At 58.8% G+C, this 55906-nt stretch carries 57 protein-coding genes and 4 tRNA genes (2 of these 61 running past the window's edge); 10 read left to right on the plus strand and 51 right to left on the minus strand.

The features are described from left to right. From rplR to ACVDG9_RS14350, 35 genes are all read right to left on the minus strand, one after another. Nucleotides 1-60, minus strand: the beginning of a protein-coding gene (gene rplR / locus ACVDG9_RS14180) for a 50S ribosomal protein L18 (RefSeq protein WP_022998248.1). Its footprint begins 303 nt before the window's first position; 60 of the gene's 363 nt are visible here — the first part of the coding sequence; its start codon is at nucleotides 58-60; its stop codon lies beyond the left edge, outside the window. A 12-nt stretch (nucleotides 61-72) separates the two neighbouring features. Then, a complete protein-coding gene (gene rplF / locus ACVDG9_RS14185; protein ID WP_022998247.1) occupies nucleotides 73-606 on the minus strand; it encodes a 50S ribosomal protein L6 in 534 nt (177 codons plus the stop codon). A 41-nt stretch (nucleotides 607-647) separates the two neighbouring features. Beyond that, entirely contained in the window at nucleotides 648-1046 is a 399-nt protein-coding gene (rpsH, locus tag ACVDG9_RS14190; protein WP_006936438.1) for a 30S ribosomal protein S8, read from the minus strand. Between the two features lie 12 nt (nucleotides 1047-1058). Beyond that, entirely contained in the window at nucleotides 1059-1364 is a 306-nt protein-coding gene (gene rpsN, locus ACVDG9_RS14195; RefSeq protein ID WP_006936439.1) for a 30S ribosomal protein S14, read from the minus strand. Between the two features lie 22 nt (nucleotides 1365-1386). After that, nucleotides 1387-1944 carry a 50S ribosomal protein L5 gene (gene rplE, locus ACVDG9_RS14200; RefSeq protein ID WP_022998246.1) on the minus strand — a complete coding sequence of 186 codons (558 nt, stop codon included), beginning with the start codon at nucleotides 1942-1944 and terminating at the stop codon, nucleotides 1387-1389. Then, nucleotides 1937-2254, minus strand: coding sequence for a 50S ribosomal protein L24 (gene rplX, locus ACVDG9_RS14205; protein ID WP_006936441.1), 318 nt, complete (start codon nucleotides 2252-2254; stop codon nucleotides 1937-1939). Before rplX ends, rplE begins: the two co-directional genes overlap by 8 nt. Then, entirely contained in the window at nucleotides 2254-2622 is a 369-nt protein-coding gene (gene rplN, locus ACVDG9_RS14210) for a 50S ribosomal protein L14 (protein WP_006936443.1), read from the minus strand. The genes rplX and rplN overlap by 1 nt, the downstream gene beginning before the upstream one ends. 69 nt (nucleotides 2623-2691) lie before the next feature. Then, on the minus strand, nucleotides 2692-2922 hold the full coding sequence (gene rpsQ, locus ACVDG9_RS14215; RefSeq protein ID WP_022998245.1) for a 30S ribosomal protein S17: 231 nt from the start codon (nucleotides 2920-2922) through the stop codon (nucleotides 2692-2694). A gap of 10 nt (nucleotides 2923-2932) precedes the next feature. Then, nucleotides 2933-3133 carry a 50S ribosomal protein L29 gene (rpmC, locus tag ACVDG9_RS14220; RefSeq protein ID WP_006936445.1) on the minus strand — a complete coding sequence of 67 codons (201 nt, stop codon included), beginning with the start codon at nucleotides 3131-3133 and terminating at the stop codon, nucleotides 2933-2935. Nucleotides 3134-3154: 21 nt separating this feature from the next. Then, nucleotides 3155-3568 carry a 50S ribosomal protein L16 gene (gene rplP, locus ACVDG9_RS14225; protein WP_022998244.1) on the minus strand — a complete coding sequence of 138 codons (414 nt, stop codon included), beginning with the start codon at nucleotides 3566-3568 and terminating at the stop codon, nucleotides 3155-3157. 47 nt (nucleotides 3569-3615) lie between these two features. Next, the gene (gene rpsC / locus ACVDG9_RS14230) at nucleotides 3616-4344 is read right to left on the minus strand and encodes a 30S ribosomal protein S3 (protein WP_006936448.1); all 729 of its coding nucleotides are present in this window, start codon (nucleotides 4342-4344) and stop codon (nucleotides 3616-3618) included. Further along, nucleotides 4344-4724: a 50S ribosomal protein L22 gene (gene rplV, locus ACVDG9_RS14235; protein WP_006936449.1), complete on the minus strand. Its 381-nt coding sequence runs from the start codon at nucleotides 4722-4724 to the stop codon at nucleotides 4344-4346. The genes rpsC and rplV overlap by 1 nt, the downstream gene beginning before the upstream one ends. Nucleotides 4725-4726: 2 nt before the next feature. Continuing rightward, complete coding sequence (rpsS, locus tag ACVDG9_RS14240; protein WP_022998243.1) at nucleotides 4727-5005, minus strand: 30S ribosomal protein S19; 279 nt, start codon at nucleotides 5003-5005, stop codon at nucleotides 4727-4729. A 12-nt stretch (nucleotides 5006-5017) separates the two neighbouring features. Then, entirely contained in the window at nucleotides 5018-5848 is an 831-nt protein-coding gene (rplB, locus tag ACVDG9_RS14245) for a 50S ribosomal protein L2 (RefSeq protein ID WP_055654715.1), read from the minus strand. Nucleotides 5849-5866: 18 nt separating this feature from the next. Continuing rightward, nucleotides 5867-6160 (minus strand): 50S ribosomal protein L23, encoded by a 294-nt coding sequence (locus tag ACVDG9_RS14250; RefSeq protein WP_006936452.1) that lies wholly within the window; start codon nucleotides 6158-6160, stop codon nucleotides 5867-5869. After that, on the minus strand, nucleotides 6157-6777 hold the full coding sequence (gene rplD / locus ACVDG9_RS14255; protein WP_055654717.1) for a 50S ribosomal protein L4: 621 nt from the start codon (nucleotides 6775-6777) through the stop codon (nucleotides 6157-6159). Before rplD ends, ACVDG9_RS14250 begins: the two co-directional genes overlap by 4 nt. Further along, a complete protein-coding gene (rplC, locus tag ACVDG9_RS14260; protein ID WP_031268311.1) occupies nucleotides 6777-7487 on the minus strand; it encodes a 50S ribosomal protein L3 in 711 nt (236 codons plus the stop codon). The genes rplD and rplC overlap by 1 nt, the downstream gene beginning before the upstream one ends. 23 nt (nucleotides 7488-7510) lie before the next feature. Continuing rightward, on the minus strand, nucleotides 7511-7819 hold the full coding sequence (gene rpsJ / locus ACVDG9_RS14265) for a 30S ribosomal protein S10 (RefSeq protein ID WP_006936455.1): 309 nt from the start codon (nucleotides 7817-7819) through the stop codon (nucleotides 7511-7513). Between the two features lie 73 nt (nucleotides 7820-7892). Further along, nucleotides 7893-9083 carry an elongation factor Tu gene (gene tuf, locus ACVDG9_RS14270; RefSeq protein ID WP_006936456.1) on the minus strand — a complete coding sequence of 397 codons (1191 nt, stop codon included), beginning with the start codon at nucleotides 9081-9083 and terminating at the stop codon, nucleotides 7893-7895. Nucleotides 9084-9130: 47 nt separating this feature from the next. Beyond that, complete coding sequence (gene fusA / locus ACVDG9_RS14275; RefSeq protein ID WP_055654719.1) at nucleotides 9131-11206, minus strand: elongation factor G; 2076 nt, start codon at nucleotides 11204-11206, stop codon at nucleotides 9131-9133. Nucleotides 11207-11231: 25 nt separating this feature from the next. Then, the gene (rpsG, locus tag ACVDG9_RS14280) at nucleotides 11232-11702 is read right to left on the minus strand and encodes a 30S ribosomal protein S7 (protein ID WP_023001588.1); all 471 of its coding nucleotides are present in this window, start codon (nucleotides 11700-11702) and stop codon (nucleotides 11232-11234) included. Between the two features lie 12 nt (nucleotides 11703-11714). Next, entirely contained in the window at nucleotides 11715-12086 is a 372-nt protein-coding gene (gene rpsL, locus ACVDG9_RS14285; RefSeq protein ID WP_006936459.1) for a 30S ribosomal protein S12, read from the minus strand. Nucleotides 12087-12762: 676 nt separating this feature from the next. After that, nucleotides 12763-13056 (minus strand): hypothetical protein, encoded by a 294-nt coding sequence (locus ACVDG9_RS14290; RefSeq protein ID WP_023001587.1) that lies wholly within the window; start codon nucleotides 13054-13056, stop codon nucleotides 12763-12765. Nucleotides 13057-13134: 78 nt separating this feature from the next. Continuing rightward, entirely contained in the window at nucleotides 13135-17334 is a 4200-nt protein-coding gene (gene rpoC / locus ACVDG9_RS14295; protein WP_055654721.1) for a DNA-directed RNA polymerase subunit beta', read from the minus strand. Between the two features lie 92 nt (nucleotides 17335-17426). Then, complete coding sequence (rpoB, locus tag ACVDG9_RS14300) at nucleotides 17427-21566, minus strand: DNA-directed RNA polymerase subunit beta (protein WP_031269576.1); 4140 nt, start codon at nucleotides 21564-21566, stop codon at nucleotides 17427-17429. A 289-nt stretch (nucleotides 21567-21855) separates the two neighbouring features. Then, nucleotides 21856-22233: a 50S ribosomal protein L7/L12 gene (gene rplL, locus ACVDG9_RS14305; protein WP_023001584.1), complete on the minus strand. Its 378-nt coding sequence runs from the start codon at nucleotides 22231-22233 to the stop codon at nucleotides 21856-21858. 60 nt (nucleotides 22234-22293) lie between these two features. Beyond that, the gene (gene rplJ, locus ACVDG9_RS14310) at nucleotides 22294-22812 is read right to left on the minus strand and encodes a 50S ribosomal protein L10 (RefSeq protein ID WP_023001583.1); all 519 of its coding nucleotides are present in this window, start codon (nucleotides 22810-22812) and stop codon (nucleotides 22294-22296) included. Nucleotides 22813-23136: 324 nt separating this feature from the next. Beyond that, nucleotides 23137-23835: a 50S ribosomal protein L1 gene (gene rplA, locus ACVDG9_RS14315; RefSeq protein ID WP_055654723.1), complete on the minus strand. Its 699-nt coding sequence runs from the start codon at nucleotides 23833-23835 to the stop codon at nucleotides 23137-23139. A 4-nt stretch (nucleotides 23836-23839) separates the two neighbouring features. Next, a complete protein-coding gene (gene rplK, locus ACVDG9_RS14320) occupies nucleotides 23840-24268 on the minus strand; it encodes a 50S ribosomal protein L11 (protein ID WP_023001581.1) in 429 nt (142 codons plus the stop codon). A gap of 175 nt (nucleotides 24269-24443) precedes the next feature. Further along, complete coding sequence (gene nusG, locus ACVDG9_RS14325; RefSeq protein ID WP_006936469.1) at nucleotides 24444-24974, minus strand: transcription termination/antitermination protein NusG; 531 nt, start codon at nucleotides 24972-24974, stop codon at nucleotides 24444-24446. 66 nt (nucleotides 24975-25040) lie between these two features. Next, complete coding sequence (secE, locus tag ACVDG9_RS14330) at nucleotides 25041-25238, minus strand: preprotein translocase subunit SecE (protein ID WP_006936470.1); 198 nt, start codon at nucleotides 25236-25238, stop codon at nucleotides 25041-25043. Between the two features lie 103 nt (nucleotides 25239-25341). Next, nucleotides 25342-25417: transfer RNA gene (locus ACVDG9_RS14335), tRNA-Trp, on the minus strand. 108 nt (nucleotides 25418-25525) lie between these two features. Continuing rightward, complete coding sequence (gene tuf, locus ACVDG9_RS14340) at nucleotides 25526-26716, minus strand: elongation factor Tu (RefSeq protein ID WP_006936456.1); 1191 nt, start codon at nucleotides 26714-26716, stop codon at nucleotides 25526-25528. 170 nt (nucleotides 26717-26886) lie between these two features. Then, nucleotides 26887-26960: transfer RNA gene (locus ACVDG9_RS14345), tRNA-Gly, on the minus strand. A gap of 22 nt (nucleotides 26961-26982) precedes the next feature. After that, nucleotides 26983-27067, minus strand: a tRNA-Tyr gene (locus ACVDG9_RS14350). A 418-nt stretch (nucleotides 27068-27485) separates the two neighbouring features. Here ACVDG9_RS14350 and ACVDG9_RS14355 point away from each other — a divergent pair. From ACVDG9_RS14355 to ACVDG9_RS14365, 3 genes are all read left to right on the plus strand, one after another. After that, entirely contained in the window at nucleotides 27486-28016 is a 531-nt protein-coding gene (locus ACVDG9_RS14355) for a MarR family winged helix-turn-helix transcriptional regulator (RefSeq protein WP_447238248.1), read from the plus strand. After that, the gene (locus tag ACVDG9_RS14360; RefSeq protein WP_055654727.1) at nucleotides 28013-28516 is read left to right on the plus strand and encodes a PaaI family thioesterase; all 504 of its coding nucleotides are present in this window, start codon (nucleotides 28013-28015) and stop codon (nucleotides 28514-28516) included. Before ACVDG9_RS14355 ends, ACVDG9_RS14360 begins: the two co-directional genes overlap by 4 nt. 72 nt (nucleotides 28517-28588) lie before the next feature. After that, nucleotides 28589-29404: a TrmH family RNA methyltransferase gene (locus tag ACVDG9_RS14365; RefSeq protein ID WP_447238249.1), complete on the plus strand. Its 816-nt coding sequence runs from the start codon at nucleotides 28589-28591 to the stop codon at nucleotides 29402-29404. Nucleotides 29405-29429: 25 nt separating this feature from the next. Here ACVDG9_RS14365 and ACVDG9_RS14370 read toward each other — a convergent pair whose 3' ends face one another. After that, nucleotides 29430-30620, minus strand: a complete 1191-nt coding sequence (locus ACVDG9_RS14370) for an MFS transporter (RefSeq protein WP_447238250.1) — start codon at nucleotides 30618-30620, stop codon at nucleotides 29430-29432. Nucleotides 30621-31299: 679 nt separating this feature from the next. Between ACVDG9_RS14370 and ACVDG9_RS14375 the strand changes: the two genes are divergently transcribed. Continuing rightward, nucleotides 31300-31375: transfer RNA gene (locus ACVDG9_RS14375), tRNA-Thr, on the plus strand. A gap of 52 nt (nucleotides 31376-31427) precedes the next feature. Here the strand turns inward: ACVDG9_RS14375 and ACVDG9_RS14380 are convergent. From ACVDG9_RS14380 to ACVDG9_RS14415, 8 genes are all read right to left on the minus strand, one after another. Further along, nucleotides 31428-32420: a glycosyltransferase family 2 protein gene (locus tag ACVDG9_RS14380; RefSeq protein WP_447238251.1), complete on the minus strand. Its 993-nt coding sequence runs from the start codon at nucleotides 32418-32420 to the stop codon at nucleotides 31428-31430. After that, nucleotides 32417-33634: an FAD-dependent oxidoreductase gene (locus ACVDG9_RS14385; protein WP_447238252.1), complete on the minus strand. Its 1218-nt coding sequence runs from the start codon at nucleotides 33632-33634 to the stop codon at nucleotides 32417-32419. Before ACVDG9_RS14385 ends, ACVDG9_RS14380 begins: the two co-directional genes overlap by 4 nt. Nucleotides 33635-33754: 120 nt before the next feature. Next, nucleotides 33755-34024 (minus strand): hypothetical protein, encoded by a 270-nt coding sequence (locus tag ACVDG9_RS14390; protein WP_447238253.1) that lies wholly within the window; start codon nucleotides 34022-34024, stop codon nucleotides 33755-33757. A gap of 66 nt (nucleotides 34025-34090) precedes the next feature. Next, nucleotides 34091-34396, minus strand: a complete 306-nt coding sequence (gene cyoD, locus ACVDG9_RS14395) for a cytochrome o ubiquinol oxidase subunit IV (protein ID WP_023001144.1) — start codon at nucleotides 34394-34396, stop codon at nucleotides 34091-34093. Nucleotides 34397-34405: 9 nt separating this feature from the next. Further along, nucleotides 34406-34999 carry a cytochrome o ubiquinol oxidase subunit III gene (gene cyoC, locus ACVDG9_RS14400; RefSeq protein WP_023001143.1) on the minus strand — a complete coding sequence of 198 codons (594 nt, stop codon included), beginning with the start codon at nucleotides 34997-34999 and terminating at the stop codon, nucleotides 34406-34408. A gap of 11 nt (nucleotides 35000-35010) precedes the next feature. After that, the gene (gene cyoB, locus ACVDG9_RS14405; protein WP_447238254.1) at nucleotides 35011-37050 is read right to left on the minus strand and encodes a cytochrome o ubiquinol oxidase subunit I; all 2040 of its coding nucleotides are present in this window, start codon (nucleotides 37048-37050) and stop codon (nucleotides 35011-35013) included. Then, the gene (gene cyoA, locus ACVDG9_RS14410) at nucleotides 37050-37982 is read right to left on the minus strand and encodes a ubiquinol oxidase subunit II (RefSeq protein WP_447238255.1); all 933 of its coding nucleotides are present in this window, start codon (nucleotides 37980-37982) and stop codon (nucleotides 37050-37052) included. Before cyoA ends, cyoB begins: the two co-directional genes overlap by 1 nt. Before the next feature lie 159 nt (nucleotides 37983-38141). After that, nucleotides 38142-39383 carry a Zn-dependent hydrolase gene (locus ACVDG9_RS14415; protein ID WP_447238256.1) on the minus strand — a complete coding sequence of 414 codons (1242 nt, stop codon included), beginning with the start codon at nucleotides 39381-39383 and terminating at the stop codon, nucleotides 38142-38144. A gap of 147 nt (nucleotides 39384-39530) precedes the next feature. Here ACVDG9_RS14415 and ACVDG9_RS14420 point away from each other — a divergent pair, with 147 nt between their 5' ends. The 5 genes from ACVDG9_RS14420 (at nucleotide 39531) to ACVDG9_RS14440 (ending at nucleotide 46088) form a co-directional block, all read left to right on the plus strand. After that, nucleotides 39531-41090, plus strand: a complete 1560-nt coding sequence (locus ACVDG9_RS14420) for an ABC transporter substrate-binding protein (protein ID WP_035908743.1) — start codon at nucleotides 39531-39533, stop codon at nucleotides 41088-41090. Nucleotides 41091-41370: 280 nt separating this feature from the next. Further along, nucleotides 41371-42315, plus strand: coding sequence for an ABC transporter permease (locus tag ACVDG9_RS14425; RefSeq protein WP_023001138.1), 945 nt, complete (start codon nucleotides 41371-41373; stop codon nucleotides 42313-42315). Further along, nucleotides 42315-44252: a dipeptide/oligopeptide/nickel ABC transporter permease/ATP-binding protein gene (locus ACVDG9_RS14430; protein WP_447238257.1), complete on the plus strand. Its 1938-nt coding sequence runs from the start codon at nucleotides 42315-42317 to the stop codon at nucleotides 44250-44252. Before ACVDG9_RS14425 ends, ACVDG9_RS14430 begins: the two co-directional genes overlap by 1 nt. Then, complete coding sequence (locus ACVDG9_RS14435; RefSeq protein ID WP_447238258.1) at nucleotides 44249-45256, plus strand: ABC transporter ATP-binding protein; 1008 nt, start codon at nucleotides 44249-44251, stop codon at nucleotides 45254-45256. Before ACVDG9_RS14430 ends, ACVDG9_RS14435 begins: the two co-directional genes overlap by 4 nt. A gap of 37 nt (nucleotides 45257-45293) precedes the next feature. Further along, nucleotides 45294-46088: a FadR/GntR family transcriptional regulator gene (locus ACVDG9_RS14440; RefSeq protein ID WP_168688144.1), complete on the plus strand. Its 795-nt coding sequence runs from the start codon at nucleotides 45294-45296 to the stop codon at nucleotides 46086-46088. Here the strand turns inward: ACVDG9_RS14440 and ACVDG9_RS14445 are convergent. The 4 genes from ACVDG9_RS14445 to ACVDG9_RS14460 form a co-directional block, all read right to left on the minus strand. Then, on the minus strand, nucleotides 46085-47353 hold the full coding sequence (locus tag ACVDG9_RS14445) for an amidohydrolase family protein (protein WP_447238259.1): 1269 nt from the start codon (nucleotides 47351-47353) through the stop codon (nucleotides 46085-46087). The two genes, ACVDG9_RS14440 and ACVDG9_RS14445, sit on opposite strands and share 4 nt — an antisense overlap. Then, nucleotides 47350-49800 (minus strand): branched-chain amino acid ABC transporter ATP-binding protein/permease, encoded by a 2451-nt coding sequence (locus ACVDG9_RS14450; RefSeq protein ID WP_447238314.1) that lies wholly within the window; start codon nucleotides 49798-49800, stop codon nucleotides 47350-47352. Before ACVDG9_RS14450 ends, ACVDG9_RS14445 begins: the two co-directional genes overlap by 4 nt. Nucleotides 49801-49878: 78 nt before the next feature. Continuing rightward, on the minus strand, nucleotides 49879-50754 hold the full coding sequence (locus tag ACVDG9_RS14455) for a branched-chain amino acid ABC transporter permease (protein WP_447238260.1): 876 nt from the start codon (nucleotides 50752-50754) through the stop codon (nucleotides 49879-49881). Between the two features lie 85 nt (nucleotides 50755-50839). Further along, nucleotides 50840-52027 carry an ABC transporter substrate-binding protein gene (locus tag ACVDG9_RS14460; RefSeq protein WP_055656609.1) on the minus strand — a complete coding sequence of 396 codons (1188 nt, stop codon included), beginning with the start codon at nucleotides 52025-52027 and terminating at the stop codon, nucleotides 50840-50842. 234 nt (nucleotides 52028-52261) lie between these two features. Here ACVDG9_RS14460 and ACVDG9_RS14465 point away from each other — a divergent pair, with 234 nt between their 5' ends. Then, nucleotides 52262-52675 (plus strand): nuclear transport factor 2 family protein, encoded by a 414-nt coding sequence (locus ACVDG9_RS14465; RefSeq protein WP_447238261.1) that lies wholly within the window; start codon nucleotides 52262-52264, stop codon nucleotides 52673-52675. Here the strand turns inward: ACVDG9_RS14465 and ACVDG9_RS14470 are convergent. The 3 genes in view from ACVDG9_RS14470 to ACVDG9_RS14480 are tightly spaced (at most 40 nt apart) and all read right to left on the minus strand, a layout consistent with a single transcriptional unit that may run on beyond the window. After that, a complete protein-coding gene (locus ACVDG9_RS14470) occupies nucleotides 52672-53361 on the minus strand; it encodes a GntR family transcriptional regulator (protein ID WP_023001129.1) in 690 nt (229 codons plus the stop codon). The two genes, ACVDG9_RS14465 and ACVDG9_RS14470, sit on opposite strands and share 4 nt — an antisense overlap. A 40-nt stretch (nucleotides 53362-53401) precedes the next feature. Next, nucleotides 53402-54946, minus strand: a complete 1545-nt coding sequence (gene cysG / locus ACVDG9_RS14475) for a siroheme synthase CysG (protein WP_447238315.1) — start codon at nucleotides 54944-54946, stop codon at nucleotides 53402-53404. Then, nucleotides 54921-55906, minus strand: partial view of a nitrate reductase gene (locus ACVDG9_RS14480; RefSeq protein WP_447238262.1) — the end only. The gene runs 1696 nt beyond the window's last position; the window shows 986 of its 2682 coding nt (coding positions 1697-2682); the start codon falls outside the window, past its right edge; its stop codon occupies nucleotides 54921-54923. The genes cysG and ACVDG9_RS14480 overlap by 26 nt, the downstream gene beginning before the upstream one ends.

Below are 55906 nucleotides of genomic sequence, written 5' to 3' on the forward strand. Positions count from 1 at the left end.
CTGAATCGAACGGCGCACGCGATCGCGGCGGCGCTCGAAAGCTTGTTTGCTGTTCGCCATGATCTGGGTCCGTTACTTCTTCTTGCCTTCTTTGCGGACGATGAACTCGCCTGCATAACGAACGCCTTTGCCCTTGTAGGGCTCCGGCGGGCGGAATTCACGAATTTCAGCAGCAACCTGACCGACGCGCTGTTTGTCGGTACCGGTGATGTTGATTTCCGTGGGTTTCGGGCACACGATATCGATACCATCCGGGATCGGATAGACAACGTCATGAGAGAAACCGAGCGCCAGCTGAAGGTTCTTGCCCTGGACCTGAGCGCGATAACCGACACCGGTGATGGCGAGGTCTTTCTTGAAGCCCTCGGTTACGCCAGTGATCAGGTTCGCGACCATGGTGCGGCTCATGCCCCACATGGAGCGAGCCGGCTTGGAGCTGTTGCACGGATCGATTTTGATCCCATCATCCGTCATTTCGGCCAGAACAAGATCATTGAGCACGAAAGACTTTTCGCCTTTCGGGCCCTTGATCGTAACAGTCTGACCGTCGATCGATGCCGTTACCCCGCTTGGCACGGGGACTGGCTTTTTGCCAATACGAGACATATGACCAACCTTGTCGTTGTTTTAAAAGTGAGGATGCCGCATCAGAAGACGCGGCAAAGAACCTCACCACCTACGTTTTCGTCCCGCGCCTGATGGTCGCTCATGACACCACGCGGAGTCGAAATGATCGACACGCCCAGGCCATTAGAGACATGCGGGATGTTTTTCACCGACGAGTACACGCGGCGGCCCGGCTTGGACACACGTTCAATCGTGCGGATAACCGGTTCACCGTCGAAATACTTCAGTTCGATTTCCAACTCGGACTTACCGCCCTCGTATTCAACCGTGGTGTAGCCACGGATGTACCCCTCTTTTGCGAGCACATCAAGTACATGTGCGCGCAATTTGGAATTTGGTGAACTGACCTTGTTCTTGCGACGCATCTGCGCGTTGCGAATGCGGGTCAGCATATCCCCCAACGGATCAGAAATTGCCATCGGAGTTTCTCCTTACCAGCTCGACTTGACCAGGCCCGGGATCTTACCCAGGGAGCCCAGTTCACGAAGCGCAATACGCGACATCTTCAGCTTGCGGTAAAAACCGCGCGGACGGCCGGACACTTCGCAACGGTTGCGAACGCGGTTCGGCGCGGAATTCCGCGGCAATTTTGCCAGCTTCAGGCGTGCGTTGTACCGCTCTTCCAGGGACAGGCTTTCATCTTTAGCCAGTGCCTTCAGGGCAGCGCGCTTCTCAGCGTATTTCTTTACAAGCTTCTCGCGGCGCTTGTTCTTCTCGATTGCGCTTTTCTTCGCCATCGTCGATCCCTTCCCTTGCCCGTTACTTCGTGAACGGGAAGTTGAACGCGCGCAGAAGCTCGCGTGCTTCATCGTCATTCGGCGCCGTGGTGCAGATGATCACGTCCATGCCCCAGATCTGGTCGACCTTGTCGTACTCGATTTCCGGGAACACGATGTGTTCTTTGATGCCCATGGCGTAGTTGCCGCGACCGTCGAAGCTCTTCGGGTTCAGACCACGGAAGTCACGTACGCGCGGCAGCGCGATGGTGATCAGACGGTCCAGAAATTCGAACATCTGCTGGCGGCGCAGGGTAACCTTTGCACCAAGCGGCATGCCTTCGCGAACCTTGAAGGTTGCGATCGACTTTTTCGCTTTGGTGATCACCGGCTTCTGACCGGCAATCAGTGCCAGGTCGTCAGCTGCGATACGCGCCTTCTTGGAATCGCTGACCGCTTCGCCGACACCGACGTTGAGGACAATCTTTTCCAGCTGCGGAACCTGCATGACGTTCTTGTACTGGAACTTCTCCAGAAGCTGCTTGCGCACAACTTCGTCATAATGCGTCTTGAGACGCGGCACGTTAGTGGTCTCAGCCATCGATCAGGTCTCCCGAACGCTTGGCCACACGGACCTTGGTGCCATCGTCCTGCACTTTGAAGCCGACGCGGGTCGCCTTGCCGTCCTTCGGATCGGCCAGTGCAACGTTGGAAAGGTGAATCGGGGCTTCCTTGGCCACGATGCCTGCTTCCTGCGTCTGGGTCTGCTTCTGGTGGCGGCGAACCATGTTGATGCCGCGGACCAGGGCCTTGTTGTCAGCCGGCAGCATCTGGATGACTTCGCCGGACTTACCCTTGTCACGGCCGGTCAGCACAACCACCGTGTCGCCTTTTTTAATTTTCGCAGCCATCAGAGCACCTCCGGCGCGAGCGAAATGATTTTCATATGGTTCTTTGCACGGAGTTCACGCGGTACCGGTCCGAAGATACGGGTGCCGATCGGCTCCTTGTTGTTGTTGACCAGCACGGCCGCATTGCGGTCGAACCGGATCACGCTGCCATCGGGACGGCGGATATCCTTTGCCGTGCGCACGACGACAGCCTTCATCACGTCGCCCTTCTTAACGCGGCCCCGCGGAATTGCCTCTTTCACGGAGACGACGATGATGTCGCCTACCTGGGCATATTTACGCTTGGAGCCGCCGAGCACTTTGATGCACATGACACGACGAGCGCCGGAATTATCCGCGACGTCGAGGTTTGTTTGCATCTGAATCATGACTGGCTGCCTTGTTCTTCTGATGGCGCTCGGGTCACGGGCGCCTGATGCTCACTGAATGGAGCGCGGTCACTGAGCGACCACGGTCCAACGTTTGTTTTTAGAGATCGGCGCGCATTCTTCGATCTGAACAATGTCGCCAACCTTGTACTGGTTGGTTTCGTCGTGTGCGCGGTACTTCTTGGTCCGGCGCACAGTCTTCTTCAGCAGCGGGTGCGTGAAGCGACGCTCCACATTCACCGTCACCGTCTTGTCATTGGCGTCGCTGACAACGGTGCCCTGCAGGATACGCTTCGGCATGGCCGTCTCCTTACGCGTTCGCCGACACGCGCTTTTCGCGCATGATCGTCTGGATACGCGCGATATCACGGCGGATCTGCCGGACACGCGCAGTGTTTTCAAGCTGACCCGTAGCCCGCTGGAAGCGCAGGTTGAACTGCTCTTTCTTCAGGCCTTCAAGCTCACTGCGGAGCTCGTCGAGGGTCTTAGCCCGTACATCGGTAGCCTTCATGGCTCTAACTCCTCGCCTGCCCTACTCGCCGATACGCTGAACGAAGCGGCACTTGATCGGCAGTTTGGCTGCAGCAAGACGCATGGCTTCACGCGCAATGTCTTCCGGCACACCGTCGATTTCGAACATGATCCGGCCTGGCTTGACACGGCAAGCCCAGTAATCCGGAGAACCCTTACCTTTACCCATGCGGACTTCAGCAGGTTTCGAGGAAACCGGGACGTCCGGGAAGATGCGGATCCAAACACGACCCGCACGCTTCATGTGGCGGGTCATAGCACGGCGGGCCGCTTCGATCTGACGTGCCGTAACACGCTCCGGCTCAATCGCCTTCAGACCGAATGCGCCGAAGTTGAGGTCAGTGCCTCCCTTCGACAAGCCGTGGATGCGGCCCTTGTGCTGCTTGCGGAACTTTGTGCGCTTCGGTTGCAGCATCGTTCTTCTCTCGTCTTTCTTAAGTTACGAGCGGCAGGCAGCTTGAATTAAGCTGCGCGCTCGCGGCCCCGATCCCGGCGTCCGCCGCGATCACCCTGGTTGCCTTCGGAAGCAGCGGTCGCACGGCGCTCAGACGCCATCGGATCGTGTTCCAGAATTTCACCCTTGAAGATCCAGACCTTCACACCGCACACGCCGTAAGCCGTGTGAGCGCTTGCAACACCGTAGTCGATGTCTGCACGCAGCGTGTGAAGCGGGACGCGGCCTTCGCGGTACCATTCGATACGCGCAATTTCCGCACCGCCGAGACGGCCACCGCAGTTGATACGGATGCCCTGTGCACCGAGACGCATGGCGGACTGAACGGCCCGCTTCATGGCGCGACGGAAAGCAACGCGGCGTTCCAGCTGCTGGGCAATCGACTGGGCGACCAGGGTCGCGTCGATTTCCGGCTTGCGCACTTCAACGATGTTGAGATGCACTTCGGAATTGGTGATGTCGGCGATCTTCTTGCGAAGACGCTCGATATCGGCACCCTTTTTACCGATGACCACACCCGGACGACCGGAGTGAATGGACACACGGCACTTCTTGTGCGGGCGTTCGATAACAACCTTGGACACGGCAGCCTGCTTGAGTTCCTTCAGCAGGAGCTCACGGATGCGGAAATCTTCGTGCAGAAGATCGCCGTATTCGTTCTTGTTCGCGTACCAGCGGCTGTCCCAGGTGCGGTTGATCCCGAGGCGCATGCCGATCGGGTTTGTCTTATGTCCCATCAGGCAGTCTCCTCAACTTCGCGCACGACGATGGTCAGGTTCGAGAACGGCTTCTCGATCCGGCCAACACGACCGCGTGCACGGGCCTGGAACCGCTTGATCACAAATGCCTTGCCGACATGTGCTTCAGCAACCACCAGGTTGTCGATGTCCAGGTCATGGTTGTTTTCCGCGTTGGCAATGGCAGACATCAAGGTCTTCTTGACGTCCTGCGCAATGCGCTTGCGGGAGAATGTCAGGTCCGCGATCGCGGAACCGACTTTTTTGCCACGGATCGAAGCCGCAACGAGGTTCAGCTTGCGCGGGGAAACGCGCAGCATGCGGGTCATTGCCCGGGCCTCATTGTCAGCGAGCGTCCGCTCACGCTTCGGCTTGCCCATCGTTACTTCCTCTTCGCCTTCTTGTCGGCGCCGTGTCCATAATAGGTCCGGCTCGGCGAGAACTCACCGAACTTGTGACCGATCATTTCCTCAGACACCAGCACCGGAACGTGCTTTTGACCGTTGTAGACGCCGAAGGTCAAACCGACGAACTGCGGCAGGATGGTAGAGCGGCGGCTCCAGGTCTTGATGACCTCGTTCCGGCCGGACTCACGGACCTTGTCCGCTTTCTTCAGCAGATACCCGTCGACAAACGGACCTTTCCAGATCGAACGTGCCACGATCCTTGCCCTTTACTTCTTCGCGTGACGGCTGCGGACGATAAACTTATCAGTCTGCTTATTGCGCCGCGTACGCTTACCTTTGGTCGGTTTACCCCAAGGAGTAACCGGATGACGACCGCCGGAGGTCCTGCCTTCACCACCACCGTGCGGGTGGTCGATCGGGTTCATGGCAACACCGCGAGTATGCGGACGAATGCCAAGCCAGCGGGAACGGCCTGCTTTACCCAGGTTAACGTTGGCGTGGTCCGGGTTGGACACGGCGCCAATGGAAGCCATGCAGGTTCCGAGCACACGGCGCTGCTCGCCAGACATCAGGCGCAGCGTGGTGTAGCCCTGGTCGCGGCCGACGATCTGAACGAACGCACCTGCCGAACGAGCGATCTGGGCGCCTTTGCCCGGCTTCAGCTCGACATTGTGCACGATCGTACCAACCGGAATGCGAGCCAGCGGCGCGGCATTGCCCGGTTTCACGTCGACGGATTCACCGGCGATGACGGTATCGCCAGCAGCCAGGCGCTGCGGCGCCAGGATGTAGCTCAGTTCACCGTCTTCGTAACGGATGAGTGCAATGAATGCGGTCCGGTTCGGATCGTATTCAAGGCGCTCGACCGTAGCCGGAACGTCCCATTTACGGCGCTTGAAGTCGACAAGACGGTAAGACCGCTTGTGACCGCCACCGCGGTTCGGAGACGTCAGGCGGCCGGCGTTGTTGCGGCCACCGGACTTGGACAGGCCTTCGGTCAGGGTCTTGACCGGCTTGCCTTTCCACAGACCAGAGCGATCAACTTGAACCAGCTGACGGCGGCCTGGGGACGTCGGGTTGAATGTCTTAAGTGCCATTTTTCTTAAGTCCCCGTCTTAGAGCCCGGTGGTCACGTCGATTGCGTGACCTTCCTGCAGCGTAACGACGGCCTTCTTGTAGTCGGACTGACGGCCGATGCGACCGCGGAAGCGCTTGACCTTGCCCTTGCGGACCAGGGTGTTCACTGCCGTGACCTTTACACCGAACAGCGCTTCGACTGCGGCCTTGATTTCCGGCTTCGTTGCATCGTTAGCAACCTTGAAGACAACCTTGTTCTCTTCGGAAGCCATCGTCGACTTTTCGGTGATTACCGGGCCGACGATTTTGTCGTAGTGAGGAAGTTTGCTCATTTAAAGCGCTCCTCAAGTGCGGACACCGCAGCCTTCGTCAACACCAGGGTGTTGGCACGCAGGATGTCGTAAACGTTGATGCCCTGAACCGGCAGCACATCCAGATGCGGAATGTTGCGGGATGCCAGAGCGAAGTTTGCATCGACCTCGGCGCCGTCAATGATCAGGGCGCTGGTCAGGCCGAGCTTGGTCAGCTGTGCCTTGAGCGCCTTGGTCTTTGCTTCGGCTGCCTTTGCGTCTTCGACAATAACGATGCTGTCTGTCTTGGCTTTCGCCGACAGGGCATGCTTCAGGCCGAGGGCGCGAACCTTCTTCGGCAGGTCATGGCTGTGATCGCGAACGATCGGGCCGAATGCCTTACCACCACCGCGGAACTGCGGGGCCTTCTTGTTGCCGTGACGTGCACCGCCGGAACCTTTCTGACGGACGAATTTCTTCGTCGTGCCGGAAACTTCCGAACGGCCCAGTGCCTTGTGGGTACCTGCCTGGCGCTTGGCCAGCTGCCAACGCACCACACGGTGGATCAAATCGGTGCGCGGCTCGAGACCGAAGATCTCGTCAGACACCGTGATCGAACCGGCCGCCCCACCTTCGAGGGTCTTGACCTGGAGTTCCATCACTCACTCTCCTTCCCGGCGGCCGCAGTCGCTTCGGTTGCTTTGAAAGCACCCGGAACCGGAACGTTTTCCGGCAGCGCCTTTTTGATCGCGTCGCGGACCAGGATCCAGCCGCCCTTGGCGCCCGGAACAGAGCCCTCGACCATGATCAGGCCACGCTCAACATCAGTGCGCACAACCTTCAGGTTCTGCGTGGTCACGCGGGCATCACCCATGTGACCGGCCATTTTCTTGCCCTTGAACACGCGGCCCGGGTCCTGACACTGACCGGTAGAACCGTGCGAACGGTGCGAGATCGAGTTACCGTGCGATGCACGGCCACCACCGAAGTTGTGACGCTTCATGGCACCGGCAAAACCCTTACCGATAGAAGTGCCGGTCACGTCGACAAACTGGCCTTCGACGTAGTGGTCAGCGGTCAGTTCCGCGCCAACGTCGATCAGGTTTTCCGCGGAAACGCGGAATTCGGCCACGGTCCGCTTCGGCTCAACCTTTGCAACAGCAAAGTGGCCACGCAGTGCCTTCGGCGTATTCTTTACTTTACGGGTACCTGCACCGAGCTGCAGCGCAGTGTAACCATTTTTTTCGTCAGTGCGGTGGGCAACCACCTGGCAATTTTCCAGCCGCAGAACGGTGACCGGAACATGCTCGCCTGCATCGTTATAGATGCGGGTCATGCCCACTTTCTGAGCGATCACTCCAGAACGCATGGATGTGTCCCCTTCGACCCGGCTTAGAGCTTGATCTCGACGTCGACACCAGCGGCGAGGTCGAGCTTCATGAGCGCGTCCACCGTCTGGGGCGTCGGATCAACGATATCGAGAAGGCGCTTATGCGTACGCATCTCGAACTGATCGCGGCTTTTCTTATCGATATGCGGCCCGCGAAGCACCGTGTACTTCTCGATCCGCGTCGGCAGCGGCACGGGACCCCGTACCTGAGCACCGGTCCGCTTGGCCGTATTGACGATCTCCTTGGTGGAGGCGTCGAGAATACGGTGGTCAAACGCCTTCAGGCGGATCCGGATATTCTGACCGTTCATTGTTGTTGTTCCCAATAAGACTGCGGGCCTGCCCGCGTTTCACTTGAAAGTCACCGGCAGGCCCGGCTGTCGATTATTCGATGATGGATGCGACGACGCCAGCGCCGACGGTACGGCCACCTTCGCGGATAGCGAAGCGCAGGCCTTCTTCCATGGCGATCGGCACGATCAGCTCAACCTCGACGGAGACGTTGTCGCCCGGCATCACCATTTCCGTGCCTTCCGGCAGGGACACCACACCGGTCACGTCCGTCGTACGGAAGTAGAACTGCGGGCGGTAGTTGGTGAAGAACGGGGTGTGACGACCACCTTCTTCCTTGGTGAGGATGTAAGCCTCGGCCTTGAACTTCGTGTGCGGGGTAACAGTACCCGGCTTGCAAAGAACCTGGCCACGCTCAACGTCTTCACGTGCAATACCGCGGATCAGCGCGCCGATGTTGTCGCCTGCTTCGCCGCTGTCCAGCAGCTTGCGGAACATTTCAACGCCGGTGACCGTGGTCTTCTGCGTGTCCTTGATGCCGACGATTTCGACTTCTTCGCCAACCTTCACGATGCCGCGCTCAACACGACCGGTTACAACCGTACCACGGCCGGAGATCGAGAAGACGTCTTCGATCGGCATCAGGAACGGAAGGTCCTTCGGACGCTCCGGGGTCGGGATGTACGCGTCGACCTGAGCCATCAGCTCACGGATCGCATCGCGGCCAATGGCCGGATCGCGGTTTTCAACGGCTGCCAGTGCAGAACCCTTGACGATCGGAATGTCGTCGCCCGGGAATTCGTAGGAAGACAGCAGTTCGCGGATTTCCATTTCGACGAGCTCGAGAAGCTCTTCGTCGTCGACCTGGTCAACCTTGTTCATGAACACGACCAGAGCCGGAACACCAACCTGGCGAGCCAGGAGGATGTGTTCGCGGGTCTGCGGCATCGGGCCGTCAGCGGCAGAACAGACCAGGATCGCGCCGTCCATCTGCGCTGCACCGGTGATCATGTTCTTGACGTAGTCGGCGTGACCAGGGCAGTCGACGTGTGCGTAGTGACGGTTTTCCGTCTCGTACTCAACGTGGGCCGTGGAGATGGTGATGCCGCGAGCCTTTTCTTCAGGCGCGCCGTCGATTTCGTCGTAAGCTTTTGCAGTCGCACCGCCGGTTTCAGCCAGCGTCATGGTGATTGCTGCGGTCAGCGTCGTCTTGCCGTGGTCAACGTGGCCAATCGTGCCAATGTTAACGTGCGGCTTGTTGCGCTCAAATTTTTCTTTCGCCATCGGATTACTCCGTTTCTCTAGTTCTTCTTGACGTTAAGAGGATGGGCTCAGGCGTATTTCGCCTGAACCTCTTCGGCGACAGCCTGCGGCACCTGCTCGTAGTGATCGAACACCATCGAGTACTGTGCGCGGCCCTGAGACATGGAACGCAGGTTGTTCACGTAACCAAACATGTTGGCCAGCGGGACCATTGCGGTGATGACAGTAACGACGCCCCGGTTCTCCGTACCCGCGATCTGGCCGCGGCGGGAGTTCAGGTCACCAATCACGTCACCCATGTAGTCTTCCGGTGTAACAACCTCGACCTTCATGATCGGCTCGAGCAGTTTCGGGCCGGCCTTGGCAATACCTTCGCGGAAACCGGCACGGCCGGCGATTTCGAAGGCGAGAACCGAGGAGTCAACGTCGTGGTAGGCACCATCGATCAGGGTTGCCTTGATATCGAGCATCGGGAAGCCTGCCAGCGGACCGGAAGACATGACGCTTTCGATACCTTTGGTAACGCCCGGGATGTATTCCTTCGGAATGGACCCACCGACGATCTTGCTTTCGAAGACGTAGCCTTCGTTCGGCTCGGCCGGCTCGATGACCAGTTTGACGCGAGCGAACTGACCGGAACCACCAGACTGCTTCTTGTGGGTGTAATCCACTTCAGAAACCTTGGTGATGGTTTCGCGGTAAGCCACCTGCGGCGCACCGATGTTGGCTTCGACCTTGAATTCGCGCTTCATGCGGTCGACGATAATGTCCAGGTGCAGCTCGCCCATGCCGGCGATGATGGTCTGACCGGATTCTTCGTCGGTTTTGACGCGGAAGGACGGATCTTCAGCAGCCAGGCGGTTGAGCGCGAGGCCCATCTTTTCCTGGTCGCCCTTGGTCTTCGGCTCGACAGCGATCTCGATGACCGGCTCCGGAAATTCCATGCGCTCCAGGATCACCGGCTTCAGCGGATCACACAGGGTGTCGCCAGTCGTGGTGTCCTTCAGGCCTGCGATAGCAACGATATCGCCTGCATAGGCTACATCGATGTCTTCGCGGGAGTTGGAGTGCATCTGCATCATCCGGCCGACGCGCTCACGCTTGTCTTTCACGGTGTTCAGCAGGGACACGCCCTTGTTCAGAACGCCGGAATAGATGCGGCAGAACGTCAGGGAACCAACAAACGGGTCGTTGGCGATCTTGAACGCCAGCAGGCCGAGCGGCTCTTCGTCGGAAGACTTGCGAATGATTTCGCTTTCGGTCTTCGGGTCGATACCCTTGATGTCCGGAACTTCAACCGGGCTAGGCAGGTAGTCGACAACTGCGTCGAGAAGCGGCTGAACGCCTTTGTTCTTGAATGCGGAACCGCAGAAGACCGGAACGAATTCAGTGCTGATCGTACCCTTGCGGATAAGCTTCTTGAGCGTCTCGATGGAGGGCTCTTCGCCTTCCAGATAAGCTTCCATGACAGCTTCGTCGACTTCGACAACAGTCTCGATCAGAGCGTCGCGAGCTTCCTGAGCGCGATCTACGAGATCGGCCGGGATGTCGACAACGTCCCAGGCAGCGCCAAGGTTTTCGGACTGCCAGATCAGAGCCTTCATTTCCAGAAGGTCGATACAGCCAGCGAATTCGCTTTCAGCGCCAACCGGAAGCTGCATGACCAGCGGAGTTGCGCCGAGGCGTTCCTTGATCATCTTGACGCAGCGATCGAAATCGGCGCCCAGCTTGTCCATCTTGTTGACGAAGATCATCCGCGGGACATGATACTTGTCGGCCTGACGCCAAACAGTTTCAGTCTGCGGCTCAACGCCAGCGTTTGCATCCAGAAGGGCGACGGCACCGTCGAGCACGCGCAGGGAACGTTCAACTTCAATGGTGAAGTCAACGTGGCCCGGGGTGTCGATGATGTTCAGGCGCTTTTCTTTCCAGAAAGCGGTGGTTGCAGCAGAGGTGATCGTGATGCCACGCTCCTGCTCCTGCTCCATCCAGTCCATGGTGGCTGCGCCGTCATGAACTTCGCCGATCTTGTGGCTCTTACCAGTGTAGAAGAGGATCCGCTCAGTCGTAGTGGTCTTTCCAGCATCGATGTGAGCCATGATGCCGAAGTTGCGGTAGTCCTCGATTTTATGCGTGCGCGCCATTGCGTCAGCCCTTCGAAGTCACAAATTACCAGCGATAGTGCGAGAATGCGCGGTTGGCGTCTGCCATCCGGTGCGTGTCTTCGCGCTTCTTGACTGCGGTACCACGGTTGTTTGCTGCATCGAGCAGCTCGCCGGAAAGACGGTCAACCATCGTGGTTTCGTTACGATTGCGAGCCGCAGTGATCAACCAGCGAATTGCCAGCGCCTGACGGCGGTCGGTACGAACCTCGACCGGGACCTGGTAGGTCGCACCACCAACACGGCGGGAGCGAACTTCCACTTGCGGCATAACGTTTTCGAGAGCAGCGTGGAACACTTCGATCGGGTTCTCGCGGGTCTTGTTTTCGACAACGTCGAAAGCACCGTAAACGATGCGCTCGGCAGTCGACTTCTTACCGTCGTACATGATGGAGTTCATGAACTTCGTTACGACGATATCCCCGAACTTCGGATCCGGGTTAATTTCGCGTTTTTCAGCGCGGTGACGACGGGACATCTGATGTGCTCCTTACTTCGGCCGCTTCGCGCCGTACTTCGAACGGCGCTGCTTACGATCCTTGACGCCCTGGGTATCGAGCACACCACGGATGATGTGGTAGCGCACACCCGGCAAGTCCTTTACGCGACCGCCGCGGATCATAACCACCGAGTGTTCCTGAAGGTTGTGACCTTCACCCGGGATGTAGCCAATGACTTCGAAGCCGTTGGTCAGGCGGATTTTGGCCACCTTACGCAGAGCCGAGTTCGGCTTCTTCGGCGTCGTCGTGTAAACGCGGGTGCAAACACCACGCTTCTGGGGGCAGGCCTCCATGGCCGGCACCTTGTTCCGCTTCGGCGGATCTTTCCGCGGCTTGCGGATCAACTGGTTGATGGTCGGCATTCTTTGCCCTTTACCTTGTCCATCCAAAAATTCGTATGCAACTGCAGTCCCCCGCTGACCTTGACCCCTCCTCGGCCTGAGCCGTGAAGACATGCAAAATCGCGCCCGCGCGCTCAATGAAGAGCGGCCGGCGCTGCGAAAAACCAGAGGACCACGAGTTACCCCGCGGTCATGCAATCGACGCGTATTCGCCTATATAACCCGGCAGCGTTTAAGAGGACTGGGTCCTGCGCCTTGGTGGCGCTGGACGGGTTCGCACTTACCGCCTGCCCTTGGGATGCGCGGAAACTACTCATATGCACCCATTGCGTCAAGTGCTTTGTCGAAAAAACAGCGTTTGTGCGGGTTACAGATCCGCCATCTGAATTTCCGACATGATTTCCGCTACTTACCTGCGCCAAACGATAGTTTTCAGCACCTTTTCGGTAATATTATTGCGCTGGCGGATTCCGCATTCCGGCGGAATTCTGAATCAACTCTAACCGGAATGATTCAAATCAGGTCAGATCGGTGGCGTTTGCCAGGTCATCGGGCAACGCAGGCCCTTGATTCATGGGACCGATTCCAGACGGACCCGCCATAAACGCATTCCGGATTCGCCGGCCATAGCCCCTCACCCGCCGATATGCGCCTGATGCACGGCAGGTATTTGCGGGCGAGTGTTCTTCCAGCCTCCTCAGGCCGTGAAAGTCACGATTGCAACGTTTCCGGCAAGCGCATCCTGGTAGGCACCTTCGTAAACCGGATCATCCGGTTCGCCATCCATCACGCCGATCTGGTCGAGCTCGGCTTCCGCAAACCCCTGAGCAGAGAGCGATTCAAGTGTCTTGCGAACCGCGTCGTCGTCATCCGGCGCTGTCAGCAGCGCGTGAATGGTGATGGCGTCATCCGGCGAAGCGTCTTCGTTTTCCCAGACCCTGCCAATGACGATGTAGACCACCGGGTCCAGTTCAAGTTCATTGTCGTTCATATCATCAGGCCTCTTTTGCCTCATTATACAAGAAAGGCCGCCCGAGGGCGGCCTTTCGACAGTTCGACGGGAAACCGATTACTCGGCTGCACCGGTCATATCTTCCAGAAGGCCTTCCGCTGCACTGTCCGAAGACTGCTGACGTTGAGCTTCCTGGATCAGGTCGTCGCGATGCGTCGCGATCTGACGGATCCGCTTCATCACCCCACCGGTACCGGCCGGGATCAGACGGCCGACGATGACGTTCTCCTTGAGGCCGACCAGCGGATCGGTCTTGCCGTTGACAGCCGCATCGGTAAGGACGCGGGTCGTCTCCTGGAAGGAGGCGGCGGAGAAGAACGAGCGCGTCTGCAGCGATGCCTTGGTGATGCCGAGCAGAACCGGCACCCCCTTGGCAGGATCGCGTGCATTGTCGATCGCCCGGCGGTTGGCTTCCTCGAAGTCGATCTTGTCGATCTGTTCGCCGGAGAAGAACTCCGTATCGCCCGGATCGGTGATCTCGACCTTCTGCAGCATCTGGCGGACAATCACTTCAATGTGCTTGTCGTTGATGGTCACGCCCTGCAGGCGGTAGACTTCCTGGATCTCGTTGACGAGGTAAGCCGCAAGGGCCTCTACGCCTTTAACTGCCAGGATGTCGTGCGGAGCCGGGTTGCCGTCGAGGATGTACTCACCCTTTTCAATGGCATCGCCTTCCTGAAGATGGAAGTGCTTGCCCTTCGGGATAAGGTATTCGACGGGCTCGACACCTTCTTCCGCCGGCTCGATGATGACGCGACGCTTGTTCTTGTAATCGCGACCGAAGCGGATCGTACCATCGATTTCGGCGATGATCGCATGATCCTTCGGACGGCGAGCCTCGAACAGTTCCGCAACACGCGGCAGACCACCGGTGATGTCCTTGGTCTTGGCGCTTTCCAGCGGGATACGGGCCAGAACGTCACCAGCCTTGACCGAAGCTCCCGGCTGAACGGACAGAACCGCGTCAACGGAAAGCATCAGACGGGCGTCGGAGCCACGATCGGTCTTGGAAATGCTGCCTTTTTCGTCCTTGACGACGATAGCCGGCTTCAGATCCTGACCACGCTGCGAAGAACGCCAGTCAATGACGACACGCTTGGTGATGCCGGTCGCTTCGTCGGCCGTTTCCTGAACGGACGCACCATCGACCAGATCCTCGAAGTCCACGATACCATCGACTTCAGCAAGCATCGGACGGGTATACGGATCCCATTCGGCAATCCGCTGACCGCGCTTGACCGCATCGCCTTCATCGACATGCAGCTTGGAACCGTAGGCCACACGATGCACGGCACGCTCGTTGCCGTCGCTGTCGATGACAACGATGGACATGTTGCGAACCATGGCAATCAGGTTGCCGTCGCTGTCGCGATTGACCGAACGGTTCCGGATCTTGATCGTGCCGTCGACGTTGGACTCGATGAACGAGCTGTCGACAACCTGTGCGGTACCACCAATGTGGAAGGTACGCATGGTCAGCTGCGTGCCAGGCTCACCGATCGACTGTGCGGCGATGACGCCGACAGCTTCACCCATGTTCACGGGCGTACCGCGAGCAAGGTCACGACCATAACAGGTCGCGCAGACGCCGGTTTCGGTTTCACAGGTAAGAACCGAGCGGATCTTGATCTGCTGAACCTTGGCAGCCTCGATGGCATCAACATCCTTCTCGTCGATCAGCGTGCCCTTGGGGACAAGCAGTTCGCCGGTCTGGTTGTTGTAGACATCTTCCGCAGTCGTACGGCCCAGAACGCGCATGCCGAGCGAAGCGATGACGTTACCGGCATCGACGATCGGAGCAACGGTGATGCCGCGCGTGGATCCGCAATCCGGTTCCAGGATGATGGAATCCTGGGCGACATCCACCAGACGGCGGGTCAGGTAACCGGAGTTTGCGGTCTTCAGAGCGGTATCGGCCAGACCCTTACGGGCACCGTGGGTGGAGTTGAAGTACTCCAGAACCGACAGACCTTCCTTGAAGTTCGAGATGATCGGGTTCTCGATGATGGAACCGTCCGGCTTGGCCATCAGGCCGCGCATGCCGGCCAGCTGCTTCATCTGCTGGGGCGAACCACGAGCACCGGAGTGCGACATCATGTAGACCGAGTTCATCGGCTTCTGACGACCGGTTTCCTCATCGATCTGGACCGCCTTGATGCGGGCCATCATCTCGTCAGCAATCTTGTCGGTACATTTCGCCCAGGCATCGACAACCTTGTTGTACTTTTCGCCCTGGGTGATCAGACCGTCGTTGTACTGCTGCTCGTATTCGGTCGCGAGCGACGAGGTTTCGGCCACCAGCTTGTGCTTGGTGTCCGGAATGACCATGTCGTCCATGCCGAAGGAGATGCCGGCGTTACAGGCGTTCTTGAAGCCAAGCTGCATGATCCGGTCACAGAAGATAACCGTCTCCTTCTGACCGCAGGCACGGTAAACCGTGTCGATCATCTTGGAGATGTCCTTCTTGGTCATCAGCTTGTTGCAGACCTCGAACGGCACTTCGTGGTGCTTCGGCAGAAGCTCCGCGATGAGCATGCGGCCCGGAGTGGTCTCGATGATTTCGGAAGTCGGATTGCCTTCCGCATCGATGGACCGATAACGGCCCTTCACCTTGGTGTGCAGCGTGATGACCTTGTTGGCCAGCGCATGGTGGATCTCACCAGTGTTGCCGAAGACCATGCCTTCGCCCGGCTCACCTTCTGCCATGATGGACAGATAGTAGAGACCCAGAACGATATCCTGCGAAGGAACGATGATCGGGCCACCGTTTGCCGGATGCAGAATGTTGTTGGTCGACATCATCAGCGTACGCGCTTCGAGCTGGGCTTCCAGCGAAAGCGGTACGTGAACAGCCATCTGGTCACCGTCAAAGTCGGCGTTGAAGGCCGAGCAGACGAGCGGATGCAGCTGGATGGCCTTGCCTTCGATCAGGGTCGGTTCGAAGGCCTGGATACCAAGACGGTGCAGCGTCGGCGCGCGGTTCAGGAGAACCGGGTGCTCACGGATGACTTCGTCGAGGATGTCCCATACTTCCGGACGTTCCTTTTCAACCAGCTTCTTGGCCTGCTTAACGGTCGAGGAGAAGCCCTTGGCGTCGAGGCGCGAATAGATGAACGGCTTGAACAGCTCAAGCGCCATCTTCTTCGGCAGGCCGCACTGGTGCAGCTTCAGTTCCGGACCCACGGTAATAACCGAACGGCCGGAATAGTCGACGCGCTTGCCGAGAAGGTTCTGACGGAACCGGCCCTGCTTGCCCTTCAGCATGTCGGACAGCGACTTCAGCGGACGCTTGTTGGCGCCGGTGATGACGCGGCCGCGGCGGCCGTTGTCGAACAGGGCGTCAACGGACTCCTGAAGCATGCGCTTTTCGTTCCGGATGATGATATCCGGAGCACGCAGTTCCATCAGGCGGCGCAGACGGTTGTTACGGTTGATCACGCGGCGGTAGAGATCGTTCAGATCGGATGTCGCGAAACGGCCACCGTCAAGCGGTACCAGCGGGCGCAGATCCGGCGGGATAACCGGAACCACGGTCATGATCATCCACTCCGGGCGGTTGCCCGATTCCATGAATGCTTCGATAACCTTCAGGCGCTTGGCAAGCTTCTTCGGCTTCAGTTCGGTGGTCGCCTCGGCGATCTCCTGACGCAGCTTCTCGCTCTCGCGCTCCAGATCCATGCTCATCAGGATCTCGCGGATCGCCTCGGCACCGATCATGGCGGTGAAGGCATCTTCGCCATACTCGTCCTGAGCGGCGATGAAGTCTTCTTCCGACAGAAGCTGGTGCTGCTTGAGCGGGGTCAGGCCCGGCTCGAGAACAACATAGTTCTCGAAATACAGAACGCGTTCCAGGTCCTTCAGCGTCATGTCGAGTAGAAGGCCGATACGGCTCGGCAAGGACTTCAGGAACCAGATGTGCGCAACAGGCGCAGCCAGTTCGATGTGGCCCATGCGTTCACGGCGAACCCGCGACAGGGTGACTTCAACGCCACACTTTTCGCAGATGACGCCCTTGTATTTCATGCGCTTGTATTTGCCGCAAAGACATTCGTAGTCCTTGATCGGGCCAAAGATACGCGCGCAGAACAGACCGTCGCGCTCAGGCTTGAACGTACGGTAGTTGATGGTCTCCGGCTTTTTGATTTCGCCGAAAGACCAGGACAAGATCTTTTCCGGGCTCGCAAGCGAAATCCGGATATTGTCGAAGGTCTGTGCGGGAGCCTGCTGATTGAACAGGTTCATGACCTCATGATTCATGATCCATCTCCTTCGATGCGCGGTGGGGGAGCGAGCTCTTGCGCCCCTCCCCGCAACCGGCATTCCAAGTCATTTGTGGTCCGTAGGCGGGGTTATTCTGCGGCGTCCGCAGTTTCTTCCTCGCCGATCACGGGGACATCGGTTCGTTGCAGTTCAACGTTGAGACCCAGGGACCGCATTTCCTTCACAAGCACGTTGAAGCTTTCCGGAATGCCTGCCTCGAAGGTGTCGTCGCCACGAACGATGGCCTCATAGACCTTCGTACGGCCGGCAACGTCATCCGACTTGACGGTGAGCATTTCCTGCAGCGTGTAGGCTGCACCGTAAGCTTCAAGCGCCCAGACCTCCATTTCCCCGAAGCGCTGGCCACCGAACTGAGCCTTACCACCGAGCGGCTGCTGGGTGACGAGCGAGTACGGGCCAATGGAACGGGCATGGATCTTGTCGTCGACAAGGTGGTGGAGCTTCAGCATGTAGATGTAGCCCACAGTTACCTTGCGGTCGAACTCTTCACCGGTCCGGCCATCGTACAGAACGGACTGGCCGCTCGGGTCGTAGCCGGCAATGTTGAGCGCCTCGACGACATCGGGTTCACGAGCACCGTCGAAGACCGGCGTCGCGATGCTGACGCCCTTCTTCAGCTGCTCCGCCAGGCGTACGATACCTTCGTCATCGTATTCCTTGACGTTGTCGCCCTTCATGTTGTCGCCGTAGATCTCGACAATCTTGCCGCGCAATTCGCCGATCTCGCCTGACTTCCTGTACTCGTCGTACATTTCGCCGATCCGGTTACCCATGCCGCGGCAGGCCCAACCCAGGTGGGTTTCAAGGATCTGACCGACGTTCATGCGCGACGGAACGCCGAGCGGGTTCAGCACGATATCGACATGCGTGCCGTCTTCAAGGAACGGCATGTCTTCGCACGGGTTGATCTTGGAGACCACGCCCTTGTTGCCGTGACGGCCGGCCATCTTGTCGCCCGGCTGAAGCTTGCGCTTCACGGCAACGAAGACCTTGACCATCTTCATGACGCCCGGCGGCAGTTCGTCACCGCGCTGCAGTTTCTCGACCTTGTCGATGAAACGCTGCTCGAGACGCTTGCGGCTGTCGTCATACTGACCACGCAGAGCTTCGATTTCGGACATGAACTTCTCGTCGTCGGTGGCAAACTGCCACCACTGCGAGCGCGGGAAGTCGTTGAGAACGTCCCCGGTCAGTACGGTGTCCTTCTTGGAGCCCTTCGGGCCGGCAATGGCGGTCTTGTCCATCAGCATCTCGGCCAGACGGCCATAGACGTTGCGGTCGAGGATCGCCTGTTCGTCGTCGCGGTCCTTTGCGAGACGCTCGATTTCCTCGCGCTCGATCGCCATCGCGCGTTCGTCTTTTTCAACGCCGTGGCGGTTGAAGACGCGCACTTCGACAACGGTACCGGAAACCCCCGGCGGCAGGCGCAGGGAAGTATCGCGAACGTCGGACGCCTTTTCACCGAAGATGGCGCGCAGAAGCTTTTCTTCCGGCGTCATCGGGCTTTCGCCCTTCGGAGTGATCTTGCCGACCAGGATATCGCCCGGGTTCAGTTCGGCACCGATGTAGACGATACCGGCTTCGTCGAGGTTCTTCAGCGCTTCTTCCGAAACGTTCGGAATGTCGCGGGTGATTTCTTCCGGCCCAAGCTTGGTGTCACGCGCCATCACTTCGAATTCCTCGAGGTGGATGGAGGTGAACACGTCATCGGAGACGATGCGTTCGGACAGGAGGATGGAATCCTCGAAGTTGTAGCCGTTCCAGGGCATGAACGCGACGAGCACGTTCCGGCCGAGCGCCAGATCACCGAGATCGGTCGACGGACCGTCGGCAATGATGTCGCCCTTGTGGATCCGGTCACCGACACGCACCAGCGGACGCTGGTTGATGCAGGTGTTCTGGTTGGACCGCTGGAACTTCTGCAGCCGGTAGATATCGACGCCGGACTTGCCCGGATCGAGGTCTTCGGTCGCACGGATAACGATACGGGTCGCATCCACCTGGTCGACAACGCCAGCACGGCGGGCACCGATGGCAGCACCGGAATCGCGTGCCACGATCGGCTCCATGCCTGTACCGACGAACGGTGCTTCGGCACGAACCAGCGGAACGGCCTGACGCTGCATGTTCGAGCCCATCAGTGCGCGGTTGGCGTCATCGTTCTCAAGGAACGGAATGAGCGCGGCCGCGACGGACACGAGCTGTTTCGGCGAAACGTCCATGAGGTCGACCTTGTCGGACGGAACCATCATGTTTTCACCGGCGTGACGGCAGGTGATCAGCTCTTCGGTGAACCGGCCCTCGTCATCGTAGACGGCGTTGGACTGGGCCACGTAGTGCTTGGCTTCTTCCATGGCGGAAAGATAAACGACTTCGTTGGTAACGGCGCCGTCTTTCACTTTCCGGTACGGGCTTTCGATGAAGCCGTACTTGTTCACACGAGCAAAGGTTGCCAGCGAGTTGATCAGGCCGATGTTCGGGCCTTCCGGCGTTTCAATCGGGCAGATACGGCCGTAGTGCGTCGGGTGAACGTCGCGGACTTCGAAGCCTGCGCGTTCGCGGGTCAGACCGCCCGGGCCAAGTGCCGACAGGCGGCGCTTGTGGGTGACTTCCGACAGCGGGTTGGTCTGGTCCATGAACTGCGACAGCTGCGAGGAGCCGAAGAATTCACGAACGGCAGCAGCAGCCGGCTTCGCGTTGATCAGGTCCTGAGGCATGACCGTGTCGATTTCGACAGAGCTCATGCGTTCCTTGATCGCACGTTCCATGCGCAGCAGACCGACGCGGTACTGATTTTCCATCAGCTCGCCGACAGAACGAACACGGCGGTTGCCGAGGTTGTCGATGTCGTCGATTTCGCCCTTGCCATCGCGCAGTTCAAGAAGAACCCGGATGACTTCCAGGATGTCGTCCTTGCGCAGCGTGCGAACGGTGTCGGCACACTCCACGTCAAGACGCATGTTCATCTTCACGCGGCCAACGGCGGACAGGTCATAGCGCTCTTCGTCGAAGAACAGCGACTGGAACATCGCCTCGGCAGTGTCGATGGTGGGCGGCTCGCCCGGACGCATCACGCGGTAGATGTCAAACAGAGCATCTTCACGAGACTCGTTCTTGTCGACCGACAGGGTGTTGCGGATGTACGGACCGGTGTTGACATGATCGATGTCGAGCATCGGCAGCTCGTGGTAACCACGATCGACCAGTTCTTCCAGCAGCTTTCCGGAAATCTCGTCGCCTGCTTCAGCGTAGATTTCACCGCTCTTCATGTCGACGATGTCTTCAGCCAGATACTGGCCATGAAGGTCTTCGTCGGTCACTTTCAAGGCGGTGACGCCTTTTTCCTCAAGCTGCTTGATGGTGCGCTGAGTGATCTTCCGGCCACCCTCGATCACCACTTCGCCGCTGTCAGCGTCGATCAGGTCGTAGGACGCCTTGGTGCCCTTCAGACGGTTACCGTCAAACGGCATGCGCCAGGAGCCGTCCTTCTGACGGGTGTAATCGATACGCTTGTAGAACGTGTTGAGGATTTCCTCACCATCGAGGCCAAGCGCCATCAGCAGGGACGTAACCGGGATCTTGCGGCGACGGTCGATGCGCGCATGCACGATGTCCTTCGCGTCGAATTCGATATCGAGCCAGGAACCGCGATACGGGATCACGCGTGCTGCGAACAGCAACTTGCCGGAAGAATGGGTCTTGCCCTTGTCATGGTCGAAGAACACACCCGGAGAACGGTGCATCTGGGAAACGATGACGCGCTCGGTGCCGTTGACGATGAAAGTGCCGTTGTCGGTCATGAACGGCATGTCGCCCATGTAGACATCTTGTTCCTTGATGTCTTTCACGGACTTTGCGCCGGTGTCTTCATCGACATCGAACACGATCAGGCGCAGGGTAACCTTCAGCGGAGCCGCAAAGGTCATGTCGCGCTGGCGGCACTCATCGACGTCGTATTTGGGAGCTTCAAATTCGAAGGAAACAAATTCCAGAAGGGAAGTGCCCGCAAAATCGGAGATCGGAAATACGGACTGGAAGACCGCTTCAAGGCCTTCATTCTTGCGGCCACCGCCCGGCATCTCGTCGACCTGTAGAAACTGGTCGTAGGATGCTTTTTGAACCTCGATGAGATTAGGCATAGCCGCGACATCGCGGATCGATCCGAAATATTTACGGACCTTTTTGCGACCGTTGAACGTTTGGGTCATTGTCGCTCCTCGTATCGGCCGGGTAACGGCTTCCCGAAACGCCCCTTTTCCAATCGGGCGAGCGCCCGGGCGCTTCGGAAAACCGTCCCCCCTGGATCAACCTGCTTCAGGTGCCCTCACCTGAAACCAGACAAGTTGACCGGTCTTAGGGGCCTAGAACATCTTCATCTGCCGTCTTGCGAAAGCAGGATGCCCTAGTGGTACGTTTGCCCCGGAAACGGGAAAATCCCGCCGGGGCTAGGTACGGTCCCAGTTGCCCGGGACCGTTCAAAAGGCCGGTAGGCCTTTATTATTTCAGCTCGACAGATGCGCCAGCTTCTTCGAGCTTCTTCTTCAGCTCTTCTGCTTCGTCTTTGCCAACGCCTTCCTTGACCGGCTTCGGAGCGCCTTCGACGAGCTCCTTAGCTTCTTTCAGGCCAAGACCGGTGATTGCGCGGACTTCCTTGATGACGTTGATTTTCTTGTCGCCGGCAGAAGCCAGGATAACGTCAAATTCGGTCTTTTCTTCAGCAGCAGCTGCATCGCCGCCACCAGCAGCAACAGCAGCAACTGCGACCGGAGCAGCAGCAGAAACGCCCCACTTTTCTTCCAGAAGCTTGCTGAGTTCAGCAGCTTCCATAACGGTCAGTGCGGACAGTTCTTCAACGAGCTTTTCAAGATCAGCCATTTTTCAGTACCTTAAGTTCGAACCAGTTTTGGTTACGTGAGACAGTGTGTTTTGGACGCCTTATGCGGCCTCGTCCTTCTTGGCGTAAGCGCCGAAGACGCGGGCAAGCTGCCCGGCCGGAGCGTTGACAACCTGTGCAATCCGGGAAGCCGGGGTCTGGATCATGCCAACCAGTTTCGCACGCAGCTCATCGAGCGACGGCATGGTTGCCAGAGACTTGACCCCATCCGGGTTCAGGTTGGTCGAGCCAAGAGCACCACCAAGGATCGCAAACTTTTCGTTTGCCTTGGCGAAATCGACGGCTGCTTTCGGAGCGGCTACCGGATCGTCGGAATGGACGATAACGGTCGGGCCCTGAAACAGGTCGGAGATGTGCTCAAGGTCGGTGCCTTGAAGGGCGAGTTTGACAAGGCGGTTTTTTGCGACTTTTACAGTGCCGCCGGCTTCGCGCACGGATGCCCGCAGTGCGGTCATCTGAGCTACCGAAAGGCCTGCATAGTGCGCGACGACGACAACACCGGTGTTACCCAGCTCGGCGTTGAGGGCCGACACGAACTCGTGCTTTTCCGCTCTTTCCACTTGCCTTCTCCATTTGGCGGCTGTGACGCCGCCGGTTTACCTTGCCGCCTGGCAGATGGTCCCGAACCCGGTAACCGCCTGTCCTGGCGACGCTCAGGGTCCTGTCCCCTCACCTTCGCGCCAGAAGCGCTCGGCAAGGTCTGGTTCGAACCAGGTTTTCCACCGGATCGGTGGGAAATTCGGTTCTCACCCATCTATGCAGGCCTTGTTCGGCTTAAGCCGGTTTCCCGGCACCTGCAGTCTCGGACAGGGCAACCCGGCAGCAAGCCGCCGGGTCTATTCGGCCTTTCGGCCGAAATCTCGTATCAATCCGGAAAGACCGGATTATTCGCCAGCAACGGTGGCGAGATCGACCTTTACGCCCGGGCCCATCGTGGAGGACACGGCGATGCGCTTCAGGTAGGTGCCTTTTGCGCCAGTCGGCTTGGCTTTCTGAACGGCGTCCAGCAGAGCCTTGACGTTCTGGGTGATCGCTTCTTCAGAGAAGGACACCTTGCCAACGCCAGCATGAACGATACCAGCCTTTTCAACGCGGAACTGAACAGCGCCGCCCTTGGCGTCGTTGACGGCGGACTTGACGTCCGGGGTCACGGTACCAACCTTCGGGTTCGGCATCAGGCCGCGCGGGCCGAGAACCTTACCGAGACGACCGACGAGCGGCATCATGTCCGGAGTTGCAATGCAGCGATCGAAGTCGATCTTGCCGCCCTGAACTTCCTGAACCAGCTCTTCTGCACCGACGATATCGGCGCCAGCAGCCTTGGCTTCTTCGGCCTTGTCGCCGCGAGCAAACACAGCAACGCGAACGGTCTTGCCGGTGCCGTTCGGCAGGATGCACACGCCGCGGACCATCTGGTCTGCGTGACGCGGATCAACGCCGAGATTGATCGCAACTTCAACGGTTTCGTCGAACTTGGTCTTGGAACGGTCCTTCACGAGGCCGATGGCTTCGTTCAGGGAATACAGCTTGTTGCGGTCGATACCTTCACGAGCTGCCTGGATGCGCTTTCCAACCTTCGCCATGATCTTACTCCGTTACCTCGAGGCCCATGGAGCGGGCGGAGCCTTCGACCATCAGCATAGCTGCGTCGATGTCGTTGGCGTTCAGGTCCTTCATCTTGGCTTCGGCGATTTCCTTCACCTGCGCCTTGGTCACAGAACCAACCGTGCCACGGCCCGGGGTCTGGGAGCCCTTCTGCAGCTTGGCAGCTTTCTTCAGGAAGAAGCTGACCGGAGCCGTCTTCACTTCGAACGTGAAGGACTTGTCGGAGTAGTAGGTGATCACGGTCGGGCACGGTGCGCCCTTTTCAGCATCCTGCGTAGCGGCGTTGAAAGCCTTGCAGAATTCCATGATGTTCAGACCACGCTGACCGAGCGCCGGACCAATGGGCGGCGACGGAGTAGCGGAACCTGCCGGCACCTGAAGCTTCAGGAAACCTTCGATTTTTTTCGCCATGTTTCTCTCCAGTCATTAACAGCTGAATGACTCTTCAGCTGATTGGGAGTTGGTGGTTCGGCCCTGTTGGAACCCGGCGAAGAGTTCCGGAACCTTCCACCCTTTCATCCCGGATGCCGCATCCTTGTGGACACTGCGACCGGGCTCTCAAGCCACCCCTCGGGGCAGCAAACGATCAGAGCTTGTCGACCTGACCGAATTCCAATTCCACCGGCGTTGCACGGCCGAAGATGGACACGGCCACCTTCAAACGCGCACGCTCGTCGTCCACTTCCTCGACAAGGCCGGAGAAGGACGCGAACGGACCGTCGGAAACACGCACCTGCTCGCCAACCTCGAAAGTCACGGACGGCTTCGGCCGGTCCACGCCTTCCTGCACTTGGTTGATGATGCGCATTGCTTCTTTTTCCGGGATCGGCATCGGCTTCTGATCCGCGCCCAGGAACCCGGTTACCTTCGGCGTATCCTTGATGAGGTGGAAAGCCTCGTTGGTCATTTCCATCTTCACCAGGACGTAGCCCGGGAAGAACTTGCGCTCTGCATCGACCTTGCGGCCACGGCGCACTTCAACGACCTTTTCCATCGGAACGAGAATCTCTTCGAACAGGTCGGACAGACCCTTCTGCTCGGCCTTTTCGCGGATGGACTCGGCGACCTTCTTCTCGAAATTGGAGTAGGCGTGCACAATGTACCAGCGCTTGGCCATGGATCTCAGTTCCGTTTCTTGTTCTTTGTCTTCAAACCGGACAGTCGCCCGGGCGGCTGACTGAAATTAGCCGCCGACACCCAGAAGATAGCCGATCCCGAAGCCCATCAACTGATCTGCCACGAGAAAAAAGATCGCCGCGATCACAACCATGATGAAAACCATGACAGTGGTCACTGCTGTTTCTTTGCGCGTCGGCCAAGTTACCTTGGACGTTTCCGCGCGTACTTCCTGGATGAATTTAAAGGGATTGGTCTTCGCCATTCCGATTCCGGTCTGTTAAATACGAGTGGGCGCGCGAAAAACTTCGCGCGCCTCACTCGAGGAAACTCTTTAAGCCCTCGAGGCAGATTAATCAAGAGCAAATTGGCAGGGGCAGCAGGGTTCGAACCCGCGACCTACGGTTTTGGAGACCGTCGCTCTACCAGCTGAGCTATACCCCTTCAGAAGTCCGCCTGGGCGAACTTGCTCCTGATACCCTCTGAAGCCGCACATCGCAAGACTTAAGAGGCGGGACTGCCGGGCACAAGGCCCGGCAGCCCGAAATCATCTTATTCGATGATGGATGCGACGACGCCAGCGCCGACGGTACGGCCACCTTCGCGGATAGCGAAGCGCAGGCCTTCTTCCATGGCGATCGGCACGATCAGCTCAACCTCGACGGAGACGTTGTCGCCCGGCATCACCATTTCCGTGCCTTCCGGCAGGGACACCACACCGGTCACGTCCGTCGTACGGAAGTAGAACTGCGGGCGGTAGTTGGTGAAGAACGGGGTGTGACGACCACCTTCTTCCTTGGTGAGGATGTAAGCCTCGGCCTTGAACTTCGTGTGCGGGGTAACAGTACCCGGCTTGCAAAGAACCTGGCCACGCTCAACGTCTTCACGTGCAATACCGCGGATCAGCGCGCCGATGTTGTCGCCTGCTTCGCCGCTGTCCAGCAGCTTGCGGAACATTTCAACGCCGGTGACCGTGGTCTTCTGCGTGTCCTTGATGCCGACGATTTCGACTTCTTCGCCAACCTTCACGATGCCGCGCTCAACACGACCGGTTACAACCGTACCACGGCCGGAGATCGAGAAGACGTCTTCGATCGGCATCAGGAACGGAAGGTCCTTCGGACGCTCCGGGGTCGGGATGTACGCGTCGACCTGAGCCATCAGCTCACGGATCGCATCGCGGCCAATGGCCGGATCGCGGTTTTCAACGGCTGCCAGTGCAGAACCCTTGACGATCGGAATGTCGTCGCCCGGGAATTCGTAGGAAGACAGCAGTTCGCGGATTTCCATTTCGACGAGCTCGAGAAGCTCTTCGTCGTCGACCTGGTCAACCTTGTTCATGAACACGACCAGAGCCGGAACACCAACCTGGCGAGCCAGGAGGATGTGTTCGCGGGTCTGCGGCATCGGGCCGTCAGCGGCAGAACAGACCAGGATCGCGCCGTCCATCTGCGCTGCACCGGTGATCATGTTCTTGACGTAGTCGGCGTGACCAGGGCAGTCGACGTGTGCGTAGTGACGGTTTTCCGTCTCGTACTCAACGTGGGCCGTGGAGATGGTGATGCCGCGAGCCTTTTCTTCAGGCGCGCCGTCGATTTCGTCGTAAGCTTTTGCAGTCGCACCGCCGGTTTCAGCCAGCGTCATGGTGATTGCTGCGGTCAGCGTCGTCTTGCCGTGGTCAACGTGGCCAATCGTGCCAATGTTAACGTGCGGCTTGTTGCGCTCAAATTTTTCCTTCGCCATCGGCGTCGCTCTCTGTCCAATACTCGGTTCGGTCGAATTAGGTCGAGGCGGGACGCGTTCCGGCGCCTTGGACAGATCCGCGAGCGACGAATTGCTTCCCGTTGAACTTCTTGTCAGGATTTCCGGGCGAAAGAGCCTTCCGTTCCGGACACTCCGATCAGCACCCATGATGGAGCGGGTGAAGGGAATCGAACCCTCGTCGTCAGCTTGGAAGGCTGCTGCTCTACCATTGAGCTACACCCGCACAACGAGAGAACCAGGAACGATGGTGGAGGAGGTTGGATTCGAACCAACGTAGGCATAGCCAACGGATTTACAGTCCGTCCCCTTTAGCCACTCGGGCACTCCTCCATCTCGTCCTGCTTCACGCCGAAGCGATCAGGATGGCTTACCGAAGAGCCCGCCCGGAAGGGGCGAGCAATCCCGTGGCGCGTGTTATGCAGATAGGGCCCCGCCCTGTCAACGCCGATTTTGCAAAGAAATGAACAAAATCAGCAGGACGCTCGAAACAGAGGCTTCGAACGTGAGCTATTGCCAAGGCCGATGGCACCACCAGATTGCCGCAGCATGGCTGCGATGTCACGGTTCCCCTGCGTTTTGCTGAAAATCCGGCATCACGCGACCCCAGCCTGTGGACAACTTTCAACAACGCGCCCGTTCCTTTGACGAGGCCATTTGTGCCAATGCCTGCACCTGCTGCCCTTTTGAAAAACCTGTCGGACACGACTGCGCCCTTGAGCAGATTCTTTAGTTGTTGTATCTACAACAAATGTCATCTTCTCTCAAAGATATCGATTTCCAGCACATGGGCCGAACCTGCCTCGGTCACGCTGCCCGGCGCACCGCCAATCTTCTGACCCGTCATTATAATAGGCACATGGCAGCGCTTGGCCTTGAACTGACCCAGGCCCAGCTTTTGGCTGCGATAGCCGACGGATCTGCAAGTTCGGCGGCAGAGATCGCCCGTTTTCTCGGCATCGACCGATCCACGCTGGCCCGAAACCTCAATCCTTTGGAAGTTGCCGGTCTTGTAACCCGGCAAGATGGCAAAGGCCGAAAGGTTCTTCCAGTGCTGACAAAACTGGGCGAGGCAAAGGTGATTGAGATCCACCGCACCTGGCTCAAGGCACAAGAAGAAGTCAGCACATTGCTTGGCCCGGACGGCGCTGATGCCGTTCGCACCCAGATGTCCACGTTGCGCAAGGCGGTTCACATTCTGGAAAGCCAGGAAAAACCTGCCGCAGACACTGCCTCCCAATCAGAGCCCGACGAGACCACCCTTTCAGGACACCAATCATGAGCGATCCCCAGACCCTGACTGAAAACGGCAAGACCCACACTCTTGGCGCACTTCCAAAGGCAGCCTTTGCCACCATGACCGGGCTTGATATCTTCGAGCGCATGATGGCAGGTGATCTGCCTGCCCCGCCGATCATGGTACATTCCAATATCAGGATGAAGGAATTCTCCGAAGGCCGGGCCGTCTTCACTGGCCAGCCAGCGCGCGAGTTCCTGAACCCGCTCGGTACGGTCCATGGTGGCTGGATTTCGACGCTGATCGACACGGCGCTGAGCTGCGCGGTACACACCACGCTGCAGCCCGGCGAATTCTACACCACCACATCGCTCAACGTGAACATGGTTCGCCCGCTGCTTGAAACCAGCGGAGAAGTGGTTTGCGAGGGGCGGATCGTCCACCGCGGCTCCCGCCTGGCGACCTCCGAAGGCGATCTGCGGGACGCTAACGGCAAACTGATCGCCCATGGCACTGTCAGCTGCATGATCCTGAAGCCCTCTTGAGGCAATGGATATGGAACAGTCGCACTGTCTTTCCCTCTTTTCCTGACGTGGAAATCCCGGTAGAGCTGCGCCATGAGTGACGACAAGAAACCTTCGCGCCCTGCCGGCAAGCCGGGCTTTCGTGGCAACAAGAAGTTCGGTGGCAAACCTGCGCCGCGCCGTCCGGGCCTCCCCCCGGAAGGCCCGGTGCTGCTTTACGGCCTCCACACCGTTGAAGCAGCCTTTGCCAACAAGGATCGCAAGCGGCTGAAGCTGTTCGCAACGGAAAATGCCGTTCGCCGCCTCGAAGAACGTGGCGTGAAGATCGATGTCCCTATCGAATCCATGATGCCCCGCGCGCTGGACCGGATGGTGACGAAGGATGCTGTCCATCAGGGCATGATTCTGGAAGCCGATCCCCTGCCCGCTTATGGCGCCGAGCATCTGAAAGGTGCGCGGCTCGTGCTGGCACTTGACCAGGTCACGGATCCGCACAATGTCGGCGCAATCCTGCGCTCGGCTGTCGCGCTCGATGCCGATGCGGTGGTAACAACGGAACGCCATGCACCGGAAGAAGGCTCCGTTCTGGCGAAATCCGCTTCCGGTGCACTCGACATGATCAAACATGTCCGGGTGAAGAACATGGCCCGCTTCATTGCCGAGATGAAGGACGAAGGATTTTCCTGCATTGCCCTCGATAGCGATGGCCCGGCAAGTCTTGAAGAGACACCGTTCAGCGACAGGACAGTTCTGGTACTGGGCTCGGAGGGCAAAGGCGTGCGTCAGGGTGTGCGCGAAGCCTGCGGCCTGACAGCCCGCCTCGACATGCCGGGCGAGATTCGCTCGCTCAACGTTTCAAATGCCGCTGTACTGTCACTCTATGTGGCGCGGATGAAAATGGGGCTGTAAGGCCCCTCTCCTTTCACCATCCGATTCAAAGCGCCTCTCCGCGCGCTGCAGTCACGGAGCTGGCGGCAGTTCTGTTCGCCCGCGTCGCCTCCGACCGGGTCAGGCAAGGCGCCAATAGCAGACTGATACCGATCATCGGTGCCAGCACCATGAGAGCCGCCCGAATACCGAAGGCATCGGCGAGCGGTCCGATGGTGAGCGGCCCGACCAGAAAGCCAAGCAGAGCCACAAAGGAAAGCACGGCGACATTGGAAGCCGCACTTCCTCCTGGCGCTGCGGATGCCGCGGTCACTCCAAGGGGAAACGCGAGCGCTGCTCCCGATCCCAGTACTCCCAGACCGAGAAGTGCAATCGGCGCGTTTGGTGCAAGCCATATCAGGCTCAGACCAATCAGTCCGATGAGCGCAAGCACCTGCCCCAGGCGTCCTGGCGCCGCAACCTGGCGCAAGCGGTCTCCCATGAGCCGGGTCGAAGCCAGACACAGCGAAAAGATCGATATGCCCAGCCCGGCGAGGCCCGGATTGGCGGCAAAGGCATCCCGGAGATAGACCGCAGCCCAATCCGCAACGGCCCCTTCCACCAATGTCGTTCCAAAAGTGAAAAAACAGACGCCAAGCAAAACCGGATGTGGCAACCGGAAACCGCGCTGCTCGGGTTTGGTCGACTGCCCTTCGGGCGGCAAAGGCAACCGCAGGATTACAGGCAGCACCAGGGCCTGAACCAGGATCGCGATCGCGATACCGGCCAGAAGGGGCGACAGGGCAAAACCCGCCACAGCCGAGCCAATCAGCGTTCCAGACAGCAGCCCGAAGCTCCAGCAGCCGTGTGCTCTGCTCATGATCTTGTGATGGGTGCGCGTCTCGTAATCGTCAGCCAGAACGTTGAGCCCGAGTTCCAGGATGGACATCGATCCGCCGACAAGCGCGAGCGCGGCCATCAAAAGCCACTGGGTTGTCGCCATGAAGGGCAACAGCATGGCGAGAAGAAAGACCGGATAAAAGACCAGCGTGATCCGCTTGGCGCCGATCCAGCCTGCAATGCGCCCTGCGATCATCAAGGTTGTCAAAGTGCCGACCGGCGCCCCGACGAGCGCAATCGCCAACTCGCTGTTGGTCAGTCCAAGCGTGGTCTGGACACCTGGAATATGCGGCAGCCAAGCCCCGAGTGCGATCGGCTGCAGATAGAAAATGAGGCAAATGCGCTGCGCTTCAGTCATTTAAATCGATCCAATTGGCGCACATGATTTCGAGCAGAACCACATGTGTCACGGCAGATTTTCCACTGAGGGTGAAACGGAAGTGATGACGGGACCGAACAGTGTTTGGTCTATCCAGCCTGCCTTCCGGTAAAACCAGAGGAGCCCGCGCTGGAAGCGACAGGCTGATATTCAGAGTGCGCATTTATGGGTGCAAAACCCGGTTCATGCAAGCTGCCACCCCCTCTCTTCGCAGAGCCCCTTCAGCGCTTGCGAACGCTGGATTGGCGGATGCCGCAGTTGGACGTCGCCAAGCGTCCACCTTGATCAGGGGCATATCGGCTATGCGGATCAGTGCTTGATGTGCTGCGCGAGCATATTATGCCAAGGCAAGGAAATGATTCGGTTCCAGGGAACTTGCAAGATGGCCGTGCGCTGTCCCACTGAACGAACACGATGCCTCTTGATTGCGCCTACGCCACAACTGCTTCCGTCAATTTGCAGGAATGACATTGGAATCGAGACGTCGCGATACTGAATTTCTGGGTCGCAGAAACTCTGCGCACGCGAAACTATCCACAGAGACCAACCAATTTTTGAAATTATCAGAGAGGTTTAGCTGGTTTTCCGGAATCAGAATCGAAAAATGCAAATCAGGGCATGGACAAGTGCGCCCAATCTGGTAGAAGCCATCCCCGGCGCCGGTATAGCTCAGCTGGTAGAGCACGTGATTTGTAATCTCGGGGTCGCGGGTTCGAATCCTGCTGCCGGCACCATTTCCCCCATTCAGTTTGAAACTCTATTGTGTCGCTTGCCGCTGGCACTTTGCTATTGCGTGCCTCGGGCGACGCGGACCATATGTTCTCGCCACGCGTTGCAGCCACCCTGGCGCTGCATCAATGAACGCCGCAGCATCTTCTTCATCCCCTCCTGGCGCAGATCCAGTTCACTCTGGCTCCAGATCGCGTCGAATGCCGTGCCGACGGCTAGCGGTCTCAACTCGCTGTTTCTGGAAAAGACCCGCTCGCAGGCAAGATCGAATATGGCCTCGCGCTGATACTCGTCAGCCACGGACCGTGCCGCATAGAGTGCCATTTGCTGGCAATAACGCATCCAGGCGGATGCAAGGGTTTTGGCCGGTGTTTCCAGCCAGCTCGTGTGAGTGTTGCCGCCGTGGTAGAGCTTCCTGTAGAGCGGCCGGTCGAGATAAAGCATTTCTCCCTGGATCGCCTGGCGCATGATCCAGGTACTGTCGGCGAACATGTTGTCGAACCGGTTTCCGGGAACGGTCAGATCACCAAGGTTTGGTGGTGTCCGATTGACAGCCCGAAAACTGACGCCGGCATAACTCATCCCGAACACCTGCCTGACCCGCGCTTCCAGGTCTCCGCTCACGCTTTTGCTGCGGATGATGTGTTCATCCGGCCTGCCGACGGTCTGAATTGCGGTGCAAGCGCTTCCGGCAGCGGGTGTCTTTTCCAGAAGGTCCACAAGCGCGGCGTAATAGTCCGGCTCAATGGTGTCGTCTTGCGGCAGGATGGCAAAATACGGCGTCCTCACCCTTCTGATCAGCCAATTGGCGTTTTCCACCCAGCCGAGTCGTCCCCGCTGATGGTAGATACGCACGTTTGCCATGCGCCGGAACGGTTCGAAGGTTTCCCGTTCGAAACCGCCATCATTGGACATGACAACACGAAAGTCGCGAAAGCTCTGCTCCTGCACCGACGCAAGCACCCGTTCCAGAAACCCGTTCGGCCGGTAGGCAGGAATACAGATTGTCAGACGAGGCCGTTTCCATGGCCATATTGCAGGAAACTTCATGAGGCGATGACTTGATGAACCCGGCTTGAAGATGCCAGCGCGTCCGCCGCTTCAAGCGCGAACATCGGTGCGGTCGTGTATTTGCCCGGATCAAGGCTGCAATAACCATCCGCCAGGATGCTGGGGCCTATTCTGCTGCGCTTGTGCAGATCGCTTACGCGATCGTCGATATCACTTGCACCCCTTGCGTCGATAACTCCGCCGATCAACGGTGCTTCGTCCGTCTCGGGAAAGCGCAGGAACTCAGCTAACTTCGGATAATAGGCTGCAAGTGCGGCAACGGAACTGCGCACAATTTCGGCCTTTCGGGAAGAAGCGATCTCTGGGTGCGGAAGCAAAAGGTCGCGTGTGCTGGCGAGCATCATTGACGGATACCAGGACAGATACACCCGGCCTGACTCATACCGCACGACATCTCCGTATCGCCCCAACATGAGCGTGACATTCACCAGATCTTCGACAACATCCGGCAGCAGCACTGCCATTTTGTAGCGCAGGAACCACGAGGCATCATCAGCAAAGCCGCTGGAATGATCAAGAAAGCGGCGCTGCTCCCAGGCCGCGTTGAGCACCCGGTCAAATGGTCCGTCAGAACGATGTTCACCAACCACTTGCCATCCGGACCGGCTTGTCTCGAAACGCGTCACCCTGTGATTGGACCGGAATTCGATTCGCGGGTGAGAAAGAACCGCTGCGCGCAGTGAAGCAGCAATGGCTCGCGTGTCGACGGATCGTTCCGGCGTTCCGAAGGCCGCCTCGATCTTGCCAGCGTCAGAGCCATAAGGATGGGAGGTCAGGCGCCGGAAGGCTGGTAGATCCACTTCGCCGAGGTAGTCTGCATTTGGTGCCGCTAGCCGCTCGCGGAAGATATCCTGCACCAGCACAAAGTGCTGTTCTACCGCACCCGCGGAAAGCTGAGACCCCTCGGGAACGGCATAATCGAATGGTTGCGTTACGGAAGAAGCGAACAGGTCCTGCGCCATCCACCGGCACACGATGGACCGAAACTGAAGCGCGCCGTCGATCATGCGCCGCGCGGTCAGACCTGAACTGTCCCCGCCGTAAACGAACCCGAGATGGATCTTGCCTTCGTTGACCAGCGACGCCGCAGTCAGCGGTTCTGCCCCGGCATCGTAAAGCACGACGCGGTTACCGCGATCAGCAAGCTCCAGAGCTGCGATCGAGCCGGCAATGCCGGCCCCCACAATCGCCATGTCCCGGCACGATTTCATCCAAGAACGACCGAAATCATGTTTCCCCACACCTGTTCCGGAACGGGTTCTCTTACCTCAAGCGCAGCAAACCGACCAGTGGAACAGATACATTATCGGTCGTCATTCCACGTCGCCGATGTATTTTGCCTGGTTGATCAGCTCCTGGCATTTTGCTTCGTTGCCTGCGTGCCGTTCCTTGTTCGCTTCCTGGAGCAGTGCGCGCATCTTCTCTGCAACAGTGATGTCGATACCCTCCCTCTCGGAGTGGGTAACGGCATTTTCAACCTTGTCGATGTCCGCCTGACAGTCGGCAAGTGCACCGTTGGTAGCGGCCAGCATCAGCCCTGCGGCCAGAAGACCTCCGGCAAGCGGATTGCGATTGCATCTCATGTCATTCTCCCTTTCGGACAGGCTGGTCGTCGATCGCGGCGAGACGCCTCAATGGCGACCAGGCATTCACTGCATGCGGTGATGCAGATCCATCATGATCCAGAGACTGCCGCCGACCATGATGAAAATGAGCACCGCGGCAAAGGCCAGAAAGAACAGGTTTTCGACCGGGGTGGATTTCAGGTCGATGTGTAGAAAAAAGACCAGGTGAACGATCACCTGCAGAACCGCGGCAACAGCGATGACGAAATATACGGCACTGCCTGTGAGCAGTCCGCCCCAGACCAGGGCGAAGGGAATTGCCGTCAGCACAACTGCAAGCACAAACCCGGTGAGATAGGTAGACAGGCTGCGTTCAGCGGAATGGTTCATATGTGCCCCCTATAGAACGCCCGGCAGATAGACCGCCGAAAAGATCCCGATCCAGACAATATCGAGAAAATGCCAGAATAGCCCGAGCCGCATCAACCGGGAACGAACCGGCGGCGTCAGGCCCTTGACCATGATCTGGCCAATCATAACCACGATCCCGAGTGCCCCGAACGCAACGTGCAGTCCGTGTGTACCCACCAGCGTGAAGAAAGCAGACAGGAAGCCGCTTACTTCCGGCCCCGCACCTTTTTCGATCATGCCGGCAAATTCACTCAGCTCCATTGCCAGAAACGCGAAGCCGAGCAGCAAGGTCACAAAGAGCCATTGGACCACGCGGCCCTTCTGGTCATTCATCAGCGCAATGCTCGCCATCCCGAACGTCAGGCTGGAGACCAGCAGCAAGCCGGTTTCAACGGCAGTCCTGCTGAGATCGAAGAGCTCTTTTGACGTCGGACCGGCTGCGGAATTTTCCGAAAGGACAGCGTAGGTCGCAAACAACAGCGCGAAGATGACCGCGTCGGTCATCAGATAGATCCAGAACCCGAACTCCCTGGAATGAAGGGAGTGCTTCTCTTCCTCTTCAAGGATGGTTGCAGCAGACATCGGCCCCTCCCTCAAACCGTTCCGGACAACGGTGCGCCAGAGGCGGCACCGCGCGGCACAAAATCGCGCATGTCGTGCAGGTCGGCCGGCGAGATCTGACCGAGGCGTTCACGCTCGATCCGGGCGACTTCTGCTGCCGGCAACACGAATTCGCTGTTGTCGTCGGACGCCCGGATACCAACACATACGAGAGACAGCATGAAGCTCAGGGCGACGAGCCACCAGATGTACCAGATGAAGGCAAAACCGAGCACAAAGGCCAGCGCACCAAGCACCGGGCCGATCCAGGTGTTTTTCGGCATGACGATGTCTTCGTAATGCTGCGGCGGCTGATAGGCCTCCCCCCGGATCTTCATGTCGTGGAACGCGTCGATGTCGGTCACCTCGGGCAGAACCGCGAAGTTATAGGCAGCTGGCGGAGAGGACGTCGCCCATTCCAGGGTACGTCCGTTCCACGGGTCCCCCGTGATGTCCCTGGCGGATCCCCATTTTCTGGCTGAAACGTAAAGCTGGATGGCGATACAGGCGATGCCGCACAGGACGAACAGAGCCCCGATCGCAGCGACGATCAGATAGGGTTGCCAGGTGGGGTCGGCATAATGCTCCATCCGCCGGCTCATGCCCTTGAAGCCAAGGACGTAGAGCGGCATGAAGGCGAGATAGAAACCGATGATCCAGCACCAGAAGGACCGCATGCCCCATTTGGCGTCAAGCTTGAAACCGAAGGCTTTGGGGAACCAGTAGTTCATGCCGGCGAAATAACCGAAAAGAGCGCCCGGGATCAGCATGTTGTGGAAGTGCGCCACCAGGAAGGTGGAATTGTGCATCAGGTAGTCGGCGGGCGGCAGGGCCAGCAGCACCCCGGTCACGCCACCGATGACGAAGGTCACCATGAAGCCGATGGTGTAGACCATGGACGTGTGAAACTCGATCCGGCCCTTGTACATGGTGAACAGCCAGTCGAAGATCTTCACCCCCGTCGGCACCGCGATGATCATCGTTGCGATGCCGAATATGGCATTCACATTGGCAGACGAGCCCATCGTGAAGAAGTGGTGCAGCCAGACTGTGAACGACAGCAGCGCGATACAGGCGGTCGCATAGACCAGTGAAGTGTAACCGAATAGCCGCTTGCGCGAGAATGTCGCCACCACTTCGGAAAAGATACCGAAGGCCGGCAAGATCAGGATGTAGACCTCAGGATGACCCCAGATCCACAGCAGGTTGGCAAACATCATCATGTTGCCGCCGTCACCGTTGGTGAAGAAATGGAAGCCAAGCGTGCGATCGAGTGTCAACTGACCGGCGACCACCGTCAGCGCCGGAAAGGCAAAGGCAATCAGGATGGAAATGCACAGTGTCGTCCAGGTGAACATCGGCATGCGCATGAAAGTCATGCCCGGGCAGCGGTTCTTGACGATGGTCACGATGAAGTTGATGCCTGAAAGCGTACTGCCCACCCCGCTGATGATCAGCGCCCATAGCCAGTAGTCGACCCCCACGCCCGGACTGTATTCAGCCCCGGAGTATGGCGGATACCCGGTCCAGCCGGCTTGAGAGAACTTGCCGACCACAAGCGATATCAGCACCAGCCCGGCACCGGCTGCCGTCATCCAGAGGCTGACGGAATTCAGGAACGGAAAGGCGACATCCCGCGCGCCGATCTGTTGCGGCACGATGATGTTGATGAGCCCGGTCAGGAACGGCATGGCCACGAAAAAGATCATGATCGTGCCGTGGGAGGAGAAAATCTGCTCGAAATGCTCCGGCGGGAGGTAACCTTCGCTGTTCAGGGAAACCGCCTGTTGCGCCCGCATCATGAGGGCATCGACAAACCCGCGCACCAGCATCACCAGAGCCAGCACCACATACATGATGCCGATCTTCTTGTGATCGACGCTGGTCAGCCAGTCTGTCCAGAGAACTTTCCATGCGCGCAGCCAGGTGATCAGCAGAAACACGGCAATGCCGCCGCCAACGGTTACTGCCGCCCCACCCATGGCCACCCAGGAATAGAACGGCAGGGCCTCAATCGTAAGACGTCCCAGCATCAAACAGCCCCCCGGCAGATGAGTTCGGCGGCCTTGCTTTCGTAAGGGCCGACAATCGGCGCGTATTTGCGCAGGATGATCGAAAAGAGATCCGTCTCGTAAGACGAATAATGCCGGACTGGATCGGCAACGCTCTGCTTGTGCAGGTCCATATACGTCTTGGCGTCCAGCACATCAGCGGATCCTGTTGCCTTTTCCTTCCAGGCGGCGAAATCCGCTTCGTTCATGGCATGAGCCTTGAAGTGCTGGTCGGAAAAACCATCGCCGGAATACATTGTGTTGCGGCCGTTGAAGGTGCCTGGACCATCTGCGATCAGGTTAAGTTCGGAGCGCATGCCCGCCATGGCGTAGATCTGGCCACCAAGTGCGGGGATCATCAGCGAATTCATGACCGTGTCGGAAGTGATCTCGATGGTCAGCGGCCTGTCTGCGGGAAAGGCCAGTTCATTCACGCTGGCCGTGCCGAGTTCCGGGTATAAGAACAGCCATTTCCAGTCGAGCGCGACGGCCTGCACCTTGAAAGCCGGCTTGTCGGACGCCAGGGCCTTGTAAGGGTCAAGTCTGTGGGTCGCATCCCAGACAATGGTTCCGATGACAATCACAATCGCAGCTGGAACCAGCCAGACCACGGCTTCAATGCCCCAGGAACCATCCCACTCGGGCGCATAATCCGCGGTGTTGCCATTGCGCTTGCGATATCGCCAGGCGAACAGCAGCGTTAGTATGATCGCGGGAATGGCGACGATCATCATGATGCCGAATGCCGTGAACAGCAGATCCCGTTCCGCCAACGCGATAGGCCCTTTCGGGAAGAGCACCGGCGCATCGGAAAGCGCACAACCTTGTAACAACGGGAAAAGGCATACGAGGCCGACCGTCGCGGCAGACCTCAAGGCAATACGGACCCTTAGTCCGGCAATCCGATCAACCATGGCACCCCCGTTGAAAAATGGATAGGGACTGTCTGTTTGCAACACTTGTGGCGGCGCGCCCGCCAGGAACGATATGCTTTACTTTTGAAAAGCCTAGCCGAGCCCGCGCGGCATTGAAAGAGCGAAAGTTGCAGAAGCCGGAAGACACCAGCAAACAGGTTAGCCGGACAAGTCGAGCAACGCCTGCAGCATGAGGTTCGCCCCCTTCTCGATATCCGACCAGTCGCTGTGTTCTTCGGGAGCATGGCTTATGCCGGCCCGGCTGGGAACGAAGATCAGCCCGGAAGGGCAGAAAGACTGCATTGTCTGGGCATCGTGACCGGCTCCGGAAGGCATACGCCGCGCCGGTAATTCGTTGCGTTCGGCAAGGTCGGCGAGCTTGTCGGCAAGCTCGCCATCCAGCGAAACCGGTGACAACCAGCTCCTCTCGGTCTTGTTCAATTTCAGTCGGTGCCGGTTGGCGACAATGTCGGCGCTTTCCAGAAAACGCGATTTCAGCCCCACCATTATCTCTTCCGACGTGTCACGCAGAATCACCGAAAAGACTGCGCGACCTGGAATCGTGTGGGGATGGTTCGGCGAAAGTTCGACATGACCAATTGTAAACCGGCTCTGGTCGGTGCCGTGCATCTGGATCAGATCCGGAATCGTCCCGGCAAGCTCGGAAAGCCCGGCAAATGCATCCGCCCGCAGATGCATGGGTGTTGTCCCGGAATGATTGGCGATTCCCGTCAGTTCTAACTCCAGATAACAGACACCGGAAACCTCCTCGGCGATGCCGATGGGAAATTCTTCGGCTTCAAGAACCGGCCCCTGCTCGATATGGAGTTCCAGAAAGGCATTTATCGAACCGGCCGGCCGGGCTGCTTTCAGGATGTCCATCGGCTCGAGACCCAGACTGTTCATGGCATCGCGCAGCCGGATCCCGTCGGCATCAATGGCCTGCTCGATCCATGCCGGAGTGATCGCCCCGGATATGGCCTGTGAGCCGAGCATGCCCCCGAAACGGCCCTCTTCTTCGGAAGTCGCGGCAACTTCGATCGCTGTCCGGGGCGTTATTCCGGCATCCTTCATCGTTCGCACGCATTCCAGCGCAACACAGGCGCCGAGCGCTCCGTCAAAAGCACCGCCATTGACCACGGTGTCGAGATGCGATCCGGCCATGACGCACGGCCCGTCCTCAGGTCCATACCGGCCAAACAGGTTGAGTGCGCCGTCTCTCCACACCTGCAGATCGTCGGCCTTCATCTGTGCCTCGAACCAATCCCTGCACTCCAGATCGACCCGAGTGAAGCCTGGTCGCGTGTAGCCGCCGGTTTCAGGAACAAAGCCGAAGCGATTCACTCCGTTGAGAAGCGTTTTGAGACGCTCCGGGTCGATACGGATTGCGTGCTGCGGCATCCTTGTTTCCCCCTTATTTATCAGCGCTTAAGCGTTTATCTGGCATCGAGAGCACAACCCTCGAGCGAAAATAAATATGAAATAATTATTGCAGCATTGCAATTAATCATGATTAATTATTCGTCAGAAACAACGAGGGGAATGGTCATGAAAAGATTCCTAGCCGCGGCTTTCGCCTCGGCCTTCCTCGCCTTTGCACCCCAGGTGCAGGCGCAAACTCCGCCCAATGTTCTGGTTGTCGGCCAGATCGCGGAACCAAAGTCACTCGACCCGCACGCCGTCACCGCGGTCAACGATTTCCGCATTCTGGTGAACTTGTATGACGGACTTGTGCGCTACAAGGACGGCACCCTGGAAGTCGAACCGTCCCTTGCCGAAAGCTGGACCATTTCGGAAGACGGCAAGACCTACACGTTCAAGCTGCGTGAAGGCATCAAGTTCCACGACGGTTCCCCCTTCAACGCGGAAGCGGTGAAGTTCAACTTCGACCGTATGCTGAACGAGGAAAACCCTTATCACGATACGGGTCCCTTCCCGCTCGCGTTCTTCTTCTCCACCGTTGAGGACGTGGTCGTCGACAACGAAACCACCGTCACCTTCAACCTCAGTGCCCCTTACGCGCCGTTCCTGTCGAACCTTGCCTATCCGACGGGTCTGATTGTCTCGCCCGAGGCCGTCAAGCAATACGGCAAGGATTTCGGCCGCAATCCGTCCGGTACCGGCGCCTACAAGTTTGCCGAATGGGAAGCCAACGCCAAGGTGGTTGCCGTCAAGAACGAAGACTACTGGGATGGCGCTCCGGACCTGGAAGCGTTGATCTACCGTCCGATCACCGACGCCAACACAAGGATCGCCGAAATGCTCTCCGGCGGACTGGACGTGATGGTTGAAGTCCCGCCGGACAGCCTGCAGCAGTTCAAGGACGATTCAACGTTCAAGGTGCTGGAACAGGCCGGACCTCACGTCTGGTTCCTGATCCTGAACACCCGCGAAGCACCGTTTGACGTCAAGGCCGCGCGCCAGGCCGCCAACTACGCCATCAACAAGAAGGCGCTGGTGGAAAACATCCTGCAAGGTACGGCCGACGTCGCAGCAGGGCCGACACCTCCTGCCTTTGCCTGGGCATACAACGAGAGCCTGGAGCCCTATCCCTACGATCCGGAAAAGGCCAAGGAACTCCTGAAGGAAGCTGAATACGCCGGACAGGAAGTGACTTTCTATGTCACCGAAGGCGGCTCCGGCATGCTCGACCCGGTTGCCATGGGCACGGCCATCCAGGCCGATCTCCAGGCCGTCGGCATGAAGGTCAAGATCGAGACCTATGAATGGAACACCTTCCTCGGCAAGGTGAACCCGGGTCTGCAAGGCAAGGCTTCCATGGCGGAAATGGCCTGGATGACCAATGACCCGGACACGCTTCCGTTCCTGGCCCTGCGCACCGAAGCGATGCCCGAACAGGGCGGGTTCAACTCCGGCTACTATTCCAACGCCAAGGTGGACGAGCTTCTGGAAAATGCCCGCGAGGAAACCAACCAGGAAGAACGTGCAAGGCTCTACAAGGAAATGCAGGAAATCGTCCAGGAGGACGCCCCCTGGGTCTTCGTTGCCAACTGGAAACAGAATGCCGTCACCAAGGCATCGGTTGAAGACTTCAAGCTGCAACCGTCCTTCTTCCTGATGCTTCAGGATGTCAAGAAGCCTCAATAAGACGACACGTCTCCCGGCGGACCTTGAACGGTTCGCCGGGATTTTCGTATTCGGACCTGCACGCAGCAAGTGCCGAAGGAAACGTAAAGGCGCACCCCGGCGACACAACACTCCCTCATCCTGAGGAAGCGCAAGGCGCTGTCTCGAAGGATGGGCCACTTGCTCCGGAGTGTGCCGCCCATCCTTCGAGACGCGCATAAATGCGCTCCTCAGGATGAGGTTGCGGAGGCGGCGAGGCTTCAGGAAATGGCCGGCCGCACTCAGAAAGAGGGAGAGACCATTGGCTTCCTATATCGCCAAGCGTCTGCTGGCTGCCATCCCGGTCCTGTTCGGGCTGACGATCATCGTCTTCCTGATCATGGCGATGATCCCGGGAGACCCGGCAACTGCCATTCTCGGCTCCTACGCGACACCGGAAAATGTCGCCAAGCTCAACCGCGATCTCGGCCTCGACAAAACCCTGTTCGAGCAATACGTCATCTGGATCGGCAACCTGTTCCAGGGTGATCTCGGCCGCTCCTACACGCTCAATCGTCCGGTGCTGGATGAAGTGATGGAGCGCTTTTCAGCAACCCTCATTCTGGCCGGAACCTCGCTCATCCTGTGCTCGATCTTCGGCCTTCTTGCCGGTATTGTCTCTGCCGTCCGTCAGTACGGCTGGGCGGACAAGATCATCACGCTGCTCGTTCTGATCGGTATCTCGACCCCGTCTTTCTGGCTCGGCCTGCTGCTGATCCTGGTCTTTGCCGTCAATCTGCGCCTGTTTCCGGCGTCCGGCATGTACGCGATCTATGGTGGCGGCGACTTGCCCGACCTGATCCATCACCTCACCCTGCCTGCGCTGACGCTTTCGGTGGTCGCGACTGGTGTCATCGCCCGGTTGACACGCACCGCCATGCTGGAAGTGCTGCGTCAGGACTATATCCGCACCGCCCGCGCCAAGGGCCTGTCGGAACGCAAGGTCATCTATAAGCACGCATTCAAGTCGGCCCTCGTCGGCGTGGTGCCGGTCATCGGCATCCAGGCCGGCTTTGTCATCGGCGGTGCTGTCTATATCGAGACGGTGTTCCAGTGGCCGGGCATCGGATCCATGCTCGTGACCGCCATTTCCACCCGCGATCTGCTGCTGGTCCAGGGCGGGGTTCTGGTGGTCGCCGCCGCCTATGTTCTCTTCAATCTGCTCGCAGACGTGGTGCAGACCATTCTTGATCCGAGGTTGCGCTGATGAGTGACACGACCATGAGCGCCCCTTCCAAGGAGAAGGCAAAGTCCTCGCGCCCAGGAACACTTGCGCTGCTGCTCAACAATTCGCTGGCAACCAGCGGCCTTGTCGTTCTGGTGCTGATCTGTCTTATCGCTCTGGCAGCGCCGATCCTGCCGCTGGCGAACCCGGACGTTACCGCCCCGGCAGACCGACTTCTGCCGGTCCTTACCGAAGGACACCTGCTTGGCACCGATCACTTGGGCAGGGACATCCTTTCGCGGCTGATCTGGGGGACACGCATATCGCTTGCCGTCGGTCTGTCGGCAACAATAATCGCTGCCTTCTTCGGCTCGCTTCTGGGACTGGTCGCCGGATACGCAGGCGGGCGAACGGACACTCTGATCATGCGCGGCATCGATATGGTGATGGCGTTTCCCTACATTCTGTTGGCACTGGCCATCGTCGCCGTGCTCGGCCCTGGGCTGCTCAACGCGCTTTACGCCATCGCGCTCGTCAACATACCGTTCTTTGCCCGCAACATTCGCGGTATTACGCTCGGGCTATCCCGAAGAGAGTTTGTTGATGCGGCACGGCTGTCCGGCAAGTCGCCGGTACAAATCCTGTTTCTGGAAATTCTGCCTAACGTCTTGCCGGTCATCGTCATCACCATGTCGACGACCGTCGGCTGGATGATCCTCGAAACGGCCGGCCTGTCCTTCCTCGGCCTGGGTGCCCAGCCGCCACAGGCAGACCTTGGCTCCATGCTGGGTGAAGGCCGCAAGATCCTCTTCACTGCGCCGCATGTCTCCATCATTCCGGGCCTGATGATCTTTGCGCTGGTCATGAGTATCAACCTCTTCGGCGACGGTGTTCGCGATATCCTCGACCCGCGCCTGCGTGCCGGGTCCCTCACCCGGCCGGTCTCACGAACAGCGGTGCATCGCAAGGCAGACGAGATCCCCGCGCCTTCGGAAAAGGGCGGTGTGCTGGACGTCCGTCAGATGCGCACCGAATTCCAGATCGGCAGCTCCGTTTACAAGGCAGTCGGCGGTGTTGATCTGAACCTGAAAGAGGGCGAATGCCTGGGTGTGGTCGGAGAATCCGGATCCGGCAAGTCGGTAACAGCCATGTCCATCATGGGCCTTGTGCCGACACCACCCGGCCGGATTGCCGGCGGCGCCGCCTATCTCGACGGCGAAGATCTTTTTGCGGCAAGCGACCGGCGTATCCGGGACCTCAGAGGCGGTTCGGTTGCCTATGTCTTCCAGGATCCGCTGTCGACGCTGCACCCGCTCTTCACCGTTGGCGATCAGTTGACGGAAGCTATCACCACCCACCAGCCCGTGTCCGGCTCGAAAGCCCGGGAGAAGGCCGTTGAACTGCTTTCACTTGTGCGGATCCCGAATGCGAAGGAACGATTGTCCGCCTACCCGCACGAGCTTTCCGGTGGCATGCGCCAAAGGGTCTGCATTGCCATGGCGCTCGCCAACGATGCCAAGGTGCTGATTGCGGACGAGCCGACCACCGCGCTCGACGTCACCGTGCAATCGCAAATCCTGACGCTGATGAACGGCCTGCGACGCGAACGGAACGCTGCAATCCTTTTCATCACCCATGATTTCGGCGTTGTCTCCGCCCTTTGTGACCGTGTTGCGGTGATGTATGCGGGCCGTATCGTTGAAACAGGAACGACGGAAGATGTTCTGGCGAACCCGCGTCATCCCTACACCGCCAAGCTGATCGAATGCGTGCCGGTTCTGGGCGAACCGGACCGTCGTCTGGATGCAATCGAGGGCCGCCCGCCCGTGGTAAACAACCTGCCGGACGGTTGCGCCTTTGCCGAGCGGTGTCCGCACGCACAGGCCTCCTGCCGGACCGGCGAGATCAACCTTGAGATGTCTTCCGAAACCCGCGGTGTGCGCTGCCTCTTTCCGCTGAATTCCGGAGCGACCGCATGAACGAGATAAGCCAGAACCACATGGACAGCGAAGCGCTTCTGACCATTCAGGATGTCGAGCGCATTTTCGGCGGCGGTCGGAAGCTCTTTGGCGGTCATCTTCCCGCCGTGCACGCGGTTCAGGGTCTCAGTCTCGATGTAAAGAAGGGAGAGACCCTGGGTGTCGTCGGAGAGTCCGGCTGCGGCAAGTCCACCCTCGCGCGCCTCGTCGTCGGTCTCGATCTACCGACTTCCGGCTCGATCACCTTCAACGGTGAGGATCTTGCGGCACTGGCAAAAAAGGACCGCAACGCTCTCGCCCGCAAGGTTCAATATGTCTTTCAGGATCCGGTTGCCTCGCTCAATCCGCGCAAGACCATCAGGACCATCCTGGAAGCGCCGCTCAAGCACCTGACAAACCTGAATTCCGATGGTCGCGAGAAGCGCCTTGCCGAACTGTTGCAGGCGGTCAACCTGGCGCCGGAGTTCCTGGAACGCTACCCGCATGAATTCTCCGGCGGCCAGGCGCAGCGGATCGGCATTGCGCGGGCCCTTGCGGCCGGGCCGGAGCTGATCGTGCTTGATGAGCCCGTGTCTGCCCTCGATGTGTCGGTGCAAGCCCAGGTGCTGAACCTGCTGGACAAGCTGAAGGACGACTTCGGCCTCACCTACATCTTCATCAGCCACGATCTTTCCGTGGTGGAAAGTGTCAGCGACCGCGTGGCGGTGATGTACTTCGGCCGGATGGCCGAACTGGGTCCAGCCAGAGAAATCTTCCGCAAGCCGCTACATCCCTATACGGATCTGCTAATGCGCTCCGCGCCCGCCCCCGGGCGGCACGACCTGATGTCCGAAGACGCCTCTGCCGAATTGCCGGATCCCTACAATCCCCCTGAAGGCTGCGCCTTTGCCGCGCGCTGTGCCTACCGCACGGATATCTGCGTTGCCGGCAAACCGTCACCAGACGAGGCCAAAGGCGGCAACAATCACGTTGCGGCTTGCTATCACCCACTCGGGAAGGCATAGGCTCCCCAAAAAACAAGGCAATGCAGATTAACCGGCCATGAGAATTCCCGAAGGAGCGACAGATCCCAAGACACGGAAACGCCTGCGGCGGCCCGACATGGTTGCCCAGCAGATCCGCGAACAGATCGTCGAAGCCGGTCTGCGCCCCGGTGACAGGATCCCCGCCGAATGGCTTCAGCCGGAAACGGTCAGGGTGTCACGTGGTTCACTGCGTGAGGCTTTGAAGGTACTGGAGTTCCAGGGGTTGATTTCAACACGCAGCGGCCCGGGCGGTGGTGTCTTCGTCGCATCGGTGGAACCAGGTGAAGCCATCCGCATGCTGGACAATCTGTTCCTGTTCGACCAGCCGACGATTGCCGACATCTACACACTCCGGAAACAGCTTGAGCCGGAACTTGCCGCCTCGGTTGCCGGAACACTGACAGACGAAGGTTTTCAGGCCTTGCAGGGCTGCATCCGGCTTTACGAGGACGAGCCCAAGACGGCGGAAGAAGAATATTCGCAGCGCCTGGCCGAGCTTGATTTTCACGAAGAACTGGCCCGGCACTGCAAGAACCCGATCCTGGCCTTCACATGTTCCTTCCTGCTCAGCCTGCTACGCGACATGACGGTCTGCCGCTCGATCTACAAGGAACCGAACCCTGCCCTGCGCGAAACGGGATTGCACTATCAGGTGCAGTTACTGCGGGCGATAAAATCGGGTGATGCCGAGCTCTGCCGCATGATCATGCGTGGTCATATGATCGAGGCGGAAAAATACATGAAGGAACGTGCCGCCATGCGCACACGCGGCAGCACGACGGCGCAAGTGGTCTCGTCCACGAGCAGCTAGGGCACAAGAGCCGCTCGCCTTTCCTCGGTCCGGCCTTGCGCTGCCAATGGGCCCATCAACCTGGCCGGAGCCTGCTCGAACGTGAATTTTCCATTCTTCATCCCCCAGACCGGCCGGATGATTTCCGAAACGATCTGATGTCCGCTCATGGCCGGCAGCGCCACGAAGGTGGCCGCTTCGCCGACTTCTATCCTGTGAGCCTTGTTGATCAGCCTCCGTGGTGCAGCCGTTACCATGTCAAAACAGGCCTTCAGGTCTTCCGCTGATCCGAGCTGGTGAACATTGGCATAAAGATTGGCCATGCGCGGCAAGGAGCAGTCGCCATAGGGCGTGAAGGGATTGAGCACGTTGTTTGTTGCGACCGTGCAGCAAACGCCGTGTTCATGAAAGACATGCGCCGGCGCGACCCCGCGCGGCACCAGGCTTTCGCTGCCGCGTCCCATCAGAAACAGATCCGTCGACGGCAGGACGGTAAGCGCGATTTCAGCGCTTTTCAGAATTTGCACCGCCTCCAGAAGGTCCTTTCGGGAAAGGGCCGACAGCTTGGTGACATGGCCGATCGCGACCCTTCCCTGCCAGCCGAAGGCGACTGTCTGACGGGCGATTTCATCAAGATGACGCCAGGATGGATCGAGATCGAAATCCAGATGGAAATCGAGATCGACATCATGGCGCTCGGCCATTTCGAACAGACAGGCAATCTGGCCATTCGGATCGCTGTCCGTGTAGGGACACCCGCCCAGCAGGTCCGCTCCGGCTGTGAGCGCCTCTTCCAGCAACTCGGCAGTACCCGGGTTGTTGATCAGCCCTTCTTGCGGAAAGACACATATCTGCAGGTCCAGCGCCCAGGCGAAATCCTGCTTCAGCCGCTGAATGGCGTAAAACCCCGTCAGGCCGATGCCCGGATCGATCTCCACATGCGTCCGGATGGCGTTGGTGCCCTGGGTAATGGCCTTTTCGAGAACCTTTCGACCACGGTCGTAGACGTCTTCTTCCGAAAACCCTTTCTTTGCCTCCGCAACTGACGAGATCGCTCCTTCCAGCGTACCTGTCTCGTTCCGACAGCGGTCGAGAATGCAGGCCTTGTCGAGATGAAGATGGCTCTCGACAAACCCCGGCACCAGGAGAACGCCGTTGCCATTCAGTTCTTCCGCACTCGTGGGCAGGTCGGCTCCTATCGCCGAAATCTTTCCGGCCCTAACAGCAATATCGACAGCCGCATCAGCGCCCTCCAGCAGGACGTTCCGGATTACTAGCCCGCTCATACCCTCGCCTCCATGCGAGTTTCCTGTTCATTGGCGGCGCCGAGATAGGCCGCCGTCAGCCGCGGGTCCGAAGCCAGATCCGCAGCCTTGCCTTCAATCACGATACGGCCTTGCTCCAATACGTAGGCGTAATCTGCAACGGCGAGAGCAAGCGTCGCCATCTGGTCGACAAGCAGAATGGTGATGCCTTCGTCCCGCAACTCACCAAGGATCGCATAAAGCTCCTCAACCATCGCCGGAGCCAATCCAAGCGAAGGTTCGTCCAGGAGCAGGATCTTGGGTTTTGCCATGAGACCGCGGGCAATTGCCATCATCTGCTGCTCACCGCCCGAAAGAAGCCCTGCGCGGCTGTGCAACCTGTCACGCAGGCGCGGAAACCGCTTCAGATGAGCTTCCAGTTCCGAGCTGTTGACATCCGAATGTCTCTTGTAGGCACCCAGTTCGATATTCTCGCGCACTGTCAGTTCCGGAAACACCTGGCGACCTTCGGGAACCAGCACAAGACCACGCCCGACGAGCTCATGCGGCTGCATGGCCTGTGTCTGCTCGTCATTCAGGATTATGCTTCCGGTGACCGGCCTGTGCAGACCCGAAACGGCAGAAAGAAAAGTCGATTTTCCTGCACCATTCGCCCCGAGCAGAGCCACCATTTCGCCTGGCCGCACCTTGAGTGATACCTCCTTCAACACCGGAGCCGCGCCATATCCTGCAGTCAGCTTCTGTGTCGAAAGAACAGGCGTTTCTTCCGTATGCAGCGGTTTTATGCGCGGGAAGGCCGTGGCGCCACCGGTGCCGAGGTAGGCTGCAATCACTGTTTCGTTTGCCTGGATCTCTGCCGGGGTGCCAAAGGCAATAGGCTTGCCGGCGTCAACTGCCTGGATCCGGTCCGAAATCCCCATGACCAGCTCCATGTCATGTTCGACGAGCACAACTGCCGGCCCCAGGTCGGCAATATCCCGCAGCAGCATGGCGAGCTTGTCCTTGTCGGCTCGCATCAGTCCGGCTGCCGGTTCATCCAGAAGAAGGATGTCGGGTTTCAGGGCAAGCGCACGTGCGATCTCCACCAGCCTGCGGTCGACATGCGGCAGATCACCGGCACGCTTGTCGAAGTCACCTTCATAGCCGCAGTATCGCAACAGTCCTGCCGCCAGCGACAAACGATCTGGCGACTGAATGTCGGACCACGGGTCGCCGAAGGCACCGCGCCCCAGCCCGGAGACGACATTTGCAAGCACCGTCAGGTTCTCGAAAAGTTTAGTCGTCTGGTAGGTCCGGGCAATCCCGGATCGGGCAACCGCATGGGCCGGTAGCCCGGCAAGGTCCCGGCTTCCAAGCAGGATCTTTCCCTGCATTGGACAGTAGAACCCGCCTATCATGTTGAGGACGGTGGTCTTGCCCGCACCGTTCGGACCGATGATGGATGTTACCTCGCCGGGCACGATCCGGAAGCTGACGCCATCGACTGCCCGAACGCCGCCGAACGAAATGCCGAGGTCTTCAATCTCCAGTGCACTTGCGGAAAGCCCGCCCTGGAGGAACTGCTCGATGTCTGCGGAAGAAACCGGCGTCACGCTTCGGCTCGGCCTCGGAATGTAAGACGCCACCGTGCCGACCAGCCCGCGAGGCGCGATCAGCAACACGCCCACCAGCAAACCGCCAAAGAACAGCAGCCGGTATTCTGCAAGATCTGAAAGGAACTCCGGCAGCAGGACGGTTACCAGCGCACCGGCGAGTGGCCCCAGCACGGTGCCGGCGCCGCCGATCAGGATTGCGAAGAGAAACAGGATCGACTGCGAGAAAGGGAAATTGCTCGGCGCGATGAACATCATCAACGGTGCAAACAGACCGCCCGCAAGCCCGGCCATCGCCGCCGCAATGGCAAACGCGGCCGCCTTGACCGCGAAGGGCCGATATCCAAGCGAGGCGGCTGCGGTTTCAGCATCGCGTACGCCCGTCATTGCCATGCCCCAGCCGCTTTCGGCCAATCGGCGAAACAGGTAGAGAGACAATCCGGCAAGCAGGATGGCCAGCACCACCAGTTCCCGCTCACTGAACACGAAGCCCAGGATCTCCGGCATCGGAAAGCCCATGAGGCCATTCTGACCGCCAGTCAGGGAACGCCATTCCACCGCGCCGTGTTCGACAATGAACGCGAAGGCAATCGTGACCATTGCCAGAAACGGCCCCGCCATACGGACGGCAGGCACCGCCAGCAGAACGCCCGCGATCCCCGCCACGAGTGCAGACAAGGGCAGTGCCAGCCAGAAGCTCAGGCCAGACAGGGTCATCACCGCCACACCATAAGCGCCGATGGCAAAGAAACCCACCTGGCCAAGTGAGACCAGACCAGTCAAACCATAAAGAACGTTGAGACCTGTCCCCAGGATGGTCGTGATTGCAACAAGGCCGATGACGAACTGCGTGTAGCCACCACTTGTCACGGCCATCGCACAGGCTGCAATGGTCAGAACGAGCAACGAGCTATCGAGAAGAATTCGCTGGTTCAGAAAGGGCACGGCTCTTCCTCAGACTTTCTTTACGGCGGGACGACCGAAGAGGCCGTCCGGCTTCAATGTCAGTGCAAGGATGATCAGCGCAAAGACAACGATGTAGGTGGAAGATGAGCCCAGGTAGGCCGTTACCAGGGCTTCCGTCACCCCATAGAGAAAGCCTGCCAGCATGACGCCGGCTGCCGATGTCATGCCGCCCAGGATTGCCACCGCGAAGGCCTTGAGCCCAAAGAGCGTTCCCATGTCCGAATGCACGGAAAACAGCGGCGCGATCAAAAGACCGGCACATCCGGCAAGCATGGCCGAAATCGCAAAGGAACCGGACACCATCATGGTTGTGTTGATCCCCATGAGCCGTGCTGCCTGATTGTTCTGGACGACGGCAAGCAGCGCCCTGCCCTGCAAGGTCTTGCGGAACAGGAAGTGCAGCGCCAGAGCAACACCGATGGCGGCAATCGGAATAAGCAGTTGCTGCGGATAGATGCCTGTGCCGGCGAACTGCCAGGTGGTCTGCGCCAAAGGCGAAAACAATGTCCGCGGTTCGTTGCCGAAGCTGAAGAGAACAGCGTTGTCGAGAAAGATGCCGCCCGCGACGGTCGCCATCAGCCAGGCCTCCGACTTGCGTTCCACGAAGGGACGAACCAGAAGTATTTCAACAAGCACGCCAAAAAGGCCACAGCAGGCGATCGCAAGCGGATAAGCGATCAGCCAGTTCAAGCCGAGCCGTTCGGTAAAGACAAAGCCCAGAACCGCGCCCAGCATGACAACGCTGCCTTGCGCGAAATTGACGGTGGAAGAAACGGAATAGGTGATCTGAAAGCCGAGCGCGATCAGCCCGTACATGCTTCCAAGGCCAATGCCGGTGACAAGGGCGGCGATCAAGAGGGTCATGGGTGGGTCCTGGCGGGTGAAACGGGATCAGGGCTAATTCAAAGGAAAGAAACCTCCCGCGGGCCTGCCGCGGGAGGTGACATCATCAATCTTCAATCGGGATGATTTCGCCTTCGACGAACTGCGCGAAGACATAGTCTTCAGGCGCGATCGCATCCTGGTCTTCCGGCGAGAACGGGTCGGTGTAGGTCTTGATCAGGCCTTCGATGTTCTCGATGTCGTACATCGCCTGTCGGATAGCCGGACCATCGGTGGAACCGGCCTTCTCGATGGCAGCAGCCAGCAGAAGCATGGCGTCATAGGCATTGGCGATACCGGTTGCGGGTGTCACATCGGCCATGGTCTTGATTTCGGGAAAGCTTTCCTGAAGCTTCGAGAACATCGCCTCGCCCTTTGCATCGCCCTCCCGGAAAAGGTAAGTCTGGATGAAGTGGAGCTTCTCGCCGCTCTTGCCGGCCAGTTCCGTGAACCGTCCGCCTGCCGGGCCCCAGTGCGATGCCATGGCAACATCCCAGCCCATCCGGTCGAGTGATTTCACCACCTGTGCGGTCGGGGCAACGTTTGCCACAACAAACAGGCCATCCGCGCCGTTTTCCTTGAGGCGCGTGAGCTGCGGTACGACATCGACGTCATTGGACTCGAACTTCTCGATACCCGCATGCTCCATGCCGCGCTTCTCGAGCGCTTTCAAAAGCCCCTTCTCGTTGGACTCGCCCCATGGGTTGTTGATGAGGATCATCCCCGGTTTCTTGGAGCCGTATTTGGTGACCAGATACTCGGTGATCGCTTCATCGACATATTCATCAACGGCGGAGACGCGGAAGATGTAGTTCTCTTCAGCGCCGTTCTTGGTGATGCCGGTGCCTGCAGCCCACGGGCCGACAAAAGGCACCTTTGACTGGTTTGCAAAGGGAACGATTGCAAAGGAGACCGGCGTGTCCAGACCGCCGATCAGAGCCGCAACGCCTTCGCGCTGGACAAGCTCACGTGCGGCGACAAGCCCCTTTCCCGGGTTGCTTTCGTCATCGCGGCTTACAAGTTCAAGCGGTTTGCCAAGCACACCGCCCTTTTCGTTGATCTCGTCAATAGCGATGGTCAGGCCACGTGTAATTGCCTGTCCGGACTTGGCGGACTGACCGCTGAGCGCGGCAACAAGGCCGATCTTGATTGTATCGGCGGCGAAGGCCGGAAGGCTGGTGGCCAGGGCGAGGCCGACAGCACCTGACATCAGGACGCGGCGTGTCACCTTCGGAAATTTGCAAGCGGATTTCATGAACGGCTCCTCTGGTTTTCCGGACGACACGTCCGAACGCCATATCAAGAGCAAGTCAGATGCCAGTTTACTGATCTCTATACATTTCAATTACTTATCTAATTTCAGCCTTTAAAGACCTTCGATGACATCAGAATTTCGCTTAAATTGCATGCAATCTTTGCATACAAAACTTGCATGCAAAAAACCGGACAGGATTTATGCTCCGGAAGGCCATTTTGAAAAGGACGCCCCATGCTGGACAAAAACAAGGACGCTCTTCCCGAGGAAGCGCAGATCGTCAGGGAATATCTCGACGCTTCCATGAAACCCGATCCGGATCTCGCTGCGACATACGTTGCCGACGATGTGACGATCACGTTTACAGGCGGACGGGTATTCAACCATCCCTCAGGTCCGACCGGCTTTAACGCGAAGCGGTACAAGTGGGTAAAGAAGAAGATGGACCGTTTCGACGTTGCTCACGGGGCGGACGGTGTTGTCGTCTACTCTGTCGGGACGCTTTACGGTGAATGGCCGGACGGAACCGCCTTCGAAGGCAACCGGTATGTCGATCGGTTCGAAGTGCATGACGGCAAGATCACAAAGATGGATGTCTGGAACGACAGCGCGGAGCGAATTCTCACCCGCATGGGCATTGAAGCCTAGTCGTCTCCTCGAACGGCGCGGACGTAAGGTTCCAGGGCATCGAGATAGATGCCCTGCCCCTTGTTTTCGGGCTTGATCAGCGCCCGGTCCGCCACGGCCCCCAAGTGGTGTCGCATGAGATCCCTGGCCCGATCCTCATCGCCCTTGGAAAGAGCATCAATAATTTCCCGGTGCTCCTGGATCCCGCAATCAGTGGAATGCGGCCGTGAGTAAAGCGCCAGCGTCAACCCGCATCTATAGCCGACATCTTCCACGTAGCGGATCAGAACCGGACTTTCCGTGAGCTGCGCCATGAGAATGTGGAATTCCGTGGCAAGCCGGATGGAGACAGGCTCAGGTCCCTTTTCAGCGGCAATTTCCTTGTCTAGATGCGCATTCAGCGCATCAAGGTGCTTCTGGGAAAATTCAGCGCTCAGCCGGGACACCACGAGGTCTTCGATCTGGCATCGCAGATCAAACAGATCCCGCGCCTCTTCCAGGCTGGGGGTTGCGACAACGGCTCCCCTGTTCCGTCGCAGTTCGACAAGGCCTTCCGCTGCGAGCCGTTCCAGTGCCTGGCGCACGATCGTCCGGCTCGACCCGAAACGCTCACCCAGCGAATCTTCCGGCAATTTCATGCCCGGTAACAGGGCACGCTCAAGGATGGCACTGCGCAGGGCTGCGCAAATTTGTTCGGAACGATTCATCAGTGCTTCGGATCACCAGCTGATTTGCCGCTCAAACAAATCAAATAGCTGCAGGTTTGCCAAGTGTTCGAATGCCTCGATTTTCAGCTCCGGCCATTTCCCCTTGGACAGAGAAGACCTGATGGAATTCAAATCCTTCTCCTTGCCCGATCTGACGGCCTGTTGCCCGAAAAACCTGCCCCACTCCGATGAGGACCGGACCTTCCAGTCCGAGCAAATCGACACCGCGTTCAAGTTCGTCCAGTGTTCCCGACCAACGCTTTTCGTCGGTGCGGGATATTCCCGAAACGGCAACGACGGGGGTCGTTGCGGACAAGCCTTCGGCAACAAGCCGGTCTCTAATACGGCCAGCCATGCGCGCCCCCATGTAGAAAACGGTCGTGGTGGCCGGGTCGGTGAGCGCAGGCCAATCTACGGTTTCCGGCAAATCGCCCTTGCGCGAGTGGCCGGTGACAAACCTGACCGACTGAGCATGGTCACGATGCGTCAGGGAAACGCCAAGGCGTGCCGCCATGGCAGAAGCCGCCGTGATGCCGGGAACAACGGTTGCCGGGATGCCTTCGGCAGCAAGACGGTCGAGCTCCTCGCCACCACGACCGAAGATCATCGGATCTCCGCATTTGAGCCGCACCACGTGTTTGCCCTGTCGTGCCAGCAAAACCATCATGTCGTTGATGTCTTCCTGGCGGCAACTTTCCCGGCCACCTCTTTTTCCGACCAGCATCCGCCTGGCTTCTCGACGCGCAAGTTCGAGAACCGCGTCATCAACCAGATCATCGAAGAGGATGACATCAGCCGATTGCAGCGCACGCACGGCTTTCAGTGTCAGGTATTCCGCATCGCCCGGACCTGCACCCACAAGGGTGACTTTGCCTGCGGCAGACGTCCTTGCATCCTCCAGAAGTGCTTCGGCGAGATGCTCTTCTTCTTCAGGCGCCGACTTGCCCGAGAAGGCAAGATCGGAGATCCGCTCCCAGAATCGGCGCCGCTGTGCCCCCGCGTCCAGCAGGGAAAGCGTCTTTTCCCGCAACCGGCTCGCCAGCTGCGCCCATCCTTGCAGACTTTCAGGCATCAGCGTCTCGATCCGCCGTCGGATCGCCTGTCCAAGAATCGGCACGACCCCATTGGTCGAGATACCGATCACGACCGGTGACCGGTTGACGATGGACCCGAACTGGAAGTCGCAATAGGCGGGGTTATCGATCACATTGACCGGAACCCCCATGCGCCGCGCGGCCAAAACAAACGCTGCGGCTTCTTCGTCACTCTCTGCATCGGCAATCGCAAGGGCTGCGTCTTCGAAGTCTTGCTGCGACCAGCAGTACCGGTGAAGTATGAAACGCCCCTTGATGCTGCCGGCCGCAAGAAGTGCCTCGAAAGCCGGCTCCAGCCCCGGTGCATGCACATGTACGTCTGCCCCTGCAGCGGCCAGCAGCTCCGCCTTCCAGGCGGCGGCTTCCGTGCCGCCTGCCAGCAGGACTTTTCTTCCTTCAAGCGGAAAGAACAGCGGCAGGCTTGCAAGAGCCCCCACGCGTGCCGGACGGCTCCGGCGCTTTACCTCAGCTGGCTTGCGCAATGTCGGCATCATCGAGGCTTTCCTTTGCAATTTCATCGAGAAGCGTCTGGATTTCCGAGCGGCAGGAGCCGCAATTTGTGCCGGCTTTCAGTGTTTCACCGATCGCACCGACACTCGTCGCACCGCAGCGTGCGGCTTCGGCAATCTGGTTGCAGCCGATCTGGAAGCAGGAGCAGACCAGCGCCCCCGGATCCGGCCTGTCTGCCGGCACCCGTCCAGCAAGAACCCGTGCCCGCTCCTGCGGCGAAACGGGCCCCTCATCCAGAAGCCCACAAGCCCATTGGCGCGAGACTTCCACCGGGGATCCGGAAAAGAAGAACGCTGCCTGCAGCACATCGTCCCGCCACTCAGCCAAACGTCTCCAGCCAGCGGCACCATCCGATATATCGGTCGTCTCGTTGCTGGACGAGGTCAACGTAGCTGCGATTTCCGCGAAATCCGCATCGGCTTTCGCCGCGAACTCAAGCCGGTAACCGCCTGGAACAGGAGCAAGGGCCCAGTAGTCGGCAGCGATCTTCTCCGGTCGCTGGCGCAAGACGGCAAAACCGAACCAGGCCATTTTCGCTTTTGCCACCGCCACAGGCGTGAACTTGGATCCTGGCTGTCCGGAATGGGGGTCTGTCTCGGGCGCCATGACCGCATCGATGCGGGCTTTCGATGCAAGCTGGTCGGTCCAATGCATCGGCACGAAGACTTCTCCCGGGGCGACCCGGTCTGTCAGTAGCGCCCGCACAATTACGGCCCCATAAGGGCTTTTGACCGTCACCAGGTCTGCCGGGTCGATCCCGAGCTTTTCGGCATCGATCGGGTTGAGTTCGGCAAAAGGTTCGGCAAAATGCGCGGTCAGGCGCGGCGTCTTGCCGGTGCGCGTCATGGTGTGCCACTGATCGCGGATCCGGCCCGTGTTCAGGGAGAACGGATAGCGGCGCTCTGTTTGCCGCGGAGCCTTGAAAACGACAGGCACGAACT

Source organism: Roseibium sp. RP-7 (assembly GCF_053005225.1).

What these genes read in the sequence shown, in the direction of transcription:
- rplF (WP_022998247.1), bottom strand. Translation starts at nt 606, where the DNA reads ATGTCTCGTATTGGCAAAAAGCCAGTCCCCGTGCCAAGCGGGGTAACG.
- rpsH (WP_006936438.1), bottom strand. Translation starts at nt 1,046, where the DNA reads ATGGCAATTTCTGATCCGTTGGGGGATATGCTGACCCGCATTCGCAAC.
- rpsN (WP_006936439.1), bottom strand. Translation starts at nt 1,364, where the DNA reads ATGGCGAAGAAAAGCGCAATCGAGAAGAACAAGCGCCGCGAGAAGCTT.
- rplE (WP_022998246.1), bottom strand. Translation starts at nt 1,944, where the DNA reads ATGGCTGAGACCACTAACGTGCCGCGTCTCAAGACGCATTATGACGAA.
- rplX (WP_006936441.1), bottom strand. Translation starts at nt 2,254, where the DNA reads ATGGCTGCGAAAATTAAAAAAGGCGACACGGTGGTTGTGCTGACCGGC.
- rplN (WP_006936443.1), bottom strand. Translation starts at nt 2,622, where the DNA reads ATGATTCAGATGCAAACAAACCTCGACGTCGCGGATAATTCCGGCGCT.
- rpsQ (WP_022998245.1), bottom strand. Translation starts at nt 2,922, where the DNA reads ATGCCGAAGCGTATCCTGCAGGGCACCGTTGTCAGCGACGCCAATGAC.
- rpmC (WP_006936445.1), bottom strand. Translation starts at nt 3,133, where the DNA reads ATGAAGGCTACCGATGTACGGGCTAAGACCCTCGACGAGCTCCGCAGT.
- rplP (WP_022998244.1), bottom strand. Translation starts at nt 3,568, where the DNA reads ATGCTGCAACCGAAGCGCACAAAGTTCCGCAAGCAGCACAAGGGCCGC.
- rpsC (WP_006936448.1), bottom strand. Translation starts at nt 4,344, where the DNA reads ATGGGACATAAGACAAACCCGATCGGCATGCGCCTCGGGATCAACCGC.
- rplV (WP_006936449.1), bottom strand. Translation starts at nt 4,724, where the DNA reads ATGGGCAAGCCGAAGCGTGAGCGGACGCTCGCTGACAATGAGGCCCGG.
- rplB (WP_055654715.1), bottom strand. Translation starts at nt 5,848, where the DNA reads ATGGCACTTAAGACATTCAACCCGACGTCCCCAGGCCGCCGTCAGCTG.
- ACVDG9_RS14250 (WP_006936452.1), bottom strand. Translation starts at nt 6,160, where the DNA reads ATGAGCAAACTTCCTCACTACGACAAAATCGTCGGCCCGGTAATCACC.
- rplD (WP_055654717.1), bottom strand. Translation starts at nt 6,777, where the DNA reads ATGGAACTCCAGGTCAAGACCCTCGAAGGTGGGGCGGCCGGTTCGATC.
- rplC (WP_031268311.1), bottom strand. Translation starts at nt 7,487, where the DNA reads ATGCGTTCTGGAGTGATCGCTCAGAAAGTGGGCATGACCCGCATCTAT.
- rpsJ (WP_006936455.1), bottom strand. Translation starts at nt 7,819, where the DNA reads ATGAACGGTCAGAATATCCGGATCCGCCTGAAGGCGTTTGACCACCGT.
- tuf (WP_006936456.1), bottom strand. Translation starts at nt 9,083, where the DNA reads ATGGCGAAAGAAAAATTTGAGCGCAACAAGCCGCACGTTAACATTGGC.
- fusA (WP_055654719.1), bottom strand. Translation starts at nt 11,206, where the DNA reads ATGGCGCGCACGCATAAAATCGAGGACTACCGCAACTTCGGCATCATG.
- rpsG (WP_023001588.1), bottom strand. Translation starts at nt 11,702, where the DNA reads ATGTCCCGTCGTCACCGCGCTGAAAAACGCGAAATTAACCCGGATCCG.
- rpsL (WP_006936459.1), bottom strand. Translation starts at nt 12,086, where the DNA reads ATGCCGACCATCAACCAGTTGATCCGCAAGCCGCGGAAAGATCCGCCG.
- ACVDG9_RS14290 (WP_023001587.1), bottom strand. Translation starts at nt 13,056, where the DNA reads ATGAACGACAATGAACTTGAACTGGACCCGGTGGTCTACATCGTCATT.
- rpoC (WP_055654721.1), bottom strand. Translation starts at nt 17,334, where the DNA reads ATGAATCATGAGGTCATGAACCTGTTCAATCAGCAGGCTCCCGCACAG.
- rpoB (WP_031269576.1), bottom strand. Translation starts at nt 21,566, where the DNA reads ATGACCCAAACGTTCAACGGTCGCAAAAAGGTCCGTAAATATTTCGGA.
- rplL (WP_023001584.1), bottom strand. Translation starts at nt 22,233, where the DNA reads ATGGCTGATCTTGAAAAGCTCGTTGAAGAACTGTCCGCACTGACCGTT.
- rplA (WP_055654723.1), bottom strand. Translation starts at nt 23,835, where the DNA reads ATGGCGAAGGTTGGAAAGCGCATCCAGGCAGCTCGTGAAGGTATCGAC.
- rplK (WP_023001581.1), bottom strand. Translation starts at nt 24,268, where the DNA reads ATGGCGAAAAAAATCGAAGGTTTCCTGAAGCTTCAGGTGCCGGCAGGT.
- nusG (WP_006936469.1), bottom strand. Translation starts at nt 24,974, where the DNA reads ATGGCCAAGCGCTGGTACATTGTGCACGCCTACTCCAATTTCGAGAAG.
- secE (WP_006936470.1), bottom strand. Translation starts at nt 25,238, where the DNA reads ATGGCGAAGACCAATCCCTTTAAATTCATCCAGGAAGTACGCGCGGAA.
- tuf (WP_006936456.1), bottom strand. Translation starts at nt 26,716, where the DNA reads ATGGCGAAGGAAAAATTTGAGCGCAACAAGCCGCACGTTAACATTGGC.
- ACVDG9_RS14355 (WP_447238248.1), top strand. Translation starts at nt 27,486, where the DNA reads ATGTCATCTTCTCTCAAAGATATCGATTTCCAGCACATGGGCCGAACC.
- ACVDG9_RS14360 (WP_055654727.1), top strand. Translation starts at nt 28,013, where the DNA reads ATGAGCGATCCCCAGACCCTGACTGAAAACGGCAAGACCCACACTCTT.
- ACVDG9_RS14365 (WP_447238249.1), top strand. Translation starts at nt 28,589, where the DNA reads ATGAGTGACGACAAGAAACCTTCGCGCCCTGCCGGCAAGCCGGGCTTT.
- ACVDG9_RS14370 (WP_447238250.1), bottom strand. Translation starts at nt 30,620, where the DNA reads ATGACTGAAGCGCAGCGCATTTGCCTCATTTTCTATCTGCAGCCGATC.
- ACVDG9_RS14380 (WP_447238251.1), bottom strand. Translation starts at nt 32,420, where the DNA reads ATGAAGTTTCCTGCAATATGGCCATGGAAACGGCCTCGTCTGACAATC.
- ACVDG9_RS14385 (WP_447238252.1), bottom strand. Translation starts at nt 33,634, where the DNA reads ATGGCGATTGTGGGGGCCGGCATTGCCGGCTCGATCGCAGCTCTGGAG.
- ACVDG9_RS14390 (WP_447238253.1), bottom strand. Translation starts at nt 34,024, where the DNA reads ATGAGATGCAATCGCAATCCGCTTGCCGGAGGTCTTCTGGCCGCAGGG.
- cyoD (WP_023001144.1), bottom strand. Translation starts at nt 34,396, where the DNA reads ATGAACCATTCCGCTGAACGCAGCCTGTCTACCTATCTCACCGGGTTT.
- cyoC (WP_023001143.1), bottom strand. Translation starts at nt 34,999, where the DNA reads ATGTCTGCTGCAACCATCCTTGAAGAGGAAGAGAAGCACTCCCTTCAT.
- cyoB (WP_447238254.1), bottom strand. Translation starts at nt 37,050, where the DNA reads ATGCTGGGACGTCTTACGATTGAGGCCCTGCCGTTCTATTCCTGGGTG.
- cyoA (WP_447238255.1), bottom strand. Translation starts at nt 37,982, where the DNA reads ATGGTTGATCGGATTGCCGGACTAAGGGTCCGTATTGCCTTGAGGTCT.
- ACVDG9_RS14415 (WP_447238256.1), bottom strand. Translation starts at nt 39,383, where the DNA reads ATGCCGCAGCACGCAATCCGTATCGACCCGGAGCGTCTCAAAACGCTT.
- ACVDG9_RS14420 (WP_035908743.1), top strand. Translation starts at nt 39,531, where the DNA reads ATGAAAAGATTCCTAGCCGCGGCTTTCGCCTCGGCCTTCCTCGCCTTT.
- ACVDG9_RS14430 (WP_447238257.1), top strand. Translation starts at nt 42,315, where the DNA reads ATGAGTGACACGACCATGAGCGCCCCTTCCAAGGAGAAGGCAAAGTCC.
- ACVDG9_RS14435 (WP_447238258.1), top strand. Translation starts at nt 44,249, where the DNA reads ATGAACGAGATAAGCCAGAACCACATGGACAGCGAAGCGCTTCTGACC.
- ACVDG9_RS14440 (WP_168688144.1), top strand. Translation starts at nt 45,294, where the DNA reads ATGAGAATTCCCGAAGGAGCGACAGATCCCAAGACACGGAAACGCCTG.
- ACVDG9_RS14445 (WP_447238259.1), bottom strand. Translation starts at nt 47,353, where the DNA reads ATGAGCGGGCTAGTAATCCGGAACGTCCTGCTGGAGGGCGCTGATGCG.
- ACVDG9_RS14450 (WP_447238314.1), bottom strand. Translation starts at nt 49,800, where the DNA reads ATGGCCGTGACAAGTGGTGGCTACACGCAGTTCGTCATCGGCCTTGTT.
- ACVDG9_RS14455 (WP_447238260.1), bottom strand. Translation starts at nt 50,754, where the DNA reads ATGACCCTCTTGATCGCCGCCCTTGTCACCGGCATTGGCCTTGGAAGC.
- ACVDG9_RS14460 (WP_055656609.1), bottom strand. Translation starts at nt 52,027, where the DNA reads ATGAAATCCGCTTGCAAATTTCCGAAGGTGACACGCCGCGTCCTGATG.
- ACVDG9_RS14465 (WP_447238261.1), top strand. Translation starts at nt 52,262, where the DNA reads ATGCTGGACAAAAACAAGGACGCTCTTCCCGAGGAAGCGCAGATCGTC.
- ACVDG9_RS14470 (WP_023001129.1), bottom strand. Translation starts at nt 53,361, where the DNA reads ATGAATCGTTCCGAACAAATTTGCGCAGCCCTGCGCAGTGCCATCCTT.
- cysG (WP_447238315.1), bottom strand. Translation starts at nt 54,946, where the DNA reads ATGCCGACATTGCGCAAGCCAGCTGAGGTAAAGCGCCGGAGCCGTCCG.